The 57,267-nt window shown below is 62.0% G+C and carries 50 protein-coding genes and 4 pseudogenes (2 of these 54 cut by a window edge); 32 read left to right on the top strand and 22 right to left on the bottom strand.

All coding sequences use genetic code 11. The annotated features are described in order from the left end of the window. From Har1129_RS18860 to Har1129_RS18830, 7 genes and pseudogenes are all read left to right on the top strand, one after another. Positions 1-567, top strand: partial view of a DMT family transporter gene (locus Har1129_RS18860; RefSeq protein WP_151102366.1) — the 3' portion only. 423 nt of this gene lie to the left of the window's left edge; only the last 567 of its 990 coding nucleotides appear in the window; its start codon lies beyond the left edge, outside the window; it ends in the stop codon at positions 565-567. A 149-nt stretch (positions 568-716) separates the two neighbouring features. Further along, positions 717-1,595: pseudogene (locus Har1129_RS18855) on the top strand (carotenoid oxygenase family protein); the annotation flags it as partial. Between the two features lie 183 nt (positions 1,596-1,778). Next, positions 1,779-2,759, top strand: coding sequence for an NAD(P)/FAD-dependent oxidoreductase (locus Har1129_RS18850; protein WP_151102365.1), 981 nt, complete (start codon positions 1,779-1,781; stop codon positions 2,757-2,759). Beyond that, complete coding sequence (locus Har1129_RS18845; RefSeq protein ID WP_151102364.1) at positions 2,759-3,874, top strand: iron ABC transporter permease; 1,116 nt, start codon at positions 2,759-2,761, stop codon at positions 3,872-3,874. Before Har1129_RS18850 ends, Har1129_RS18845 begins: the two co-directional genes overlap by 1 nt. Then, on the top strand, positions 3,874-4,806 hold the full coding sequence (locus tag Har1129_RS18840; RefSeq protein ID WP_151102363.1) for an ABC transporter ATP-binding protein: 933 nt from the start codon (positions 3,874-3,876) through the stop codon (positions 4,804-4,806). Before Har1129_RS18845 ends, Har1129_RS18840 begins: the two co-directional genes overlap by 1 nt. A 132-nt stretch (positions 4,807-4,938) precedes the next feature. Further along, positions 4,939-6,144 carry an ABC transporter substrate-binding protein gene (locus tag Har1129_RS18835; RefSeq protein WP_151102362.1) on the top strand — a complete coding sequence of 402 codons (1,206 nt, stop codon included), beginning with the start codon at positions 4,939-4,941 and terminating at the stop codon, positions 6,142-6,144. Next, positions 6,141-7,361 carry an ABC transporter substrate-binding protein gene (locus tag Har1129_RS18830; RefSeq protein WP_151102361.1) on the top strand — a complete coding sequence of 407 codons (1,221 nt, stop codon included), beginning with the start codon at positions 6,141-6,143 and terminating at the stop codon, positions 7,359-7,361. Before Har1129_RS18835 ends, Har1129_RS18830 begins: the two co-directional genes overlap by 4 nt. A 459-nt stretch (positions 7,362-7,820) precedes the next feature. Here the strand turns inward: Har1129_RS18830 and Har1129_RS18825 are convergent, their stop codons facing one another. Next, positions 7,821-8,861 (bottom strand): zinc-dependent alcohol dehydrogenase family protein, encoded by a 1,041-nt coding sequence (locus Har1129_RS18825; RefSeq protein ID WP_151102360.1) that lies wholly within the window; start codon positions 8,859-8,861, stop codon positions 7,821-7,823. Between the two features lie 113 nt (positions 8,862-8,974). On the opposite strand from Har1129_RS18825, the pseudogene Har1129_RS18820 reads away from it, so the two are divergent. Then, positions 8,975-9,214, top strand: a pseudogene (locus Har1129_RS18820) (FAD-dependent oxidoreductase); the annotation flags it as partial. Positions 9,215-9,236: 22 nt separating this feature from the next. On the opposite strand, the gene Har1129_RS18815 reads toward Har1129_RS18820, so the two are convergent. Further along, complete coding sequence (locus Har1129_RS18815; RefSeq protein WP_151098964.1) at positions 9,237-10,229, bottom strand: transposase; 993 nt, start codon at positions 10,227-10,229, stop codon at positions 9,237-9,239. Between the two features lie 57 nt (positions 10,230-10,286). Between Har1129_RS18815 and Har1129_RS18810 the strand changes: the two are divergent. Both Har1129_RS18810 and Har1129_RS18805 read left to right on the top strand, forming a co-directional pair. Further along, positions 10,287-10,628: pseudogene (locus tag Har1129_RS18810) on the top strand (FAD-dependent oxidoreductase); the annotation flags it as partial. Between the two features lie 220 nt (positions 10,629-10,848). Then, positions 10,849-11,418, top strand: a complete 570-nt coding sequence (locus tag Har1129_RS18805; protein ID WP_151102359.1) for a hypothetical protein — start codon at positions 10,849-10,851, stop codon at positions 11,416-11,418. An 89-nt stretch (positions 11,419-11,507) separates the two neighbouring features. Here Har1129_RS18805 and Har1129_RS18800 read toward each other — a convergent pair whose 3' ends face one another. Beyond that, on the bottom strand, positions 11,508-12,248 hold the full coding sequence (locus tag Har1129_RS18800) for a ThuA domain-containing protein (protein WP_151102358.1): 741 nt from the start codon (positions 12,246-12,248) through the stop codon (positions 11,508-11,510). A gap of 672 nt (positions 12,249-12,920) precedes the next feature. Between Har1129_RS18800 and Har1129_RS18795 the strand changes: the two genes are divergently transcribed. Both Har1129_RS18795 and Har1129_RS18790 read left to right on the top strand, forming a co-directional pair. Continuing rightward, complete coding sequence (locus Har1129_RS18795) at positions 12,921-14,699, top strand: L-lactate permease (protein ID WP_151102357.1); 1,779 nt, start codon at positions 12,921-12,923, stop codon at positions 14,697-14,699. A gap of 25 nt (positions 14,700-14,724) precedes the next feature. Further along, on the top strand, positions 14,725-17,769 hold the full coding sequence (locus Har1129_RS18790; protein WP_151102356.1) for an FAD-binding and (Fe-S)-binding domain-containing protein: 3,045 nt from the start codon (positions 14,725-14,727) through the stop codon (positions 17,767-17,769). A 36-nt stretch (positions 17,770-17,805) separates the two neighbouring features. On the opposite strand, the gene Har1129_RS18785 is transcribed toward Har1129_RS18790, so the two are convergent. The 5 genes from Har1129_RS18785 to Har1129_RS18765 all read right to left on the bottom strand — a co-directional run bounded on the left by Har1129_RS18785 (position 17,806) and on the right by Har1129_RS18765 (position 23,249). Continuing rightward, positions 17,806-18,252: a hypothetical protein gene (locus Har1129_RS18785; RefSeq protein WP_151102355.1), complete on the bottom strand. Its 447-nt coding sequence runs from the start codon at positions 18,250-18,252 to the stop codon at positions 17,806-17,808. Then, entirely contained in the window at positions 18,240-19,994 is a 1,755-nt protein-coding gene (locus Har1129_RS18780) for an Nramp family divalent metal transporter (RefSeq protein WP_151102354.1), read from the bottom strand. The genes Har1129_RS18785 and Har1129_RS18780 overlap by 13 nt, the downstream gene beginning before the upstream one ends. Before the next feature lie 8 nt (positions 19,995-20,002). After that, complete coding sequence (locus Har1129_RS18775) at positions 20,003-20,575, bottom strand: helix-turn-helix transcriptional regulator (protein WP_151102353.1); 573 nt, start codon at positions 20,573-20,575, stop codon at positions 20,003-20,005. Positions 20,576-20,788: 213 nt separating this feature from the next. Further along, entirely contained in the window at positions 20,789-22,123 is a 1,335-nt protein-coding gene (locus tag Har1129_RS18770) for a metallophosphoesterase (RefSeq protein WP_151102352.1), read from the bottom strand. Between the two features lie 121 nt (positions 22,124-22,244). Then, a complete protein-coding gene (locus Har1129_RS18765) occupies positions 22,245-23,249 on the bottom strand; it encodes an alcohol dehydrogenase (protein WP_191906221.1) in 1,005 nt (334 codons plus the stop codon). Between the two features lie 337 nt (positions 23,250-23,586). On the opposite strand from Har1129_RS18765, the gene Har1129_RS18760 reads away from it, so the two are divergent. The 6 genes from Har1129_RS18760 to Har1129_RS18735 all read left to right on the top strand — a co-directional run bounded on the left by Har1129_RS18760 (position 23,587) and on the right by Har1129_RS18735 (position 28,503). Continuing rightward, a complete protein-coding gene (locus tag Har1129_RS18760) occupies positions 23,587-24,207 on the top strand; it encodes a hypothetical protein (protein ID WP_225307861.1) in 621 nt (206 codons plus the stop codon). 149 nt (positions 24,208-24,356) lie between these two features. Continuing rightward, complete coding sequence (locus tag Har1129_RS18755; protein WP_151102602.1) at positions 24,357-25,148, top strand: aldo/keto reductase; 792 nt, start codon at positions 24,357-24,359, stop codon at positions 25,146-25,148. Between the two features lie 124 nt (positions 25,149-25,272). Then, positions 25,273-26,292 (top strand): DMT family transporter, encoded by a 1,020-nt coding sequence (locus tag Har1129_RS18750; RefSeq protein WP_225307860.1) that lies wholly within the window; start codon positions 25,273-25,275, stop codon positions 26,290-26,292. 125 nt (positions 26,293-26,417) lie between these two features. Then, positions 26,418-27,164, top strand: coding sequence for an NAD(P)-binding oxidoreductase (locus tag Har1129_RS18745; protein WP_151102350.1), 747 nt, complete (start codon positions 26,418-26,420; stop codon positions 27,162-27,164). Between the two features lie 49 nt (positions 27,165-27,213). Beyond that, positions 27,214-28,137, top strand: a complete 924-nt coding sequence (locus Har1129_RS18740; protein WP_151102349.1) for an LLM class oxidoreductase — start codon at positions 27,214-27,216, stop codon at positions 28,135-28,137. 60 nt (positions 28,138-28,197) lie between these two features. Then, positions 28,198-28,503, top strand: a complete 306-nt coding sequence (locus Har1129_RS18735; RefSeq protein ID WP_151102348.1) for a hypothetical protein — start codon at positions 28,198-28,200, stop codon at positions 28,501-28,503. A gap of 41 nt (positions 28,504-28,544) precedes the next feature. Here the strand turns inward: Har1129_RS18735 and Har1129_RS18730 are convergent, their stop codons facing one another. Continuing rightward, positions 28,545-28,916, bottom strand: coding sequence for a cupin domain-containing protein (locus Har1129_RS18730; protein ID WP_151102347.1), 372 nt, complete (start codon positions 28,914-28,916; stop codon positions 28,545-28,547). Between the two features lie 315 nt (positions 28,917-29,231). Here Har1129_RS18730 and Har1129_RS18725 point away from each other — a divergent pair, with 315 nt between their 5' ends. Then, a complete protein-coding gene (locus tag Har1129_RS18725) occupies positions 29,232-30,938 on the top strand; it encodes a cbb3-type cytochrome c oxidase subunit I (RefSeq protein ID WP_225307859.1) in 1,707 nt (568 codons plus the stop codon). A 147-nt stretch (positions 30,939-31,085) separates the two neighbouring features. Further along, on the top strand, positions 31,086-31,463 hold the full coding sequence (locus Har1129_RS18720; RefSeq protein WP_151102346.1) for a hypothetical protein: 378 nt from the start codon (positions 31,086-31,088) through the stop codon (positions 31,461-31,463). A 131-nt stretch (positions 31,464-31,594) separates the two neighbouring features. On the opposite strand, the gene Har1129_RS18715 is transcribed toward Har1129_RS18720, so the two are convergent. Then, positions 31,595-32,197, bottom strand: a complete 603-nt coding sequence (locus Har1129_RS18715; protein ID WP_151102345.1) for a bifunctional 2-polyprenyl-6-hydroxyphenol methylase/3-demethylubiquinol 3-O-methyltransferase UbiG — start codon at positions 32,195-32,197, stop codon at positions 31,595-31,597. Positions 32,198-32,330: 133 nt separating this feature from the next. Between Har1129_RS18715 and Har1129_RS18710 the strand changes: the two genes are divergently transcribed. From Har1129_RS18710 to Har1129_RS18695, 4 genes and pseudogenes are all read left to right on the top strand, one after another. After that, on the top strand, positions 32,331-33,176 hold the full coding sequence (locus tag Har1129_RS18710; RefSeq protein ID WP_151102344.1) for a DUF726 domain-containing protein: 846 nt from the start codon (positions 32,331-32,333) through the stop codon (positions 33,174-33,176). A gap of 107 nt (positions 33,177-33,283) precedes the next feature. Further along, complete coding sequence (locus Har1129_RS18705; RefSeq protein ID WP_151102343.1) at positions 33,284-33,529, top strand: hypothetical protein; 246 nt, start codon at positions 33,284-33,286, stop codon at positions 33,527-33,529. 18 nt (positions 33,530-33,547) lie between these two features. Beyond that, positions 33,548-33,734: pseudogene (locus Har1129_RS21015) on the top strand (serine/threonine protein phosphatase); the annotation flags it as partial. Between the two features lie 243 nt (positions 33,735-33,977). After that, positions 33,978-34,649 (top strand): AIM24 family protein, encoded by a 672-nt coding sequence (locus tag Har1129_RS18695; RefSeq protein WP_151102342.1) that lies wholly within the window; start codon positions 33,978-33,980, stop codon positions 34,647-34,649. A gap of 11 nt (positions 34,650-34,660) precedes the next feature. Here Har1129_RS18695 and Har1129_RS18690 read toward each other — a convergent pair whose 3' ends face one another. The 3 genes from Har1129_RS18690 to Har1129_RS18680 form a co-directional block, all read right to left on the bottom strand. Next, positions 34,661-35,329, bottom strand: a complete 669-nt coding sequence (locus Har1129_RS18690) for a class I SAM-dependent methyltransferase (protein ID WP_191906202.1) — start codon at positions 35,327-35,329, stop codon at positions 34,661-34,663. A 75-nt stretch (positions 35,330-35,404) separates the two neighbouring features. Further along, complete coding sequence (locus tag Har1129_RS18685) at positions 35,405-36,874, bottom strand: MATE family efflux transporter (RefSeq protein ID WP_151102341.1); 1,470 nt, start codon at positions 36,872-36,874, stop codon at positions 35,405-35,407. Then, positions 36,874-37,473 carry a TetR/AcrR family transcriptional regulator gene (locus tag Har1129_RS18680; RefSeq protein WP_151102340.1) on the bottom strand — a complete coding sequence of 200 codons (600 nt, stop codon included), beginning with the start codon at positions 37,471-37,473 and terminating at the stop codon, positions 36,874-36,876. The genes Har1129_RS18685 and Har1129_RS18680 overlap by 1 nt, the downstream gene beginning before the upstream one ends. 178 nt (positions 37,474-37,651) lie before the next feature. On the opposite strand from Har1129_RS18680, the gene Har1129_RS18675 reads away from it, so the two are divergent. Continuing rightward, on the top strand, positions 37,652-38,242 hold the full coding sequence (locus Har1129_RS18675) for a TetR/AcrR family transcriptional regulator (protein ID WP_151102339.1): 591 nt from the start codon (positions 37,652-37,654) through the stop codon (positions 38,240-38,242). A gap of 201 nt (positions 38,243-38,443) precedes the next feature. On the opposite strand, the gene Har1129_RS18670 is transcribed toward Har1129_RS18675, so the two are convergent. Next, positions 38,444-38,722 carry a PRC-barrel domain-containing protein gene (locus Har1129_RS18670; RefSeq protein WP_151102338.1) on the bottom strand — a complete coding sequence of 93 codons (279 nt, stop codon included), beginning with the start codon at positions 38,720-38,722 and terminating at the stop codon, positions 38,444-38,446. Positions 38,723-39,069: 347 nt separating this feature from the next. Here Har1129_RS18670 and Har1129_RS18665 point away from each other — a divergent pair, with 347 nt between their 5' ends. Next, entirely contained in the window at positions 39,070-40,428 is a 1,359-nt protein-coding gene (locus tag Har1129_RS18665; RefSeq protein ID WP_225307858.1) for a BGTF surface domain-containing protein, read from the top strand. Positions 40,429-40,621: 193 nt separating this feature from the next. Here the strand turns inward: Har1129_RS18665 and Har1129_RS18660 are convergent, their stop codons facing one another. Together Har1129_RS18660 and Har1129_RS18655 are read right to left on the bottom strand one after the other, a co-directional pair. After that, the gene (locus Har1129_RS18660; RefSeq protein WP_151102337.1) at positions 40,622-41,233 is read right to left on the bottom strand and encodes a helix-turn-helix domain-containing protein; all 612 of its coding nucleotides are present in this window, start codon (positions 41,231-41,233) and stop codon (positions 40,622-40,624) included. Positions 41,234-41,297: 64 nt separating this feature from the next. Then, complete coding sequence (locus Har1129_RS18655) at positions 41,298-42,599, bottom strand: S8 family serine peptidase (protein ID WP_151102336.1); 1,302 nt, start codon at positions 42,597-42,599, stop codon at positions 41,298-41,300. A 558-nt stretch (positions 42,600-43,157) separates the two neighbouring features. On the opposite strand from Har1129_RS18655, the gene Har1129_RS18650 reads away from it, so the two are divergent. Both Har1129_RS18650 and Har1129_RS18645 read left to right on the top strand, forming a co-directional pair. Next, entirely contained in the window at positions 43,158-44,009 is an 852-nt protein-coding gene (locus tag Har1129_RS18650; RefSeq protein ID WP_151102335.1) for a type II CAAX prenyl endopeptidase Rce1 family protein, read from the top strand. 126 nt (positions 44,010-44,135) lie between these two features. Then, positions 44,136-44,867, top strand: a complete 732-nt coding sequence (locus Har1129_RS18645) for a creatininase family protein (RefSeq protein ID WP_151102334.1) — start codon at positions 44,136-44,138, stop codon at positions 44,865-44,867. A 225-nt stretch (positions 44,868-45,092) separates the two neighbouring features. Here Har1129_RS18645 and fdhF read toward each other — a convergent pair whose 3' ends face one another. Then, positions 45,093-48,404 carry a formate dehydrogenase subunit alpha gene (gene fdhF, locus Har1129_RS18640; RefSeq protein WP_151102333.1) on the bottom strand — a complete coding sequence of 1,104 codons (3,312 nt, stop codon included), beginning with the start codon at positions 48,402-48,404 and terminating at the stop codon, positions 45,093-45,095. Further along, entirely contained in the window at positions 48,401-49,924 is a 1,524-nt protein-coding gene (locus tag Har1129_RS18635) for an NADH-ubiquinone oxidoreductase-F iron-sulfur binding region domain-containing protein (RefSeq protein WP_151102332.1), read from the bottom strand. Before Har1129_RS18635 ends, fdhF begins: the two co-directional genes overlap by 4 nt. A 179-nt stretch (positions 49,925-50,103) precedes the next feature. Between Har1129_RS18635 and Har1129_RS18630 the strand changes: the two genes are divergently transcribed. Beyond that, the gene (locus Har1129_RS18630) at positions 50,104-50,373 is read left to right on the top strand and encodes a hypothetical protein (protein WP_151102331.1); all 270 of its coding nucleotides are present in this window, start codon (positions 50,104-50,106) and stop codon (positions 50,371-50,373) included. A 21-nt stretch (positions 50,374-50,394) separates the two neighbouring features. Here Har1129_RS18630 and Har1129_RS18625 read toward each other — a convergent pair whose 3' ends face one another. After that, positions 50,395-50,775 (bottom strand): Rid family detoxifying hydrolase, encoded by a 381-nt coding sequence (locus tag Har1129_RS18625; RefSeq protein ID WP_151102330.1) that lies wholly within the window; start codon positions 50,773-50,775, stop codon positions 50,395-50,397. A gap of 90 nt (positions 50,776-50,865) precedes the next feature. Beyond that, a complete protein-coding gene (locus Har1129_RS18620; RefSeq protein WP_151102329.1) occupies positions 50,866-51,276 on the bottom strand; it encodes an EamA family transporter in 411 nt (136 codons plus the stop codon). A gap of 172 nt (positions 51,277-51,448) precedes the next feature. Here Har1129_RS18620 and Har1129_RS18615 point away from each other — a divergent pair, with 172 nt between their 5' ends. Further along, positions 51,449-52,696: an NAD-binding protein gene (locus tag Har1129_RS18615; protein ID WP_151102328.1), complete on the top strand. Its 1,248-nt coding sequence runs from the start codon at positions 51,449-51,451 to the stop codon at positions 52,694-52,696. A 98-nt stretch (positions 52,697-52,794) separates the two neighbouring features. Beyond that, complete coding sequence (locus Har1129_RS18610; protein ID WP_151102327.1) at positions 52,795-54,651, top strand: BCCT family transporter; 1,857 nt, start codon at positions 52,795-52,797, stop codon at positions 54,649-54,651. 20 nt (positions 54,652-54,671) lie between these two features. Here Har1129_RS18610 and Har1129_RS18605 read toward each other — a convergent pair whose 3' ends face one another. Together Har1129_RS18605 and pabB are read right to left on the bottom strand one after the other, a co-directional pair. Continuing rightward, positions 54,672-55,244 (bottom strand): aminodeoxychorismate/anthranilate synthase component II, encoded by a 573-nt coding sequence (locus Har1129_RS18605; protein ID WP_151102326.1) that lies wholly within the window; start codon positions 55,242-55,244, stop codon positions 54,672-54,674. Continuing rightward, on the bottom strand, positions 55,241-56,752 hold the full coding sequence (gene pabB / locus Har1129_RS18600) for an aminodeoxychorismate synthase, component I (RefSeq protein WP_151102325.1): 1,512 nt from the start codon (positions 56,750-56,752) through the stop codon (positions 55,241-55,243). The genes Har1129_RS18605 and pabB overlap by 4 nt, the downstream gene beginning before the upstream one ends. 316 nt (positions 56,753-57,068) lie before the next feature. Between pabB and Har1129_RS18595 the strand changes: the two genes are divergently transcribed. Continuing rightward, positions 57,069-57,267, top strand: the 5' end (the start) of a protein-coding gene (locus tag Har1129_RS18595; protein WP_151102324.1) for a bifunctional methylenetetrahydrofolate dehydrogenase/methenyltetrahydrofolate cyclohydrolase. Its footprint extends 695 nt past the window's final position; the window shows 199 of its 894 coding nt (coding positions 1-199); it begins with the start codon at positions 57,069-57,071; the stop codon falls past the right edge of the window.

The raw sequence follows: 57,267 nt of genomic DNA, 5'->3' as shown, positions 1-57,267 counted from the left end.
GCGAACCCCACTCCCGGAGCGGTCGGTGGCCGGCTACTCGGCGTCGCCCTGCTCATCAGTTCGGCTGTCGCCTTCGCCGTCGGCGCAGTCCTGACGGAACGTTACACCAGTTCGCTCCCGCTCGTGAGCCTCCAAGCTTGGATGACGCTGCTCGGTGCGGGCATCCTGCACGCCGTCAGCGCAGGGCTCCCTTCGGAGCGACTCGGAACCGTCACAGTTGGGCTCGAACAGCTCGCGGCAATCGCATATCTTGGCATCGTCGCCAGCGCAATCGGGTTCCTCCTCTACTTCCGCCTGATCAGCACAGTCGGGGCCGCTGAAACCAGTCTGGTCTCCTACGTGGTCCCGGCAGTGACGGCCATCAGCGGCTGGCTCCTGCTCGGGGAGACACTCGGTCCGGTGACTATCATCGGCTTCGCTGTCATCGTCGTCGGCTTCGCGTGGGTGAAAGCCGACGTGCTTCGGTCGGTACGCCGTCGCCGAACGGGCTCGCAGTCGTACCGCCCGTACGGGCCACAGGAGGACTGTGTCGTCGTCAGCGGGAACGCGTACTCGACGCAGGACTGAGACCCCAAGGAGGGGCGTCAGGACTTAGCCGTTGCCACACATTGTAATGGTATGTCTTCCCATCCCGGGTTCCACTCGCTATACGACGAGACAGCGGCATCCATCTCCGTGACCGGGACACTTCCCGACTGGCTCCGTGGCAGTCTCATCCGGAACGGACCCGGCGACATGTCGGGAGCGTCGACACCGACCAGCCGGCGTATATGCACAGTTTCGCGCTCACGCCACGGTACGTCGTGTTGACGGAGTTCCCGCTTCGCCTCGATCCGAGACGCTTTCTCAAGCCCGGTCGACAGGCACCCTTCATCGAGCAATTCGAGTGGGACCCTGACCGCGGGACCCGAATCATCGTCATGGAGCGCACTACGGGAACCGTCGTCGCTGAACCGGTCATTGACGCCGTATTCGGCTTCCACCACGTCAACGCGTTCGAACGAGCGGGTGGCAGGGAACTCGTGTTCGATCTCGAAACAGTCCCCGATGCGACGACTATCGACTCGCTGTATCTGGATAATCTCCGGGCCGGCGAGATGGGCGCTATCGTCGGCCGAATCGAGCGGTTCACTGTGGACCTCGGCACCGAAACCGATGGGAACAGATACGGTGACGCCGACCCGGCGGTGTCGCGCGAGATGTTGTATGGCGACGGGAGCGCGCTGCCGACTGTTTCACCGTCTCGTTGGTGTCGCCCGCACCGCTACGTGTACGCGATGGGAATGGATACCCCCGTCACCGAGTGGGCCCATCGTGTGCTGAAGCTTGACACGGACACTGGCGCTGTCGAGGCGTTCGACGACGGCGGGGACTACTTCGGCGAGCCGGTGTTTGTCCCTGCACCGGACACCGCCGCTGAGGATGATGGCGTGGTGCTAGTCGTTGCACTGGACGCGGACGCCGAGCGTTCCCGGCTGCTCGTACTCGACGGCCGGACGTTTGAGGAGCGCGCCAGAGCATCGCTCCCCCACGCAGCTCCGTTCGACTTTCACGGCCGGTATTTCCCCGAACTCAGCGTGGCCTCCGACGAGTGAAGCTGTGAGCGGCGATCTGGCAACGAGCACGGAACCGCCGAGGTAAAGTTCGGTCCGCCTAAAATTCGAAAACCCTTTATTCATTTAGGCTGGCCTAAACAGTATGCTAACAGAATCGACTGACACTTCGGCACTACCACACCGGTTGTCAGTGACACCGACACCGGACGGAGCGTCCTAAACATGGCGACGACGGGGACCCGGACGGAGACGTCGTTCGACCATGATGTCATCATCGTCGGAGGCGGTCCAGCCGGTTGTTCGGCGGGGGTGTTCACGGCCAGAGCAGACCTCGATACAGTCATCTACGACCGCGGTCGGTCGTCGCTCAAGCGGTGTGCGTACCTCGAAAACTACCTCGGCTTTCCGGCCGGCATCGACATAGAGACGCTGTACGACCGGATACAGGACCACGCCGAAACCGCCGGTTGTACCATCGTCTCCGAGCTGGTCGAATCACTCGACAGAACTGCAGGCGGGGCGGGGTTCGTCGTCGAGACACAGGACGGGGAGACAGCTACGTCCCGTCGCGTCATTGCGGCGACCCGCTACGACGGCGAGTATATGCGCGGTCTTGACGACGACGCGGCGATGTTTGAGACGATAGAGCACGACGGCGAGGAACACGAAACCTTCGACAGCGGGTACGCCGACGCCGACGGCACGACACCGGTCCCGCGTCTCTATGTTGCGTCACCGTCCGAGGCGGCGGATATGCAGGCTATCATTGCAGCCGGTCGAGGCGCACGGGTCGCACGCCGGGTGATCACAGATACGAGAACAGACGACGGCTGGTGGGAGTCCGCCGCTGACGGCGTGGACTGGGTTCGCCGCGAGGTCGAACTTGACGACGAGTGGACCGACCGGGCGACTTGGGTCGACTATTTCGACGACCGGTACGCCGAGGATGCCCCTGTCGAGCCGGATTCGGCTCGGTTCCGGCGGGTCCGTGATGCGGTCATCGACGAACGGCGGTCGTCGTATATCACGTCTGAGGAGATAGCTACCCGGACTGAGACGGGGCAGGAAACACTGGCGGGCTACCTGGACCCGGAAGCGGTCGTTTCGGGGCTTGATCAGACCGCTGTTCTCGATGCAATGGACGACGAAAGGATCCGGGACTACCTCGGCGCGAGCGACGGACGCGCGGAGGTGAGCGAGTAATGGCGAGCGAGACGCGGGGAGCTACCGATGCGTGGTCGCGAGCCAGATCCTGGCTCGACACCCCCGACGGGTCCCTGCTCGGGCTGTGTGTCGCAAGCGTTGCTGTCGCCTTTGGGGCTGGTCTCCTGCAGGTAAGCTTCGGGGCGTATTCGATGACGATCGTTCAGGCCTGGCAGGCCGTGTTTGACCCGAAAGTGTGGCTCAGTGTCCAAGCATGGCAGTCGTTCTTTTTTGGGGCCGAGCTTCCCGAACTGCCAAGGCGGACGCTCATCGTCTGGAACATCCGGATGCCGCGGGTACTCGTTGCGGTGCTTGCAGGGATGTGTCTCGCCGTCTCCGGGGCGATATTCCAAGCTGTGACACGAAACGAGCTGGCGAGCCCGTTCGTGCTAGGCGTGAGTTCCGGAGCGGGGCTCACCGTTCTGCTGACTCTCGTTCTGTTCAGTAGCCTCGCCCCGTTTCTGCCGCTGTTTGCGGCGGTCGGCGGCTCCATCGCGTTCCTGCTCGTGTACATGATCGCGTGGAAGGGGGGAACGAGCCCGGTCAGACTGGTTCTAGCCGGTGTCATCGTAAACATGGTGTTTACCTCCCTCCAGCGGGGGCTGTTCTTCTTCGCCGACGATCTGGGCGTTGTCCAGTCAGCACTGGCCTGGATTACGGGGTCCCTGACGGGCGTTGGCTGGGAGGAGTTCCGCATCGCTGTCATCCCGACACTAGCCGCGACGCTACTCGCACTGGCTGGTGCACGGCAGCTGAACCTTCTCCTGCTCGGCGAGGAGACTGCGAGCTCACTCGGGATGAGTGTCGAGCGGGTCCGGTTCATGCTGTCCGCGGTCGCCATTCTGGCGGCCAGTACGGCGATCTCCGTTGCAGGGATCATCGGGTTTTTCGGCCTCGTAGTTCCACACATCGTCCGACTTATCGTCGGGAGCGACTACCGCCGGCTCATCATCGGCTGCGTGTTCGTCGGTCCGGCGCTGATGGTCGTCGCGGACGTCGGTGCACGGCTGGCTCTGAACCCCGCACAGGTCCCGGTCGGCGTCGTCACTGGCGTCGTCGGTGGACCGTACTTCCTCTACCTGATGCGGCGACAGGAACAGATGGGTGAAATCTAATGTCACAGGACAACTCTAACTCGAACGGTATCGCCACGCCCAATGACACCGCTGCTGGGTCTGTCCCCGGCCGCCGGGACTGGCCGTTGATCGGTGATGATGTGGAACTTTCGTATTCCAGCACAGATGAACCGGTCATCGACGGTGAATCGATCACTGCCAAACCCGGGGCCGTGACCGCACTCGTCGGCCCGAACGGGTCGGGCAAGAGCACGCTGCTGAAAGGTCTCGCCAATCAGCTCGAACCGGACGCGGGCTCGGTACTGCTAGATGGGCAAGACATCCAGACACTCGAAACTAAAGCGATTGCTCGCAAGCTCGGCCTGCTCTCTCAGGAGAGTACGTCGCCAAACAGCATCTCGGTCGAGGATCTGGTGTATCACGGCCGCTACCCACATCGTGGGTTCTTCGACAGTGTCACCGAAGAGGACGAGGCGGCTGTTGAGCGGGCGATTGATCTGGCTGGCTGTGGACATCTCCGTGAGCGTGAAGTCGGCAGCCTCAGTGGTGGCCAGAAACAACTCGCTTGGATTGCGATGGTCCTCGCACAGGACACCGACGTACTGTTGCTCGACGAACCGACGACGTTCCTCGACCTCCACCATCAGCTTGAGGTAATGGAGATCATCGAGACGCTTCGGGACGAAAGCGACATCACCATCGTGGTGGTCCTCCATGACATCGAACAGGCGGCCCGCCTCGCCGACAAGATGGTCGCACTCAAAGACGGCGAAATACAGGCCCGGGGGGAGCCAGAAGCCGTCGTGACGGAGCAATTACTCGCGGATGTATTCGAGATCGAGGCGGAGGTCTCGGCCACGCCACACGGGCCGCGAGTGAATCCGATCCGTGCCCGCCACGACGGCGACGAATATCCGTCTGGTGACGAAAGTGCCGAACCGGACCGCAGCGAGGAGATCGTGGCCGAATAGGGGAGCCGACGACCACGATACCGATCTCTGCGCGCCGGGCTTTTGACACGGACGCCGGATTCAGCGATTGACAGACCATCTTCTGGGTCGGGGAATCGGAACATCTATATGATTTTTAGGCTAGCCTAAAATATGGGTGACGACGCCACCGACACACCGACACGGAGAGAGTACGTGAAGTACGGAGGGGCCGTTCTCAGCGCCGGATTGCTTGCAGGCTGCAGCGGTGACGCTGAGCAGGCAGCCGGTGTCACATCGACGGAGTCTGTGACGGCAACGGACACGGCTCCCGGAGATGAGTCGTACTCCGTGTCGATGTCGCCAACCGGAGACGTCACATTTGAATCACCGCCGGAGACTGTCTTCACGCGGCTCACACATCACGCCGACATGGCGTTCGCTCTGGGCCGTGGAGACACTGTCACGGCAATGCACGCCCCGGACTACTACAGTGGACTGTGGAACCAGTTCGTCGAACGACTGCCGGGCGTGTCACTGGACTGGACTGGGTTGTACTCCTCATGGGAACCGAGCAAGGAGAAACTGTACGAGCTGGACAGTGATATCCATCTGGCAGACCCAGCTTGGATCGCCAAACAGGACAGCTGGGGCCGGGAGGACTTCGAGGAGATTGCCACCAACGTCTCACCTTGGTTCGGAAACTCACTGAGTGACCGGCATGCCGAACCCCCGTCTGGATGGGAGAACTACGAGTACTACACTCTCTGGGAGCAGTTCGAACTCGTGGCCGAGGCGTTTCAGGAGCAGGCCCGCTACGAGGCGCTCGCGGCGATTCACGACGAGATGCGCTCGACCATCGACGCAAACCTGCCGCCCGAGTCGGAGCGCCCGTCGGCGGTGCTGCTCGCCGCGGCTGACCTTGACGAGATCTACGCGTACACGCTGGACAATCCCGGATTCCTGACTGCACATACCCGCCCGTTCGGTGCACGGGACGCCTTCGAGGGGTCGGTCGAGACGAACTCCGTGGTCGACTTCGAGACGTTGCTTGCGGCGGACCCAGACGTGATCCTGCATCTCGGTGGGTTCGAGCCGAGTACGAGTCTTCCGGAGCGACGAGAAGTGTTCAAATCCGACCCGGTTGGGTCGGAAATCACGGCGGTACAGAACGACCGCATCTACCCACAGGGGGCGAGATATCAGGGACCGATTCTGCATCTCTTCCAGTTGGAGATGACCGCGAAGCAACTGTACCCTGAGCAGTTCGGCGAGTGGCCGACCTACACTGACGGGCCGTATCCTGAGATCCCTGCCGAAGAACAGCTGTTTGACCGCCAGCGGGTCGCAGACATCATCAACGGGGCGTTCGAGTCATGAGCGACAACGACACCGCAGCCGACGCACGGACACGCAGAGCCTATCTGAAATACGGCGGTGCAATCATCAGTGGTGGGTTGCTCGCCGGCTGTACCGGCGATGCTGACTCACAGTCGACGCCGGTATCACCAGACAGTGACACACCGACCGCCGCCGAAACGACCGATTCAACGACGACACCGACGACAGCGGACTCGTACACGGTTACGATGGAGCCGATGGGTGCAGTACGGTTCGATTCGGCCCCGGAGCGGTGGATGGCCTACTTCAGCACCTACGGCGACATGGCTATCGCGCTGGGCCAATTTGAGAGCCTTGCGGGGCTGATCTTCACCGAGAACTGGCCGATGGCGTTTTTCGACGCTGTCCCGGATGTCAACGTGACCTTTGATGATATCCCACAGCTGATGAGTGAAGGGGGTCTCGACAAGGAGGCGTTCTACGAGATGGACTGTGACGTCCACCTGTTCGACCCGAACTTCGTTCAGGTGCTTGATGACACCTGGACAACTGCGGATTTCACGGAGGTCGCAAGCAACATCGGCCCAATCATCGGGAACAGCATCCGGCGACGGACCGATGATTGGCACGACTACCGGTACTACTCACTGTACGAGGCCTTTGAACTAATCGCCGACACGTTTCAGGAACACGAACGCTACGCGGCGTTCGCTGAAATCCACGATTCGCTGCTCACGGAAATCGACGACAGGCTCCCGGTCGAGGACAAACGGCCGACGGTCGGCCTCCTCTCGGTCAACTCCGACTTCGAGGGCGGGTCGTTCTACGCCTACCCCGTCAACGATGGGAACGGGCACAAGCAGTACCGTGACTTGGGGATGCGTGGTGCGTTCGACGATGTTATCGACGGGAGCTACGCCGAATGGGACTACGAGCAACTCCTCGCTGCCGATCCCGACATCCTGCTGTTCCAGTACGGCTTCTCGCACGTCTCGACCGGGGAGTTCGAAGACCGAATGGCCACGATACGCGAGGATCCCATCGGCCAGCAGCTTTCGGCGGTCCGGAACGACCGACTCTACCGCGGCGGGACCTCGTACCAAGGCCCGATAATTAACCTCTTCCAGACGGAAGTCGCCGCCAAGCAGTTCTACCCCGAGGTGTTCGGCGAGTGGCATGGCCTCGGCAATACCCCGGAGGAGGAGCAACTGTTCGACCGACAGCGGGTCACCGATATTGTGAACGGCGATCTCTAACTGTGATTTACCACTTTCCAGTTGTACAGGGGTGAAGAGAGCCAGAACCGCCCTCGAAGATTTGGATGAACGGTCTAATACAATAGCAATCACTGCCAGTATATATGGTATATAAGGATATAGTGGCTTGTTTGTCCAGAAAGAATTTATACTACCGTGTCATTCTATCTCATATGTTAGTACACGAAGGAAACACGCACTCCTACACCACTGGTTCCGACCGATATTGTCGTCACTGCAACGACGTTGCGCTAGCCTACGACCCGTCGGCTGACCGTCCTCGCTGTCGGTCGTGCGGGAAACTAGTATAGTGGCCTTCAGGGGCCTGCAGTTGCTTAGGACAGAACGGTCGCACTGACAACCCCGGAGCTTGGTTGGTGGACACTGCTCTGGAACGAGTCGCAAAACGGATGCTGAGTTATTCCGTGGTCTGTGTGGGTGACAGCAGGGGTTGACCAACTACAGTTTGACGAGCACTTTGATCGCTTCGCGCTCGTCCATCGCCCGATACCCCTCGGGAACGCCGTCGAGGTCGACGGTCTTTGTGAAGATCGGTGACGGATCGAGTGTGCCCTGTAGCACGTCAGCTAGCAGTTCGTCGGCGTAGGCACGAACCGGCGCAACACCGCCATTGAGCGCGATGTTGTCGCCAAACAGCGAGAATACATCCAGTCCGGAGTCGTCGACGCCGTGTGGGACACCGACGTAGCCGACCGTCCCGCCCGGGCGACAGACATCGATGGCGGTCTCCATCGCCGAGGCCGCACCGACACACTCCATGACGTGATTCGCACCGCCGTTGGTCAGCTCCTCTGCCGCATCCACGGCATCCTGCCCGCGGGCGGAGATAGTGTCCGTCGCGCCGAACGATTCCGCGAGTTCGAGACGGTCCTCGTGATGGCCCATCGCGACGATACGTTCCGCACCGAGGCGGCGAGCCGCGAGCACGCCACACAGTCCGACGGCTCCGTCGCCGACGACGATACAGGTGTCGCCCTCGTCGACGCCGGCGCTGACCGCGGCGTGGTGGCCGGTGCCCATCACGTCAGTCAGCGGGAGAATCGCTTCCAGTGTGTCCTCGTCGTCGGCGTGGCGGTCGGGGACCCGGACGAGCGTGCCGTCAGCTTCTGTCGCTCGGACGTACTCGCCTTGCCCGCCGCCGTTGTCCCCGCCCCATGAGTCGCCGTTGACACACGACGTGTGCAGTCCCTTCCGGCAGAACTCACACCGGCCACAGCTGATGAGAAACGGAGCGAACACCCGGTCGCCGGGTTCGACTGAGCGCACGCCCTCGCCGACTTCCTCGACGATACCCATCGGTTCGTGGCCGACGCGGGACCCCTCCTCTCGGTCGCTCTGGCCACGATAGAACCACAGGTCGGAGCCACAGACGGCGGTGTGGGTCACGCGTACAATCGCGTCAGTTGGCGATTCGATCTCCGGCTGGGGAACCTCTTCGACGGTGATCTCACCGGGCCCACGATAGATGGCTGCGCGCATACGCTTATTTCGGGGTGGCTGTGCAAAACCGTTCTCATGCTGTTTCAGTACGTCCTCTTCGCCAGTTGTATTAGATGACAACAATTACCAGTGGCGAGACAAAATTTGGGAGCATGGCAGATGTCCACGTTGTCGGCGGTGGCCCCGCCGGCCTGAGTGCTGCACTGTTTGCGCAAAAAAACGGTCTGGAAACGACAGTCTTCGACACTGACGGAACTTGGATGCACAAAGCGCACCTGTTCAATTATCTCGGGGTCGGCTCTCAGGACGGGTCCGCGTTCATGGAAACAGCCCGGACACAGGTCGACAGTTTCGGCGTTGACCGAAAGCAGGGTACTGAGGTAACCGGCGTGGGAGGGTGTCATAGAACTCTTGTCACACCGTGATGATCGTGCTTCCCGGATTGTCTCCGCGTTCGTAGTTGGTGATAGCGACGACGAGGCGAAGGCACAGAGCAAGAAACACCTGCGATCGTGCGTGGACGCGGCCTCGGGCGTGCGTTCGCCCGAGGCCGCAGTCCTTCACTGATTCGTTGGTTCGTTCGACGCCAGTACGGCGGTTGTACGTCTCGTCTAGGATTGATTGCTTCAGCTGGACGCCCTCACTGTGTTCCTCGATGCGGTCTTCGATCCTGTACTCGATGTCTTTCGGGTCATCAGTGTTTCGCGCGTTGTACGGAGCGACTGGCACGACCCCTGCGGTCAGCAGGTGGTCGTGCCAGTCGAGCGTGTCGTAGGCGCTGTCACCAACCATCCAGATTGGTTGCTCAACGGCGAGCGCGTCACGTGTGACGCGCATCGCCGTCTCTTCCGGTGCTTGTTTGCTCTCGGTGAACTCGGCTGCAATCGGGATCTTTTGCCCGGTCGAGACGATCGTGCAACCGTAGCCGTAGTAGTACTCGTCGTCGGTTGGATCGTAGCACTTCGACGCGTCTGGATCGGTGGGCATCGCCCTCACGTCGGTTGAATCGATACAGTAGGTCAAGTCGAGCAGGCCGCGTCGGGCGGCCTGCTCGACGAGTCGGTCAAAGACCTCGTTGACGACGTGTTCGAGGTCGGTGAGAAAGCGATCGACCGCGTCTCTCGACGGCGGTCGATCGAAGCCACAGCTCAGCCAAACAACCGTGTTCCGAAGCTCCCGCTCAACCGGACGAATGCCGTAAATGTCCTTGTAGTAGCAGTGGAGAAAGCCACGCATCAGCTCTGGTGGTTCGTGGTCTCGTGTTCGCCCCGTCTTTGCCGGGGCGAACACGTCGAACCCTTCGAGAAACTCGAAGGAGAGGTGCTCAAACAACGCTAACGTTTCCGTCTCCACGACATTGAAGAACGACTCTACCGAAGGATCATCTTGCAGGGTCGCTGGACTCATCCACCTCAGCGTTCACCCTGCTCTTTGGTGTGCTACTCGTTCTATGACACCCTCGGCGTGGAGCAAACGGACGGTGGTTTCGAGATTACAACCGAGGATGATACGCATCATGCAGACTACCTCGTCCTCGCGACAGGTGCTAACCGTACCCTCGCCGAATCCCTTGGCTGTGAGATGACTGACGAAGATGTTGTCGATGTTGACGTGACGATGGAGACGAGCGTTGACGACGCCTACGCGACGGGAGGCATGGTCAGAGCCGAGGAGTGGCAGGCCGTCATCTCTGCGGGCGACGGCGCGGCGGCGGCCCTGAATATTCTCACGAAGGAGAAAGGGGAGCACTTCCACGACTTCGATACGCCCGCCGACGCGGACGCGGTGTTCGGTCCCGAGGAGTAGGCTCCGAAACGGTTCCGGACGTGCCTATCTCATTGTTACCCACTACACACCACGCTTCTGGCCGTTGGCGGCCGAGTACAGACTGCACTCTCCGCTCTGTAAACTCGGGCCAGACGGTGCTAAGCAACTGCGTAATTTGTGGCACTGCTGCCTTTAGGACACCCCCTGCAGTCGGTTTGATGCTCTGAAGCTGACCAGCCATATTAGGGGCTGATTCACTATGGCATCACAGAGCAGTGTGTTCGCTGTGAAGGAGTTCGAGTTCAACATCCAGTTCACTGTGGGTGCTGATCCGGTAATGGATTTGTTTCATGAGTATCCCACCCTGCGACTCCGGAACGCTACGTGTACCGTGACTGAAAACGCGATGTGGCGCATCGACCATGTAGACGGCCCCACTGACGCCATCACTGCGTTCGATGCGGTGTTTCTCGACGAGGAACGCTGTAACGAGTGTCTCGACGAACACTGCTGTTCCGGGACGCGGGAATATGCGGTTCTCGACCGGCGACCGGCCGCCAGCACTGTATATACGTATCATGCCCAGACTGACCGGTGTTGTACCGTGCCTGCTGTCGTCACCGACTACATCGGCGCCGGTGTCGTCTTCGAATCGGAGCGCAGCGGCGGTACGTATCGGTGGCGGGTGCTGTCGCCGGTCGAGACGTCGCTTGACCCGCTGTTCGATCGTCTCGAATCGACCCTTCGGACCGGGCTACAGCTTGATATAGGCCATCTTGGAAGCGCTGACCTATGGCGGAATAAAACACAGTCCGTGTTCCCGCACTGACTGCGCAGGGGCCACTGCTGTACGTATGCGTTGTAATAGGGCGTATTAGACCTCTGTTAAATACGATTTTGCTAAACCAGACGCCGAAATCAGTGGACTGACCGCTCGTCGCTTTCGTCGATAGCTTCGATCGGGTCTGCGTTGCCAAACGATGGCTCCGGACCGTCTCCAGCGGCGGCCCACTCGCAGGCATTGGCGAGGACCTGCTGGATGTCTTCGTTGTGGTAGATCGGATACGTCTCGTGGCCCGGGCGGAAATAGAAAATCCGGCCCGCCCCGCGGCGGTAACAACACCCTGACCGGAACACCTCCCCGCCCTCGAACCATGAGTTGAACACGAGCGTGTCCGGTGCGGGGATGTCAAACCGCTCGCCGTACATCTCGGTCTCCGGAAGCTCGATGTACTCGTCGACGCCATCGGCGATGGGGTGGCCGGGTTCGACGACCCACAATCGCTCGGTTTCGGCGGCCTCGCGCCATTTCAGACTGCAGGTCGTCCCCATCAGTTCGCGAAAAATCTTCGAGTAGTGGCCCGAGTGGAGGACGATGAGTCCCATGCCGTCGAGGACGCGCTCTTTCACTCTGGAAACCACCTCGTCGTCGACCCGGTCGTGCGCGGCGTGGCCCCACCAAGTAAGAACGTCCGTTTCTGCTAGTACATCCTCAGTGAGGCCGTGCTCGGGCTCTTGGAGTGTCGCGGTCTCCGTGTCGAACCCGCGTTCCTGCAGTGCCGTGGCGATAGCGCCGTGAATCCCGTCGGGGTACAGGTCCGCGACCGCTTCGTGCTCCTGCTCGTGGACGTACTCGTTCCAGACTGTGACACGTGTCATACCCGTGGTTTCCACTTCCGCCGTAACGGCGTTCGCCAAGCGGCAATCCGTACGACGAGTGGACGCCCTCGGTTTTGGCGTCGATGGAGTGTTCGCAAGAACTCATCTCGAACACCACTCTCTTTCTCAGATACTGTTCTGTACAGTTCCGTCCAGAGAATCTGTTGCGCTCCACCGCGCGCCAGCGCCGCTACGCAGGAGCTATGACAGCTTCGATCCTGAACCCGATACGATCCGCGTTCCAGCCGTATCCACAGGGCTGTGACTGCGGCCCTGAGTCCCGCAAATACAGACGACTGTATGGGTTTCCTGTTGGAGTACAGTCGAGTGAAATCGCGGAGTAAAGCCCCGCTATACCGGATACACACGACTGTATGCCGTTCCATTCGTTCGTACAGAATAGCCCCCGATTTTTGTAGTTTCAGCGCTTCTCGCTTCTATCTCGGCGTTATTCTGGGTGGACAATAATGTAAACAGTAGATAGGTATAAATACTCCCTGCCAGACGACGTGACTGATGCACCCCATCAGAAACCACGGTATCGGACGGTTTCGAGCGGTAGAGCCACGTATCGAGGTGGCTCCGAAATGAGATCAAGATATGGTCTTCCGGAGCGGCTGACTGGTGACAGTCCGACCAGCTCGGCCGAGCAGGTCCCGGAGGTGAGAACCAATGTCTGAACACACGCTTGTGCTTCTGGCACTGTTGCCGCTGGCGACGATTGCGGTGCTGATGGTCGGGCTGTACCAGCCTGCGACACGGACGATGCCCATTGCATGGGCGATTGCGGCTATCGCTGCCTTTGTCGGCTGGCAGATGTCGCCCACACTGATCGCTGCCGCGTCGATACGCGGCGCGCTGACAGCGACTAGAATTCTGGTCATCGTCTTCGGAGCGATACTCCTGCTGTACACGCTGAAACAGTCCGGTGCGTTCGAGGTCATCAACGCCGGGTTCTCCTCGATAAGCGACGACCGACGCGTGCAGGTCATTCTGCTCGTCTTCCTCATGGGGTCGTTCATCGAGGGCGCGGCCGGTTTCGGGACGCCCGCGGCCATCGTCGGCCCGCTGCTGGTCGGCCTTGGCTTCCCGCCGCTGGCCGCGGTGGTCGTTGCACTCACAGGGAACATCCTCGCAATCACGTTCGGCGCGGTCGGGACGCCGCTGATTATCGGACTGCGCGACGTGGTGTTCGCAGAGGGCACGGGCGCCTCTCAGCAGGTGCTCCAGCAGGGTGGCTTCGAGAGCGTCGGTGCGTACGTCGCCCAGATCGGTGTGTGGGCGGCGCTCATCCACGCCATCGTCGGTATCGCCATCCCGTTCATCGGTGTGGCGATGATGACGCGCTTCTTCGGCGAGGAGCGGTCTATCAAGCCGGCGCTTGAAGTGCTGCCGCTGTGCCTGTTCGCGTGGGCCTCCTTTGCGATTCCGTACGTCGCCACCGCGTACTTCCTCGGTCCGACGTTCCCGGCACTGCTGGGGGCGATGGTCGGGCTGCTCGTGGTCACGACCACGCTTCGTGCTGGATACTTCCTTCCGGACGACGAGTGGGACTTCGGCCCGCAGGACCAGTGGCCGGACCACTGGATCGGTAGCATCGAACCCGGAGAAGGCGTCGGCACCACGTCGGGTGGGAGCCGTGAGGGGACTGTCGCGGCCGACGGCGGTACGGCAACCTTCGAGGAGGCCCACTCACAGGATATGTCGCTGGGTATGGCTTGGCTGCCGTACCTCCTCGTCGCTGCGTTGCTCGTCGTGACTCGCGTCGTTGCTCCGGTTCAGGAGTTCTTGGCGACGAACGGCGTTCTCATGTGGAACAACATCCTCGGGACGCCGTTCTCGGAAGGCGTCGAGTTGTTCTACCTCCCCGGGAGCCTCTTCGTTCTCGTGGCCGTCGTCACGTACGCGCTTCACGGGATGGACACTGACGGAATCAAGGCCTCGTGGAGCGAGGCGCTCCGGAACATTGCGCCGGCTGTCGTCGCGTTGTGGTTCGCTGTCGCGACGGTCATGATAATGCAGCGGACCGGCAGTGCCGTCGTGCTTGAAGCTGCGCCGATCAACTCCGGGATGCTCGGTCTGCTGTCGGAGATCACGGCGAATACGACCGGACAGATGTTCCCGTTCTTCTCGGGCTTCATCGGCGCGTTCGGCGCGTTCATCGCCGGTTCGAACACGGTCAGCGACATCCTGTTCGGGCTGTTCCAGTTCCAAGCCGCCCAGCAGATCGGCGCGCCGACCCAGATCGTCGTCGCCGCACAGGCGGTCGGCGGTGCTATCGGGAACCTCATCGCCATCCACAACGTGGTCGCCGCCCTCACGGTGGTCGGCCTCATCGGCGAGGAGGGACGCGTCATCCGTCTCGAACTGATTCCGGTGCTGTACTACGGCGTGTTCACTGGCATACTGACGCTCATTCTGGCCTACGTCGTCGCACCGGCCGCATTCTAACTCAATCCATCTTCCTCTCTCATTCATGGCTTACGACTCCCGACCCCCCAAGCAGCGTGACCCGGCGACAGACCCGAGTGCGAACTACGATTACCAGAGCGACAGCGTCCACCGACCGGACCTCGTGGCGGCTCTGGAGCGCCGCGTAGACGGCGACGTGCGGTTCGATACGTACACCCGCGAGCTGTTCGCCACCGACGCCAGCGCGTACGAGCAGCTCCCTATCGGCGTCGTCTCGCCGGTCTCGACCGACGACGTGGTCGCGGTGATGGAGTACTGCGCCGAGGAGGGAATCCCGGTGCTTCCACGGGGCGGCGGGACCAGTCTTGCCGGGCAGGCCGTCAACGAGGCGGTCGTCCTCGATTTCAAGCGGCACATGGACGAGACGCTGTCGGTCGACCCGGAGGCCCGGCGGGCCCGCGCACAGGTCGGTATCACCATCGCCCGACTCAACGACCGGCTCGAACCCCACGGGCTGAAGTTCGCGCCGGACCCTGCGTGGGGCGACAAGAGCGTCCTCGGCGGTGCAATCGGAAACAACACGACCGGCGCACATTCGCTGAAATACGGCAAGACGGACGCCTACATCGAGGAGTGCGAGGTCGTTCTTGCTGACGGTACTCAGACCACGTTTGGCTGGGTCGATGTCGCAGACCTCGAATCGCGAGCGGCTGAGGCCGGCCCGGACGCCGACCTCGAAACTCGGATCTATGCCGAAGTCGCCAAGATTCTTGCAGAAGACGCCGAAGAGATCGACGCGAGATATCCGGAACTCAAACGCAACGTTTCCGGGTACAATCTGGACGAACTGATCGATAGCGCGGAAGAGCGCGGCGAGGTCAACCTCGCACGGTTGCTCGCCGGGAGCGAGGGGACCCTCGCGGTCGTCACCGAGGCAACTGTCTCGCTTGAACCCGTTCCCGACGCCACGGCCGTCGCCATGCTGACCTACGACGACATCATCTCCGCGATGGAGGATGTCGCCCCGATTCTCGACCACGACCCCTCGGCCGTCGAGGTGATGGACGACGTGCTCCTTGACCTCGCCGCGGAGACACCGGAGTTCGCCGATGTCGTCGGCATGCTCCCCGAAAAGACGGACTCGACGCTGCTCGTCGAGTTCTACGCGGATTCGGCCGACGACGGCGCACAGAAGGTCGCCGACCTGCTCGCCGACCGGTTGCCGGACTACGACGCTCGGGAGTCGCCGCGCGACGGGGCGGGTTCGGTCACCGACGCCCCGGTCAATGCCGTCGACGCACTGGAAGCCTACGACGCGGACCGGCAGGCGAAGTTCTGGAAGATGCGCAAGGCCGGCCTGCCGATTCTGCTCTCGCGGACGGGCGACGACAAGCACTGGCCGTTCGTCGAGGACACCGCGGTCCCAGCCGAGAACCTCCCGGAGTACGTCGCCGACATCCGGGACCTGTTCGACGAGCACGAAACCTTCGCCTCCTACTACGCCCACGCGGGTCCCGGCGTCCTGCATATCAGGCCACTGTTGAACCTGAAATCAGAGGACGGCATCGAGACGATGGAAGCAATCTCCGACGCCATCACGGACCTCGTCGTCCAGTACGACGGGTCCGTGTCGGGTGAACACGGCGACGGCCGTGCTCGGACCCAGTGGAACCGCAAACTGTACGGCGACGACCTCTGGGAGACGTTCCGCGACCTGAAGTCGGCGTTCGATCCCGACTGGCGGCTGAACCCGGGCAACATCTGTGGCGACCACGACCCGGCCGAAAACCTCCGATACGACCCGGACTACGCGTTCGACGCGGGCTTCGAGCCCACGCTCGACTGGGACAACGAGAACGGGCTCCAAGGAATGGTCGAACTCTGTCACGGCTGTGCGGGCTGTACCGGCCATCAGGAGACCACTGGCGGCGTCATGTGCCCGACCTACCGCGCCGCCGAGGAGGAGATCACCAGCACTCGCGGCCGGGCGAATATGCTTCGGTCGGCGATGGACGGCGACCTCCCCGACGACCCCTTCGAGGAGGAGTTCGTCACCGAGGTGCTCGACCTCTGTATCGGCTGTAAGGGCTGCAAGAAGGACTGTCCGAGCGGCGTCGACATGGCGAAGCTCAAAGCCGAGGTGGTCCACGAACACCACCAGCGCGAGGGTATCTCGCTCCGTGACCGACTGTTCGCCAACGTCGAGACGGTGCTCTCGCTTGGGAGCACCTTCGCCCCGGTGTCGAACTGGCTGATGGAGTTGCCGGGCTCGGGGTTCCTCATGGAGAACACGGTCGGTATCACACAGGAGCGCACGCTGCCAGCCTTCCACCGGACCACGTTCCGGGACTGGTGGGCGGATCGCGGCGGGGCACTGGTCGCGGCGAACAAAGCCGACCGGAAGGCGCTCTTGCTCGCCGACCCGTACACGAACTACAGTCACCCAGATGTCGGGAAAGCGGCCGTACAGGTGCTGGAGGCAGCGGGCGTCCACGTGGTCGTGCCTGACGGCGTGACCGATAGCGGCCGTCCCGCGTTCTCGAAAAGTATGCTGGACCACGCTCGCGAGACGGCGCGGGCAAACGTCGACGCGCTCGCCCCGCGAATCCGCGACGGCTGGGACGTAGTCACCATCGAACCCTCCGATGCGGTCATGTACCAGGTCGACTATCGGGACCTGCTCTCGGGCGACGATGTCGAGCGCGTCGCGGCGAACACGTACGGCGTCTGCGAGTACCTCGACACGTTCCGGCTGGGGGAGAACATCTCTTTTGACGAGTCGGGCGACTCGCTTGCATATCACGGCCACTGTCACCAGAAGGCGACGAAGAAGGACCACCACGCTGTCGGCGTCCTCCGCCGTGCCGGGTACACCGTTGATCCGCTTGATTCGGGCTGTTGTGGCATGGCCGGCAGTTTCGGGTACGAAGCCGAACACTACTCGATGAGCGAGGGCATCGCGGACCTCCTGCTGGGTCAGATCGATGACTCGCCCGCCGGGCAGGTAGTCGCTCCGGGCGCGTCCTGCCGGTCCCAGATCGACGACTTCGGCGACGGCGACACGGAACCGCCACATCCCATCGAGCTGGTCGCGGCGGCGATACGATAAGTGGAGTCTCGGGCCGTGGATACCGCGCGTTTCGGTTCAGATTCCGAGACCGTCTCGCTGTCGGACTGTCACGTCGTGCCCGTCAACCGTCGACCGAAGCGCCTGCGTGAAGGGTTCAGCGTCGAACCGGCCGTGCACCCTGACCGTGGTCGCTGAGCCGGCGCGGGGGTGCGCTGTGATTTTCGGCCGACCGATTCGGCCGCCCGAGTGGATGTCGACGCGTTCGAGTGCGTCATATGACTGTTTCTCGACTGCTTCGGCGGTCTCGAGGGCTGTGTGGACACCCTCCTCGACCACCTCTGTGGCGAACGCTGCGGCCCGCTGGTCCGGCGCTCCAAGCAGCAGGTCGACAGGTGTCAGATAGTCGTATTCGACGAAATAGGCCTGCTCCGTACAGAACAACACGTCGAGCAGACGGAGCGGATACGCGCCTCGCATCGTGTAGTGCAAATGGACGCGAAGCTCGTCGGTCACGAGAACCACCCTTTCGCGGTGGCGGCGTCAGTGACCGTTCCGTCCGCCGCGACCTTCGCACGCCCGACCCGATACATCGTATATGCCTGCACGAGCAGGTAGATCGCCCAGAGGGCGTACCCAGCCGGTGCGCTCCCGAGCACCGCCGTCTGGACAGTAAACGTCCCCAGCCCCAGCCGTGTCGCCAGCCCAGTCCCGATTAGGAGGACGCTGAAATAGCCGAAAAACGCCGCTGCGACCCACATCGCGACGATGCGGCCCCAGCCCGGCATCGTATGCTCCGGCAGCCGGACTGTGTTGACGAGCTGGACGATGACGATGTACGGCCACATCAACAGCCCGGACATCGCCGCCCCCACGACCAGCAGCCCGAAGGGGTCGGATATCGATATTGGGAGGCTAAGAATGAGAATCCCCCAGCCACAGAAAACGGTCAGCAACCCCCAGAACAGCCGCGGCAGACTCCAGCCCGCGTCCCGACCGTACAGCTCGTAAATGATGTCGGAGCTGTTCCGGACGAACGACTCGATGATCGCATATTCGGTCGTAAACAGGGCCAGAAACAGCGTGACGTAGATGACGCTCGTCGTGAATCCACCGACTGACGGGGCGATCTCGATGAGCCACATGTCGACCGCGTCGCTCGTCGCCCCCGGAGCCTGTGACACTGCGATGACGACTAGCATCGTCGTGACGAGGAGGAGGCCCAGCAGGAAGGTCAACAGGTGTTCGAGCTGTGTCACGCGCCACCAGCCCCGCCACCGTTTGAGGTTTTGCGTGTCTGGGATGAACGTGAACCCGTCCTCGTGGACCGTCTCGGGGTCGTCGCCGGCGAAGGGGTTCTTGATCCGGCCTTGGTATCGGCCCATCCCGTAGCCTTTCTCGCGTATCCAGAGGCTCTGTGAGAGATTGAGGTAGCCGCCCGCCCCGGCGTAGGCCAGCGCCCCGACCAACACGGCGATGGTCCCGACCGGCGAGTAGTCACCAACCTCTGTCAGACTCCCCGGGACACTGAATAGCACGTCGACCGACCCGATGAGAACGAACAGCAGCAGCGTGAACGCAATGGACAGTGCCACCAGAATGAGCTGGAGGCTCTCGACGACGTTGTACATCAGCGGCGTCACCTGATAGGTGACCCAGATGAACACCATGAGCGCGATACCGAACAGTCGCCAGCCGACGATCTCGACGCCGGCGAGGTCGTACGTGCCGAGTGCGAGCCCCTGCGCACCGATCTGTGCGGCGCTCGCGGCCCACCCCGGCCAGCCGAGACTGACGAACCCGCCGAGTAGCATGGCCAGCGGGAGGACCGGATGTACGCGCTCGAACGCCCGAAACACGCTCTCACCGGTCGCAAGTGTCCACCGCTGTATCTCTGTGTTGACGACGAAGTGGAGGCAGACGGCCACGAGGAACAGCCAGTACAGCCCCCACCCGTAGCTGGCGACTAGATGCGGCCAGAACAGCGTCTCACCGCTGCCAAGTGACGCCCCGAGCATGATCGCGCTGGGACCGACGACGTGGCGGAGCTTCGGTACTTTCGGCAGGGAGAGTTCTCTGAACCGCCCGCCGGTCCCGGTGTCTGGATGGTCGTCGCTCTCCGGTGCCGCCTCGAGGTTGTCGTATGCGACCGGGGTGTACGAGGAGATCGGATAGCGCTGCTCCGTGCGAGAGGCGTACACTTCCGATGTCTCCGACCCCGCGTCTTCCGCTACGTCCGACTGTTCCGTCGGCTTTTCCTCTGGCATCGGTGAACTCACCCACCGACGTAGTGCCAGACGTGTTCATGATCGGCAGCCAAGTCAATCTGTGGGAGGTCCTCAAGCGCAGGCCCGATAGCGTCCCACCACTCGTCAGCGGTCTTATAGCCCGCCGGATGGTCCTGAAAAACCTCGGTAATGAGCTTCCCGGCATCCGTGTCGGGGTTTTCACGGAGGTAGTCGTACGCAGCCTTCAGCGCCGCGCGTCGGTCGTCGAGCACCGCCCCCGTCCCCGGCAGGTCCGCGTCGGCGATACTGTGCTCGACCGGTGGCTCTCGGTCCTGTTGTGGGTCCGTGCCCGTGCCGACGAGCTGGGAGAACGGGATCCACCAAACCCGACTCCGCGCGCCGACCTTTCGCGTCTCCAGATCCCCTCGCTCCACGAGTACGTCGAGCTTGTTGTGTGCCGTTTTCCGGGAACAGCCGAGTGCGTCCATCACATCGGTTGCCGTCAACGGCTTCGCCTGATCCGCCCGATCTTGAAACACCGAGAGCACTCGCTCCGGTGTGAACTCTTCCGTGGACGGTGGCGAACCGTCAGCCCGACCATCGTCCGCGGTATTGCTCATACGTAGCCATTACAGTCGTATGTAATAGACTTTTCTGCAGAGCGCTCCGATCCGGGAGCAAACGGCCTGTCCCCGTCCGGCGCTTGAGAGGTCCCATTCACACACGAAGGAAAGCGAGCGTCCCCAACCAGAAGCACCGAAACGGGTCGTCATGCCACTCGCTGATTCAGGGTGCCAAGGCGGCCACGCCCTCGTCTGGACCAGCCCTCCTCCTCACTCGGCCGGTTCCGGCGCGGGCACCGACTGTTCGGTTTCCACAACCGCACGGTCGGGGAGTTCGGGGTTGGGTGTCCGGCCGATCGTCAGCAGGCGTTCGGTGAGTGTCAGTTCCTCCGGACTGGGGCTCGGTTTTTGGACTTCCTCGTAGTCGACGACCACTTGCCCGTCCTCGGCGGTGATACGCACCGCACAGAGCTGGTAGGACGGGTAAAACACCGGAGGGAGGAGCCCGATGATCCCGTCCCGACGGTGGAGGCGCTTGAGCCACGTCCCGCTGTTGACGACCAAGCCGCCGTCGACCGACTGCACGCTCGGACGGTGCGTATGGCCGTAACAGAAGACAACAACGTCTTCCTTCTCTTCGAATACTTCCCGGGCGGCTTCCTTGTATGGTGTCCGGGTATCGACCGTGAGATCGGTCTCGAAGACGCCAAAGCGGTTGATGGTCTTCTTGATGTCCCGCCGCAGAAGATACAACGGAATGCCCACGAGCAACAGGAGGCCAGCCAGTGAGGCGTTCACGACGAGCAGCACCCAGATAGCGGTCCCGACCGTGCCGAACTGGCCCAGAAACGACGTTGTCGTTTCGACCGGCGCGGACCAGACGCCGAGCAGGTTCAGCGCCGCCAGAACTGCAAGGATGGCGCTGATGTTGAACAGCAACAGGAACGGGACCAGCGCGTACCGTAACAGAGGATTCATCTCCCGGTAAAAGTACTTCGAGAGCATCCACACCGGGACCCGCTCCGTCGGCGTCACAGCCTGCACGTCCTTGAGCCAGTTGTACCGACCTCGGTCCGAGAGCTGGCCGGCCCGACTCGTCACCAGTGTGTTGTAGTAGTAGCCAAGCGGCGTCACGTTGGTCTCGCCCCAGTCCTCGATGCGGTTGTTAGGGTCCTGCTGATTGCCGTGTTCGAGGTGAATGGCCTCCTCTCCCACCGGCCGGGTAATCGACTTCGACTGGACGAGCGTGACGTTGTACGCCGCGAACCGCTCTACGTACTCGTCGTAGGCTGCGAGTTCGTGGTCGTGATTCCCCGGTATCAGGGTGATCTGGATGTTCTCACCGGTCTTTCGTAGTTGCTCGAACAGCGACGGATAGGTCTCTTCGAGGGCGTCGAACTTCTCCAGTCCCGACATGCCGGTAAACTCCCACAGCCCAAACGCGTCGCCGTTAATGAGTAACTCGACGTCCTCGTCGGTGGTCTCTAGCCGTGACAGAAAATCGAGCAGTTCGTCGAGAAATTCCACCTCTTCTAGCTGCTCGTCGCCGCCGATGTGGAGGTCGCTGATGACGTAGTACACGCGGTCGTCGGCGGTGCCGTCCATTGGAATACGGGTTCTTGACCCACAGACAAAGGCGTTGCTCTCCGGGGATTCACCGTAGGCGTGCGTAGCGTCGGCTTGGGGCCGCAGAACACGTATTTCGCCGGTATCGCGACGGACCCGACTACAGCTCCAGTACGGCCCGGAACCGCGCTTCGTTGTCTATCATCTGCCCATATGCCTCATTGACGTCTTTCAGCGGGTAGGTCTCGATTTTCGGCGCGATATCGCGGAGCGAACTGAACTCCAGTGTGTCCTGTGAGTCGCGTGCGTGTCCGGAGGCCCAGCCCTCGACACCGCCCCGGCTCTGGACGAGTTGCTGTGCGCTGACTTCTACTGGCTCGCCGGGGACGCCCACAACCACAACAGAACCGTCGACACCGATCCCGCTGACGATGGAACTGATGGCGTCGCTGGACGGTGCTGTCGCCAGCACCACGTCGGCCCCACCAAGCTCCTGCAGCCGCTGACCGGCGTCCACATCCGCCGCGTTGATGAAGTGGTCGGCTCCAAGCTCTTTCGCCAGCGACTCTTTTTCCGGCGTTCGGGAAATGGCGGCCGTCTCGAAGCCGGCCGCGTGAGCGTACTGGATGCCGAGGTGGCCGAGTCCGCCGACGCCCTGCACGGCGACCAGATCCCCGACGTTCGCATCGCTGTTCCGCAGCGCGTTGAACGTCGTCACACCCGCACAGAGCAGCGGTGCCGCGGCCGCCGCATCCAGCGCCTCCGGAATCTTTGCGAGGGCTTCCGACGGTGCAGTCATGTACTCGGCGTACCCGCCGTCGTAGCTCAATCCGGTGATTTCGCCGTTTTCACACTGGAGGAAGTTCCCTTGTCGACATTGCTCACACGTCGAACAGTGACCGCCGTGCCAGCCGACGCCAACTCTGTCACCCACGTCCCAAGCGTCGACAGCGTCGCCGACGGCATCTACGTGTCCAGCCACCTCGTGGCCGGGAACCCGCGGATAGGAGACGACCGGGTTGGTGCCCTCCTTCGTGAACACGTCGCTGTGACAGATGCCACAGGCGTCGACAGCGACCCGTACCTCGCCGGGGTCCGGGTCGGGGATGTCTCGCTCGACGACCTCGAAGTCAGCCCCCGGCTCAGGCACGACTGCCGCTTGCATTGTGTCTGACATAGCGATACTTTCGGCTCGACGCTGATAAGCAGCCAGTTAGCAGAGAGGTGTACGGGCGCTTGACTGCGATACAGCGGACAACGGGGGGCCTCGCGATTCATACTGTTGGAGGTAACTTCGTTACGGTATTCGCCACCCCGGGTGGCGAAATCTCCGATGATTCTTTCGAGCACGCGGGCCAACGGCTCGCCGGTGCCGATGGCGCGTCTCGTCCGTGATAATGACAGTATCGTGTCACGGACCTGCAGTAGAACGGAAGAGAACGGGGACACCTCTCTCACCGGGGAGCCGAAACCCTATGCACTTGGGTCCGAAACGGCACTGCATGTCTCCTTCCGGTTTTGCTGGGCGGTTCCGACCCTACTCCGTTCCGATCTGCCTGTTTGCCGTCGTGGTGGCTGCTGTGCTGTTCGTGCCGCCTCTGGTTCTCGGGGCAGCAACCGGACGCACATACGCCCTGACCACGGCGGTTCTCATTGTCGCTATCTCGTCGGTCCTTCCGTATGCCGTCGCCGTCGGTGTTCTAACTGTCCCGTTCCTCTACACCGGCATCGGTAGTTACGCGGCCCCGGAGGTGTTGCCGACCGACGCAGAGCCGTTCGCGCTGACGGCGGCACTCCGGCACGTCATCGCCGGCACCTCGTATGTCGTTGCGGCCACCGCCGTCGGCGCTGTCGGCATCGGTCTCGATTTCGCGGCTTCGAGTGGCTCGGACCCGTTTCCGGCGGTCGGCTTCACGTTGTTTCCATCGCTCGGGTTTCCGCCGTTCTTGTTGCTCGGCGGCGTGGTCATCGCCGGTGTCTACGTCACGGTCCAGTTGTGGCGGTACGAGAGACCAGTGCGGGGCTTGGGGTGGGACACGGTTCTGGGGACGGTCGTCCTTGGAGCGTTCCTCGCTGCATCGCCCATCGTCGCGCTCTGGATTTTCGGTTCGTACGGTTTCTGAACGGCTCCGTGCTACCGTGATAGCCCGCCTCTCTACAGAGCGCGCGATAGTCGGCGCTACCCGCCGCCTCCCAAACGGCTTAAAGGCGCAAGCATCAGTATCTGATAATGACTCAGCAACAGACAGATGGCGGTCCGCGAGCGAGTGGCATGCCGATGCTCGGTCTCGGTACGTGGCAGAATGAAGACGCAGAACAGTGCGCCGAGAGCGTCCAGACGGCGCTTGAGGCCGGCTACCGACATATCGACACTGCACAGATATACGACAATGAAAGCGCCGTCGGTGATGGTATCGCCGCGGCTGACGTTGACCGCGACGATATCTTTCTGGCGACGAAGGTGTGGATCTCGAACCTCTCGCATGACGACGTGATTGAGACGACCGAGGAGAGCCTCGACAAACTCGGCGTCGATTCGGTGGACCTGCTGTACGTCCACTGGGCGGCGGGCGAGTACGAGCCTGAAGAGACGCTCCCGGCGTTTGACGAACTCGTCGACCGCGGTCTGATCGACAACGTCGGTGTCTCGAACTTCGAACCGCACCACGTCGAAACGGCGATGGACGTGCTCGATGCACCGGTGTTCGCAAATCAGGTCGAGACGCACCCGTTCCTCCAGCAGTCGGAACTTCGCGAGCACGCGGCAGAGCAGGACTACGAACTGGTCGCGTACTCCCCGCTGGCACGCGGTGAAGTGTTCGGCCACGATGTCATCGAAGCCATCGCTGACGACCACGACGCCAGTGAGGCACAGGTCAGCCTCGCATGGCTCCGCGAGAAGGGCGTGACAGCGATCCCGAAGGCCACGAGCGAGGCCCACATCACGGACAACCTAGCAAGCCTCGACCTGTCGCTGACAGACGGCGAAATCGACCGTATCGACAGTATTGAGACGGTCGACCGACGCGTTGATCCGGACTGGTCGCCAGCCGCGTGGGACTGAGCGCTTTCGGACTTTCTCGGTAGGCTTTGCGGATGCGACTGTCGGCCCGTGACACCATGTCTCTCACAGCCCTCTTCACATTTCGACCCGTTGAACAGGTAATGAAACAGTTTCGCTCTCATGGGTGGTCCCACTGACCCGGACCACACTGCGGTCTACGCTTCCCGCCCGTCCCTCAATTCCGGCCCGCTACCGCGACACCGCGCTGTTCGTTCTGCTCGCTGTGTTGTTCGGTGGCTCGTTCGTCGCAATCAAAACTGGGCTCCGTGAGCTGCCACCGGTGCTGTTTGCTGGCCTCCGGTTCGACTTGGCGGCAGTGACGCTGCTCGGCTACATTGTCTTCACCCGGCCCCGGTCAACGTGGCTCCCGCGGACTCGTGGAGATGTCGTGGGTATCGGGATGGCAGCGCTGTTCCTAATCGCGCTCAACAACGGCCTGCTGTTCCTCGGCCAAGGCGCGACGACGCCCGCAGCGGCGTCCGTGATGTACGGCCTGAACCCGATACTCGCTCCCGTGTTCGCTTGGTGGCTGCTGGGCGACCGGCTCTCGTGGCTCGGCGCGCTCGGTATCGGTATCGCGCTGAGCGGCGTTATCCTCATCGTGCAGCCGTCGCCGTCGACGTTTACCGACGCGAGCGCTATCGGACAGCTACTCGTCCTCGGCGCGGCCGCGGCCGTGGCTCTGGGCAGTGTGCTCCTCCAGCGCGTCGGCCCGGAGATGGACAGCACGCCGCTGACTGCGTGGGCGATGGCTGTCGGCGCGGTGTTGCTCCACGTCGCGAGCCTGCTACTCGGGGAGCCGCCGACAGCCGTGATCGGGATCGGTCCTGAAACGATTGCGAGCATCATCGCTGTGGGAATCCCGTCGACGGCGGTCGCGTACGCTATCTACTTCGGCCTCATCAAGCGCATCGGCCCAGTTCGTGCGAATCTGGTCGCGTATGTCGTGCCGATATTCGCCGCGCTCATGGGCTGGGTGCTGCTCGGCTCGTCGGTGTCTCTGTGGACGTTCGTCGGCTTCCTCGTCGTCGTTGCGGGCTTTGCCCTCATCGAGCGCGTGACTATCCGCATGGAACTGCGCCGGCTCTATCGGCGTTTCGACCAGTCATCGTCGTCCCAGCAGACGCCACCGTGTGACGACTGAGCAAGTCGACAGGACGACGCCAGTGGTGTCTCGACACGCCGGATTCTGACGTTCGTCATAGCGTCACTGCGCAGTTAGTGAGACAGGCCACGCCAGTCATGTACCGGCAAGCCCATAGCTACGATATGGAACCGTCTGACGTGGAGACAGTGTTCGTCGCCGGAGCCAGCGGCGGGACCGGGCGGGCGACGATTAGACTTCTCAGTCCGCGCGTGCCGACGGTCCGAGTACTGACCAGCACGCCGTCGAAAACAGACGACCTGCAGGCGGCCGGTGCTGACGAGGTTGTCGTCGACGACTTGCTGAACCCGACCGCGCTCGCCGATGCGCTATCGGATGTCGATGTCGTCCTGAGCGCCGTCGGCTCGAACATCACGGCTGTCTGGTCCCGGGACCAGTACGTCGACGGCGCGGGGACAATCAATCTCCTCGATGCGGCTGTCGATGCCGGTGTCGAGGCGTTCGTCATGGAATCCGCTATCGGCGTCGGTGACGAGCCAGCCAGTCCGCTCGCGGCGGCCTTCGATGTCGTCATCCAGCCGATACAGCGTGCGAAAGCAGAAGCTGAGGCCGCGATTCGCGACGCCCCGGTTCGACATACGATTCTCCGTCCGGGCGTGCTCACGAACGGGCCGCGAACTGACACCGTCTCAGTCGCCGAGCCCGGAGCGAAGCTCTGGGGGAGTGTTTCGCGGGCCGACGTGGCCCGACTGATGATTGCTGCGCCTGTTACGCCGGCAGCCGCCGACCGAACGCTGGAAGTCGTAGCGAAGCCATCGTTCCCGAAGCGCGCGGAAAATATCGATTGGCAACTCCCCGGGAGTGGGGCGTCGGAAACCATCACAGTCGAAACCCCGGAAGACGGCCCGTAGTAAGCAACCCACCCGTGTGCTCATACGCCTCCAGCGGGAAGCCCTCGTGATGACTGACGTGGACCACGCGAACGCCGGCTATCGGCGGCTGTTCGAACGGGACGGCCTCTCGTTCGGTGTCGGCTTTCCGCTCACGGGCGAAACGGAGTCGACACCGGATATCGACGCGGAACTCCGGCTCGCAAACCACGCCGAAACAGTCGGCTTCGACGCGCTCTGGGCACGGGACGTACCGACGTACTGGCCGCGGTTCGGGGACGCCGGCGGGGCCTTCGACCCGTGGTCACTGCTGTCCCACGTCGCAGCTCACACCGAGTCGGTGGCGCTTGGCACCGCAAGTATCGTTCTCCCGCTTCGCCATCCCATCCACGTAGCGAAGTCGGCTGCGACTATCGACCGGCTCTCCAACGGCCGTCTCGTGCTGGGCGTCGCCTCGGGCGACCGCGACCCGGAGTACCCGGCGTTCGGTGTCGAGCCGGAGAACCGAGGGCAGCTCGTCCGCGAAAGCGTCGACGCGCTCCGCGCGCTCTGGCACGAGGAGTACCCGTCTCTCGACGGTTCTTGGGGCCGCCTCGACGGCGAACTCGATGTCCTCCCCAAACCGACGACGGACACGCTCCCGCTTTTTCCGACTGGTAACGCGAGACAGTCGACGGAGTGGATCGCCGAGAACGGCGACGGCTGGATATTCTATCACCTCCCCGATTCGACGCTGGAATCGTATCTGGACACGTGGCGGAGCCACGCGTCGGAGAAGCCGTTCACGATTGCCGTGCAGGTCGAATTCGCCGGTGACCCGACGGCAGAGCCAGAACCGCTCCATCAGGGCTATCGGGCTGGCGTCGAGTGGTTTCGAGAGTATTTCAGGCGACTCGAAGATTACGGCCTTGCCCACGTTATCGTCGGGCTTCGGGCGGCGGAGTCGGAGGCGGCGATGACGACGTTCGCCAGTGAAATCATAGACGAGCTGTGACTCTCGGGAGGAAGATGTTCGCAGGCACGGCTTTCGATGCGGCGGACCTACCGGCTATCGATGACTGACCGGCAGGCGGAACTCCGCACGATGGCTGGGGAGCTGACCGATAATGCGGCGATTACCGACGCGTTCCTCGCAAAGAGCTTCACAGACCGGCTACTCATCGTCGATGTCCGCGACGGCGAACCGGTACCTACCGCTGTCGTTGACCAGCTGGCTGACCGCGACCTGCTCCCGGCGGACGAGGTATACGGTGAAGCCGCCGCGACTCAGTCCGCCACCGGCGACGTTGGCGATGCGACCCGCCACCATTTCGTCGACGTACGAACCCGTGGGTCACACCGCTCCTACGTCGTCGACTGATGTCGGCCGTTGTCGACTATGGAACCAACTCGACTCGGGCCTTACGGGTCGAACTCGTTTTGCTTGAGCCCTTTCCGGACCGGGTCGTGTTCTGCATCGGTCGGCGGCGGTGCGGTCACCAGTAACGCTTCTAGCCGCCCATCTCCGTCCGCTTTGACACCGCGGTCGGTGTCAGCATCGACGACCACCACGTCGCCCGGTTCGACCGCCCGCTCTGTGTCCCCGTCACGGACCAGACCGGTCCCGGACTGGACGTGTATCGCTACGTCGCTTGCGGGCGCATGCACCGGGATGAACTGTCCGGGCTCGAAGTAGCCACAGACGACTTTCATTCGGTCGCTGCGGAACACTTCGACCGCCGAGAACTGGTCGTCGTCGTACGCCCGGGCGGCGTCGAAGTCAGTCGCCGTCATCGTGAATCCTCACTGTGAGTGTACTCACGAGCAACTGTCGGTACGAAGCCCGTCTCAAGTCGATACAGTCCCGATCGGTTGTTGGCGCTTGAGGCAGTCCCTCGCTGTCGGTTTCGGTACTGCGGGTTCATCGGACGGAGTTCCGACCGCACGACGGAAAGTCTCCGCCCCGAACCCCTTCGTCTGTGGCTGCCACCGTTCGCACCCGGGGTGTATATAAACTGCTTCCGAACATCTTCCGGACAAGAACCACGGATGGTCCGTATAAAGACCCTCCAAATGGTGTCTGTAGGCGCATTGGCGACGACAGTCCTGATGGCGGGACTGCTCGTCGGTATCGCTGGGATACTCGCACGGATCGAAGACTGGCGGTCGTACACGATTGCGATAGGTGGCGGCCACGGGGCTCACGAACGGACCCATGCGGAGAAACCGAGCGGGATTCTCCGGTGGCTGACGACAGTCGATCACAAAGATATCGGGCTTCTCTACGGCGTGTTCGCGGTCGTCGCGTTCGCTTGGGGCGGTATCGCCGTCGTCCTGATGCGGTTCGAACTGATGTACCCCGCTGAGGACTTCCTCAGCACGAACGCGTACAACGGGCTCCTGACGACCCACGGCATCACGATGCTGTTCCTGTTTGGAACGCCTATGCTGGCGGCGTTTTCGAACTATCTGATCCCGCTGCTCATCGGGGCCGACGACATGGCCTTCCCGCGAATCAACGCCATCGCGTTCTGGCTGCTACCACCGGCCGCCCTGCTCATCTGGGGCGGCGTCCTCGGCGGGCCGTTCCTCGAAAACATCGAACCGGCACAGACCGCTTGGACGATGTACACGCCGCTGTCGATAGAACAGCAGAACCCCGGCGTGGACCTGATGCTCCTCGGCCTCCACCTCTCGGGTGTCGCGGCGACGATGGGGGCGATCAACTTCATTGCGACTATTTTCACCGAGCGAAGCGAGGACGTGACGTGGGCGACCCTTGATATCTTTTCGTGGACTGTTCTGGTCCAGTCTGCACAGATTCTGTTTGCCTTTCCACTGCTGGGCAGTGCACTGGTCATGCTCCTGCTCGACCGCAACCTCGGAACGACGTTCTTCGCGCTCGACGGCGGCGGCCCGCTGCTGTGGCAGCACCTGTTCTGGTTCTTCGGCCACCCCGAGGTGTATATTCTCGTCCTCCCGCCGATGGGGCTCGTGAGTTATATTCTGCCGAAGTTCTGCGGACGGAAGCTGTTCGGCTTCAAGTTTGTCGTCTACTCCACGCTGGCGCTTGGGGTCCTTTCCTTTGGCGTCTGGGCCCATCACATGTTCGCGACCGGAATGGACCCCCGACTTCGGGCTTCGTTCATGGCCGTTTCTATCGCTATCGCCATCCCGAGCGCGGTGAAGACGTTCAACTGGATGGCGACGATGTGGAACGGCGCGTTGCGGCCGACCGCGCCGTTCCTCTTCTGTGTCGGGTTCGTCGGGAACTTCATCATCGGCGGCGTCACCGGCGTCTTCGAGGCTGCCATTCCCGTGGACCTCATTCTCCACGACACCTACCACGTCGTTGCCCACTTCCACTACGTCATCATGGGCGGAATCGCCTTCGCCGTCTTCGCGGGCATCTACTACTGGTTCCCGCTGTACACCGGTCGGTGGTATCAGCGGTCGCTGGCGAAGTGGCACTTCTGGCTGACACTTATTGGGACCAACGTCACGTTCTTCCCGATGGTGCTGCTGGGCTACGCCGGAATGCCCCGGCGGTACGCCACGTACTCCGTGACTGCCGGCCCGGTGGACCTGTTTACGCTCCTGCACCAACTGGCGACGCTGGGCGTCGTCCTTCTGGTTATCGGCCAGCTCATCTTCGTCTGGAACCTCGTGAGCTCGTGGCTTGAGGGGCCACTGGTCACGGATGGCGACCCTTGGGACTTGGCGGCGACGGAACAGTTCCCACGAGAGTTCGCGTGGTTCGAGCGCGAGCGACTGCCGGCGCTTGCTGACGGCGGAGAAGAACCGTCCGGGGACTGATCCTCGAATCAGTTCGGCTTCCCATCTGCGGTCTCCTTATTCGTGGTTCCACGGTCTCATCTACGGTGTTCTATATCGTCGTCACACCCACTTTGAAGCAGTCAGTACAGACAAGACATTTACTGCTGGCAGGTCGCTCGTCGAGTGATGAAGCGACGATCACTGCTGTCGTTCTTGCCCTTACTGATTCCATTTGCTGGCTGTGCCGCAGAGACCGACCCGGATGTTGCAGAAGACATTTTCGTCGTACTCGATAATGAGACTTCGGAACAAGCCACAGTGGCGGTATCAGTCGTGACAGGGGACTCAGTCGTGTTTGAAGGCGAAACAGCAGTCACTCCCAGCGGCAGAAAAAATGTGTATCCGGGTATCTCCGAGACTGGCGACTATACGCTCACAATCTCCCTTGGTGATGGGCGTGAACAGGAGTATCCATTCAATATCGAAGAATACGACCTCCAGATGGGGTCAAACATTATCGTCACGATAAACGAGGCTGAGATTGAATTCAGTATCCAAGAATGAGTAGCGCCTAGTCTTTTCTCTGTTTGATATTCCAGTCAATCCGCAGATCTGCTGTGCAGTTTATTCAGGGTACACTGCCTGAAACCAATAGCCTGTGGAGCGTTGTTTGACTCTTGTCTCCATCTGCTATCTTACTCCGAGATATCCGGATACGACTGTCTGCTTCCGTGGGACTTTCTGGCGACCAGTTGGGCGGTGGCGGCGGTTGTCTCACCCGTCGTTGTGGTGCGCTCGTCGTAGTGCAACACGGTCAGCCCGAGTCCGGCCCTGAGCAGTTCGTTCGAAGCGAACCGATACCGGTCCCCGGAGGGGCCGCCGTCCACGTCGTCGCTCGTCCGGAGGTGGTGCTGGATGAACAGACAGCCGCCGTCGGCCAGCGCTTCGATGATGTCGGGGAGGCGGTCGACGGGACGATAGAAGCTGATCGTAATGAGGTCGTACGTGGACGCCGGATACGTAAACGAGTCGAGGTCCGCCTGTAGCCACTCGATATCGTCTTCGACGCCCGCTGTGTGTGCGTTCTCCCGAGCGATACGAAGCCCCTCGCGTGACTGGTCGACCGCATCGACGCGGTACCCGGCCGCTGCGACCGGAAGCGCGTTCCGCCCAGTCCCGGTTGCGATGTCCAGCGCCCGCCCCTCCGGGAAGGTCGGCAGGTATCGGTCTAACACCGAATGTGGGTCCGGGCACTGTGGGTACGCGCCCGTTCGGTATCGCTCGTCCCAAGTTGTCATGGCTCCGATGACTGCCCGCCGGGACATGAGCCTGTGGGCTGTGACACAGCTTTTGGGTTGTATTTCGTTTCCGAGCGCGACAATCTCAACTGACTTATCGGTACACCTGTGACCTACCCACAAGCTACCAGCAATGGACAGTCAAAACGGCGTGACAAGACGACGGCTGCTTCTCGGTCTCGGGAGTGGGCTCGGTCTGATCGGCGGCGGTGGTGCCTACGTGTACTGGTCGTTGCGAGGCGATTCCGGCGACTACAGTGCGCCGGACTCACAGCCAGTCGTCACTACGCGCGGGCTCCTCGACCCAGCGGATGAGCCGGCCTTCGAGACTGATGGTACGTGGTCGTTCGACGACGCGTCGGCCGTGTTCCTGTTCGTCCACGGATTCAGTACCGACGCCGAGACGGCCCTCGACAATGCCTATACCGCACAGGTAGCGCTCGAAGGGACCACGTCCGCACCGGTCGTCGCATACAGCTGGGATTCTAACGTCGACTGGGAGCAGGCGAAGGCCAACGCCGAGGCGAACAGTACTCCTCTCGCCCAGTGGCTGGTCGAGTGGGCTGAAACCGACGGACGGCCCATCCATTTGCTCGCTCATTCGCTCGGCGCGCGGGTGACCGGCGAGACGCTCCGGGCACTCGCCGAGCGAGGGGCGACCGACGCCCTCGCTTCAGTGTCGTTGCTCGGCGGTGCTATCCCATACAATAGCGTGGTGCAGGGTGGCCGTTACGGCGACGCTATCGGAACCGTTGACGCGCCGGTGTCGAATTTCTACAGCCACAACGACAGGGTCCTCTCGTGGATTTACCGAGCGTCGGACCGGACACACGCCGTCGGCCACGCTGGAACTCGTGACGTGGGGACACTTCCCGACGGCTACCAAGACGTGAACGTCTCTGACCTCGTCGCCGACCACTACTCGTACTTCGAACCGGGTGAGGGCTGTCTGGCGCGTGTCGCTGCCGAAATCGAGTGATGTGACTCTCTCTTCCCTGCTGCTAGTAGAACTATATACAGTGGAACTGTTGTTCACCCTATGGAAGATACTGTCAGATCAACAACTGCAACACGCTGGAGCAAGACATGAGTCTGTTCACTGCTGTTGTTGTCTTCATCGTGGGGCTGCTCTCAGGTATCGTCGTACGGTGGGTCGCCGGACTTGCTGCCGCTCTCGCGCTCGTTCTGGTGCTGTTGGGAGCGACGACACCGGATATCGGCCTGATCAACTTCGTAATCGAACAGTACTATCAGGGTAACGAACTGCTGTTTCTCGCCGGACTGTTGTTCGGGTTGGATGCCGAACACACCAGAGATGCTGTCGAGGGCTGACTCGACGCTCTCGAACCACCACCGACGTTTCATCCCGACCTCGCGCGCCACACCAGTGAATCCACGGCCACGAATGGGCGGAGATCTACGTTGTCGACGACGTCCACGGCTGTCGCCCGACGCTCGAACGGCTCTTGGATCGTTTGGATCCTACCGCGGACCCTCTCGTCTTCGTCGGTAATCTCGCCGCAAAGGCCCGGACAGCGTCGTGTACAACTACGCTGTTCGGACACCGATGGGGAGCGACGCTCTCTCAAAACGAAAGCCGGCGTTACTGGGCTCCCCGAACGACTATATAGCTATCTGGAATAGCTATTCGGATATACCAAACTCGGCTCCGTCGCTGTCCGGTAGCTGCGGCCCATCAGCATGTAACCCATTCGCACAAAACGTGTTTTAATCCTTCACGAAGCCTATGACCATGGCCGATCCAGTGTCTCGATGTACTATGGATTTACAGGAATTTGTGCGCTCTAACGCCCCCGAAGACGGCGGCGATGGGTTCCAGAAAGAGAACAACAGGCTGCTCGATATCCCGCTCGACGGAACGGTGATGGTCAAAGCCGGCTCGATGGTCGCGTACACCGGCGAGGTCACGTTCACTGGCAAGTCCTCGGCGGAAGGCGGTATCACGGGCTTCGTCAAGGAGGCCGTGAGCGGCGAAGGGACGCCGGTCATGGAGGCCGAAGGGAGCGGCCATCTCTACGTAGCCGAGAACGGCAAGAAGGTACAGGTGCTTCGCCTCGATGACGGGGAGTCGATATCGGTCAACGGTACCGACGTGCTCGCGTTCGAATCAACTATCGACTACGAAATCAACACTGTCGGCAGCCTCTCCGGCATGGCCGCTGGCGGCCTGACGAACGTGTATCTTACCGGCCCCGGCGAAGTCGCGCTGACAACCCACGGCGACCCACTGGTGATGACGCCGCCGGTCTTCACCGACCCGGATGCGACCGTTGCGTGGAGTTCGAACCTCTCGCCGTCTATCGAGATGAACAAGACGTTCGAAATCGGCCAGACCTCCGGGGAATCGATACAGATGGAGTTCACCGGCGACGATGGGTTCGTCGTCATCCAGCCGAACGAGGAGGGGTCTGTCACCCAGAGCCAGAGCTAGCTGCCACCGAATTACCGCGTCGGAGATACGGCTCGTTTGCGGAGCCGTCCCCGAACGAACGGTCGGATCGGTGTGACGCCGAGATTGAGTCGCTTGATTTCGACGACGTCGAACGACTGGTTAGCGACGAGCCGCGACCCTGTTTGTCGGGTCAGGTGACAACCGCCTGCGAGACGCTTCCAAAGCGGTGCGAGGGTTGACTGTATCCCCGCTCGCCATCCATCGTCGATGACGTGCTCGAAGAACCGCAGTTCGCCGCCGGGTTTGAGTACCCGGGTGATCTCGCTCATCGCGGCCTCGATATCCGGAATCGTACAGAACACCATCGAGGCGATGACAACGTCGAACGTGGCGTCGTCGTACGGGAGGGCTTCCGCCGGTGCCGACTCGATGCGAATCGACGTGGCCTGCGCGTTCGCCTTCTCCGCTGCCTGCCGCCGCATATGTGGGTCCGGTTCGGTCGCGTGAAACTCCGTCGACGCGGCCGCAACGGCATCAAAATACGGAAACATCGCGCCGGTTCCAGCACCGATGTCCAGAACCGTTCCATCCAGATTCGCCACCAGATACTCGCGATGTGGCCGCAAGAGCGTCCGCTCGACGAGCGCCGTTGCCGGGTCGTAGATAGCTGCAAACAGCGGCGACGAGGGCTCCTGACTGCGATTCGATGCTGGGGGCATAACAGTAGTAACGATGGCTCCACTGAAAGCATTGGTTCACCCGAATGGTGTCACGCGCGCTCGCTGCTACCGCTGTCAGTCGCCCTCTGCCGACATCTCGACGCCTGTCTCGTCAATGTCGACTTGGGCCTCGGTGAGGTTGCTGTCCCGCCACGTTCCGCGTCGATACCAGCCGTACGCGATGATCGCCCCCGCGACGTTCGAGACGGCAAACGAAAGCCAGATCCCGGCCTCTCCGAACGGCACAGTGGCGAACCACGCAATCGGGAAGCGAATGATCCCAAGCATCAACACGGAGATGGCCGCGGCCGTGAGCGTTTTCCCGGCACCGCGGAAGCTCCCGGTGTAGGCCCGCATGATTCCGATGAACCCGAATGACAAAGCCACGTAGCGAAGGAACTGTGTCGTGATGTCGACGACCTCGGGGTTTGTCGTGAACAGGTCAGCTATCGGTGCGGCGGTGAACCAGACGAGGATGCCAGCCACGGTGAGCACGCCGAACAGCACCGTCGCCGCAAGGCCAGCTGCTTTCGCTGCCCGGTCCGGTTTGTCGGCACCCATGTTCTGGCCGGTCATCGTCTCGACGCCGCGGGCAACCGCGATAGCCGGCAGGAAGACGACCGAGAACACGCGCGTCCCGATGCCGTAGGCGGCCACGACCGTATCCGGGAACATCGCGACGATGACCAACAGCAGATTCATCGACAGCGCACGACCCGTTCCCTCGATGGAGGCGGGGAGACCGATGCGGACGAGACGGCGGAGATAGGAAAGATCCGGTGCCATATCGCGGAGGTGAATCTGGACGCCGCGGTTCCCTCGAAACATGATCGCCAGCCCGACCACCAGCGCCAGCGCCCGCGAGAACACGGTCGCGATAGCGGCCCCTTCGATCCCGAGTTCGGGGAACGAGACCGTCCCGACCAGTGGCGCGTTCTCGACGACCGTCCAGCCGAATATCAGGAACGGGTCGATGATGATGTTGAGGACGACCGAGCCGAACATGACCAGCATCGGCGTTATCGTGTCGCCATAGCCCCGCATGAGCGCGACGAAGACGAAGAAGCCGAACATGAACAGCAGGCCAAGCGAGATGACCTCCATGTAACTGGTCGCCATCGGGAGGACGTCCTCGGACGCGCCCATCAGGCTGAGAAACGTATCAACGCCGAAATAGCCCACAATACCGAGAACGAACGAGATGATGACGGCGAACGTGACCGTCTGAGAGGCAGCGTACTCGGCCTCGCGCTCCTCGTCCGCGCCGGTAAACTGTGCGACGAGCACGCTGCCGGCCACGGATATCCCCATTCCGAGAGAGATGAGGAGAAACACCATCGGGAAGGCGAAGCTGATCGCCGCCAGCGCGTCCGTGCTATACTGGCCGAGCCAGAACGTGTCCGCGAGGTTGTACGCGGTCTGAAAGAGATTCGTGATGACAATCGGCATCGAGAGGAAAAACAGCGGCTTCCCGATGCCACCCGACGTGAGGTCGAACTCCTCGGGGCCTCTGAACAGAGCACTAACGCGACTTCGAATCCCCATTAGCGCGTCGCCTCCGCTGGCGTGTCTGTCAGGAGATGGGCCTCAGTGTACCGTACAATCGTCTCGTTGAACCGGTCTATCGAACGGTCTGTGGCGACATGGCGGGTATGGGCTCCAGTAATGGTCGTCACGAGAAACTCAGCTGCGATGGCCGGGTCGACCGCGTCGTCGAACTGACCGGTTTCGACGCCGGCCGCGATGATTTCCCGTAACTGGTCGAAGAGAACGGCATCGAACTTGGCGAGTTGTGTCCGGACCGCGTCGTTGTATGGGGCCTGCGCCTTTAGTTCGAGCATTGCCGTTCTGAACTCTTTCCCGGGCGTCGTTCGTCCATCAGTGAGAACTGTGTTCAACAGCGAATCGAGTTCTTCCCGCGGCGTACTCCCGTCAACATCCGTTATCTTTGCAGTGTATCGTTCGTACAAGAAGTCCAGAAACTCGGTAAAAAGGTGCTCTTTGCTGTCGTAGTAGTAATGAATAGACGCTTTGCTCCGGTCTGCCTCAGCAGCGATGTCTTTGACCGTGAGCGCGGCGTACCCGTGCTGGCAGAGGGCGCGGTACGTCGCCTCAAGAATTTCCGTGGCTGTATCGTCATCCATAGCGGCTGTGATATGCTTACTAACTGGTTAGTCAAAAACGCTTTGGAGTCCGAAATATGAATTCAGGACGATTATTAGCACCATTTGGGTATCAGCGATACTAACTGACTAATAATTCATTTGGGCAATAGTATGCGGGTCACAACGATTATCCAACCATGGGAGGAACCGGTACACAATGGCTGGACCATCGGACCGTTCCTTCTCGGACCAGACCGAGGAGATAATGCAAGCGACCTACCGGGCGTTGCGTGAGCACGGGTACGCTGATCTCACGATACAACGGATCGCAGACGAGTACGGCAAATCGACGGCTGCAGTGCACTACTATTACGACACGAAAGACGACCTTCTTGCGGCCTTTCTCGATTATCTGCTGGAGCGGTTCGTCGATTCGATTCACGACGTCGAGACAACGGACCCCGAAGCACGACTGGACCTCTTGCTCGATGAACTGCTCGTTAAACCTCAGGAAAACCCAGATCTCTCGGTTGCGCTGCTTGAGATGCGGAGTCAAGCACCGTATAAGGAAGCGTTCAGCGACCGGTTCCGCCAGAACGATGAGTACATCCGCTATATGCTCAAGGCGGTCATCAATCACGGCATCGACGAGGGTGTGTTCAACGATGTCGATGCAGGTCACGTTACCCGTTCGTTGCTGACGATCATCGACGGTGCCCGGACCCGGGCCGTGATGCTAGACGACACCGGGGAACTCGAAACGGCCCGACAGACGGCGAGTGAGTACGCCGACGCGATGTTACGGTGACCAGTCGCCTGCCTCATCGGTGTTCAGTCGGCATGCGTTGCGAGTCGTGACCAGTCTTTGGAACTACAGCACGGAGCGGTCTGCCCTCGCACAAGCCACCCTGAAGTCCTGTAGCCGCTCTCCCCGTTAGTCACCGACAACTGAATACACACAGCTAACAACTGCATTCGTTCCGGCCCGTTTGCACAGCCGACGGGTTGCCTATGAGTCCACGGTATCGCTATCTGCGACACTCTGTTCTGCAGGCGGCTGAATGGTCAGGTGATCCCGCATCGATTCGATGAGGGACGCCGGCAATCGAATGTCGCCGTCGTGATCCCGTTCAACGCCGAATATCTCTGGAACGTCGCTGTTGATGACAATCGTCTGAAGTTCTCCTGTAGTTGTATCGAGCGTAATGTTTTGCAGTGTGCCGACTTCGCGGCCATCGGTACTCACGACCCGGACGTTGGAGAGCTGGTTTGCGAGGACCGTTCGCATACTAGTCATTCATACGGAAATTACCATAAAAATACTGCATCTCACCTAACTCTCTGTGCTCTGCCGTCTCTTCCCCGAAAACGATTGCGTCTGTGGGTAACTGGCACAGTGTTCCGTCGAAACGGCCTAACAGATACTACCGGTTACGTCATATCGGACCCACCGACTCCTCGGTCCAGTCAGCATCGCGAGTTCAACGTAGTTTTAAGCTATCGGAGCCGGTTTTTCACTCCCACCCTAACTGCCAGTCGTATGCCAGCGAATTGCCCTCCACCTGCGATACGGTACTGTCGGCAGTATAGATCTCGAATGTACACACAGGTACCCGCTCCACAGGAGGTGATTCTGTGAGCGTTCGGTCGGTAGCACTGGCCGCGGTGCTTATCGCCGCAGCGGCGGCGGGTCCGGGACTGGCCGCCGCTGAGCAGCAAGCTACGGTCTCAGAGGACAGCCTTCCGCTGCACGCCGATGAACAACAGGTGGTCACTGGAGAGACCGCGTTGGAACCCGGAACTGAGATGACCGTTCAGGTCAAGTCGGCCGATGCGTCGAACCCGTTCCTTTACCAACGTCAGGTCAGCGTGCAACCCAATGGGACATTCGTCGCCCAGTTCGATCTGGATAGCGTGCCAGCGAACACGTCCTATGAACTGTCTGCTCATGTCGACGGCGACACGCTGTTTGAACGGACTGAGACCATCGCCCAGTGTGACGGCGACTGTACTGATACGGTCCCGGAAACAGAGACCCCGAAACAGGCTGACAGCGACGAAAACGTCGTCACCGTCTCTCAGGGCGAGACCGCTGAAATTCCGGTGTCGATGGCTGACGGCGGGAAGAAAACCCTGTCCGTCGGTAGCGAGGCGGTCAATTACCAGATCAACGCGACCGTCAGTGACGACGACAATGACGGTGAGGTGCTGGTTCTGTTCGACACTGCGGCTGCCGGCATGGATTCGGAGACACTCAGTGTTGCGGACGACGGTGACTCCGTGAGCGTGACTGCGCCAGAGCCGGACCTCCCCTCGACGCTTGCCCCTGCCGCGTACACCTACCGTCTGTTCGACGGCCAGACAACGGATGGCACGCCGACTGTTGGAACCCTCGTCATCGAAGCAAACGGGACGGCAAACGAGGAGTTCGAGGTCGAGGAGACGGATGACTTCGGTTTCGAGGAGACGGTGTCCCAAATCAAACAGGGCGACACTGGCCGGATTCCCATCGTTCTCGCAACTGCTGACGCAGCCACTGTTTCTATCGGGAGCCCGGACACCAACTACGAGATCAATGCGACCGTTCGCGACGGGAACGGCGATTCCCGTGTCGTTCTCCTGTTTGACACCACGGCAGCTGGACACGACGAACCCACACTCGAAACTGCGGCGGATGCCGACGCTGTGGCAGTCGAATCCGGTTCGGAAGTCGCGCTGGATTCGCAACTCGCTGCGGCCAACTACGACATGTCGCTGTTTCGTGGGACTGAAACGGCTGGTCAGCCCGATGCAATCGAAACACTAGTCATTGTCGACAGCAACACCACGTCCGCGGACGCGGCTTCAGATGGTGTCGATTCAGTTACCGGCGAAACGCCAGCCACACAGCAGTCACAGAACAGTGACTTCGGCATCGGTGCTGGCGCTCTCGCCGTCGGCGGCGTCCTCGCTATCGCTGGTGTGGGGATCTGCTTGCGATCTATCATGAACTGAGGCTGTGACAGTCGTCTACCCATCGGTTTTGAAACGATACCGAGACTGTTCGCGGTGCATTTTTCATCCGGACACCACCTCTCACTGACTCACCTCCAACTGTAGGTCTGGTGCTGGGACAGTGAACAATGTTCTTTTGAGCAGAGGTTATCCACGGCAGCGGTATCGCTCCTGTGACCTCACTTATTCGGAGTCACTGATCGGCCAGCAACGCAGCGATACCCAGAACGGTGAGACAGAGACAGAAAAACAACACGCCCGGCTCGACGACTTCGAAAACGAACCACGCGAGTGTACTGGTTCCACTGATCGGCCCTGTCTGCGGACTCGCTGGAGCCAAGACCCCGCCGCCAGCGGGTGAGTCCGCTAGTCTTTCTGCACCCCATTGAACGAAGAGACTCGCAAAGCCGATCAGCCCCAGCCCCGAGACAACGTTGGCCATCGATTGCTGGATGCGCGGCGCTAAGTCATGGTCGCCAACTAGAACGATCGGATCGCTGGCGGGACCGTACACGGTCATCTCGTTGCCTTTCGAGGAGTAGACCGTTTCGACCGGCTCGATAAGCTCTGCGTCTTTGAGATTCGAGACGTGGTAGTGGACGTTCTGGACCGACGTGTCACACCGGTCCGCTATCTCGGACGGGGTGCCCGGCTCGTCGTAGAGCGTGCGGAACAGCGACCGACTGGTGTCCGACGCGAGCGCGTCGAGCACGTCGTCGGTTTCAGTCCCCGAAACATCGAGTACCCGCGGTGATTCGTCTGTTGTCCCGGTCCGCTCCTGTATCGTTTCGATGAGGCTCGACATGGCGGCACTGTCGAATACATGCTACGGGGTTCCTCAAAGTCCTATGGCTGGGTTAAAACGAGATTTAACCATCGGTACGGTTCTGTGCAGTCCGGACCGCACGGACCGGGTTGACCGTCCCGTGGCCGGTCCCGTTGTCGAGCCCCGACTGTCCCACGTCTCTCGTGGTCCGTTCCAGCAGGCGTTCGGTTTCGTGGGGAGACAGCGAATCGTTTGCGTCCAGTAGTAGGGCCGCGGTGCCACCGACGTATGGGACTGCGGCCGAAGAGCCGACGAAACCGTCTGGTGCGGCGTCGGCGAACTGTCTGTCAGGTGCCACGATGTCGACGCCGACCCGATTATCGACTGTCGGGCCTCGTGAACTGAACGGTTCGAGCTGGTCGACACGGCTGTTGTATGCCCCGACAGTGATGACTTCTCGGGCCGTGCCCGGGGCGACAATGCTGTTCCGAGTCGTCGTGTGCTGGAGGTCGTGCGTCGGTGACACGAGTCGGAGTCGTGCGCCAGTCGGCGATGCTGGGCCTCGAACGACGAGGTAGTAGTCGCCGGGTCTGACGTCGGCAACGATACGCTCGTTTGGCACATCGTCGCCGCGGTAGGGCTGTGAGCGGGCGACGAGGCGGGCGTCGGTTCCGTTCGTCCGATACAGTTCGACTGTGTACTCCTCGCCCGCGTGGTCTCTGTCCCACGAGAGCCAGACCGTGATTTCGGTCCCGCCCCGGATGTAATTCTCTCGGCTCTCGCTGGTAAACGCGACTGTCCGATTCTGGACGACTTCGGATGTGTACTGTCCTGACCAGTGGGATTGCGCGAGATTACCGGCTGGGGCAACGAACACTGAGCCACTCTCCGTCGCTTGTGTCGCGCTCCGAGCGACTGGTCCGGTTCCATCGCCCGGCTGCCCGTAGAAGGAAACGGGGGCGACAATCACGTCGATGTCCTCTCGAACAAGCCACTCAACTGCCTGTCGATAACTGTCGACGCTGTCGACCCGGGCGAGATACAGGTCTGCGTCCGGTGCGGTCCGTGACACGACGGCGGCCGTCGCGGTTCCGTGTGTCTCGCGGGTATTGTGTACGGGCCCAACACCGAAGCCCCGCGTTTCGGCGACCTGCCCGGCAATCGTTTTCGACTCCGTGTCGAATCCGGTCGGATCGACGATGCCGACCGAGACGTTTGAACCTGTGACGCCGGCTGCGTGGAGACGTGCGAACCGGCCGGTTGCTCCGTCCGACACCGATACTGATGTGTCATCGGTCTGATCGAGGCGGGAGTCTGCCGACTCTGTCACTGCGAGCGTCGCGATGCTACCAGTGAGTGAGACGATTGCGACGACGGCCAGTAACAATACGGTCCGATCACGCACTGCTGACCACCTTCCGCGATACTACCGCCGGGATGTGGAGCGTCGGTCTCGTAGCGAACATTGCCCGGGTATCGAGTGCCGTACCGAGATGTCCGACTCCTCGGTGAGACACATCGCAGACCACGTCGTCTCTGCATCTCGACGCAGGCATATTTACATCGCAACAGTCTAATCGACGTACACGTCGTTTCATGAGTACTTTTGCTCTGTGATGTGGGTCCAACAGTAGCACCGACCCACTGTGAACTGAGCACTCGACAACGGGGAGGGCGGGTTGTACCCGCTGTCGTGTGGACAACCGGACTGGGATGGATTCCGATTCGTGGAAACCGCGGCGCACGGGGAGGGCGCTGGCAGCCGGGAACCGTCTCAGGCGGTCGCCGGCGTTTGAACTGTCGGCCGGGAGCATACTAAAACTATCAGAGACTAAAAACTGGTTTTAAACATCGAGCAACGAGGGTTGTAAACAACTGCCATGACTCGATACTTGTCGTCGACGGATTCATCCCGAATACGAGATAGAAGCTAATTTTGGGCTCGCCATTGGACTCCGACTGGATGTTGCGCCCTGACATTGGCCTGCCGAGATTCAGCGGCGGGCCGCTGGTTCCCGTTGTAACGTACCTCTTGGTGATTGTCGTGCTCTCCGGACTGGTGACCATCTCCGCCGGCGCGTCGCCGCCGCCCGTCTTGGGAATGATCTGGGGTGTCTTCCTTGTTGCACTCACGATTGGTGTGCTCAGAATCGAGACCGGCTCACTGCGCCCTCTGCTCCCGCCTGTTCGCACACTGGTACCCGTGATTGGGGTGGTCACCGCGTTCTGGGGGCTGTACAACCTTGTTGCGGTCGCCCTCGCAATGGGTGGCATCTCCGGGTTCGAGGCCTCGCTGTCGAGAACTGCGTCCCACCCGCTGCTGTATCTTGCGGCGCTTTTCAGTTCGCTTCTGTTCACTGCGATCCCGGAAGAACTCCTCTTTCGCACGTACCTGCAGCAGAAATTCACGAGGCTGGCCGGTGGTGCGACTCGGCGTGCAGCGCTGTCTGGCATCGGTCTCGTCGCACTCTTGTTCGCCCTGTTTCACCTCCCGCGGTGGTTTCTCGCATCGGGGCACGGTGTCGGGTCCGCGCTTGCAGTCAGACTCCTCGGGCTGACACTGATGGGACTCGCCTACGGGTGCGTATATGCACTGACGGGCAACCTCTGGCTCGTCGCCCTGTTCCATGCGTCGATGAACCACCCGCCGATCATCGTCTCGGTGAGCATCCCGTCCGAGCTACATCTGGTGGCCAGCGTGATCGAGTACGCCGCCATCGTCTCGCTGGTCTCCCTCACTGTTCGGCTAGGAGACTCTGACGAGACACCGCTTATTTGGTCACAGCGGACGATCTCCGCCTCGACCGGGGACTGACCAGTCGCTCCCCATTTGAATGGGTCTGGGCCGTCCGTGCGTATTCGATTTCGTTGGCACATAGCACTCAACCGTAACAGGTGGGGAGAGACCGGGCTTTATTCCGTCCCGTACAGAGATTTCACTATGGATCTGCAGACGGAGACGTGGACCGATATGGCGGACGTCGAGACGAATCTGGCCCTTCTCCCCGTCGGGAGTACGGAGCAACACGGCCCACACGCACCGCTCGGGACGGACACGCTCGACGCCGAAGCTATCGCCGAACGCGGTGCCGAGCGCTACGACGACCCCGTTGTCGTCGCACCGGCAGTTCCCGTTGGCGTCGCCGAGGAACATCGAGCGTTTACCGGCACGCTGTGGACCTCCGAGTCGACGTTCCGGTCCTACGTCCGGGACATCGTCCGGAGCCTCGCGAGCCACGGCTGGGACCACGTGGTACTGGTCAACGGCCACGGCGGCAACATCGACGCACTGCGAGAAGTATCCGGAAATATAACCCGCCACGACGAGGCCTTTACCGTCCCGTTTACGTGGTTCAACGCGGTCGGTGACCACAGCGCTGATATGGGCCATGGCGGGCCGCTTGAGACCTCGGTGCTCCAGCGGACGAATCCAGAGACAGTCCACGAGGACCGACTCGACGAGGCCGCAGACGGCGGCAGCGACGGCTGGGGAGAGTGGCAAAGCGGCGTCAACCTCGCGTTTGACTCCGACGAGTTCACGGAGAACGGCGTCGTCGGCGACCCTCGCGAGGGAAGCGCCGAACGCGGCGAGACGCTGCTGGAACTGGCGACCGAGTCGCTTCTCGACCTTCTTGATGAAATCGCGGATCGGCCGGTCGGACCGCGGGACTGAGCCACGGGGGCTAAATATACCGATAGAAATCGCGTTTTCTTATCTATTTCCGCCATCTCGAATTCATTTACGCACAAGGTGGGCACACAGTTCACTGACAGTAAATCGAAATGCAGAATCGTCTGCTCATATATCTCTATTTAGTTACATCGCGGAGGTATTAGGAGGTACCTTTGGTTCGAACCGAATCGGAACGCGGAATCATGGCCAACTATCCGGGCCAACTCAGTCGTCGCCAGCGCCTCGCTTCCGGATCTGTTTCCCACCAGCGTCGGGCGTCCGCAGTACTGTCTCGTCCGTTTCCGGGCCCAGCACTTCCACGCGGACGCTCGACACTTTGTACTCGGGGATGCCGGCGGTCGGGTCGAACGTTTCGCCGGTGAGTTTGTTGACCGCACCGGCGGCGAAGTGCATCGGAATGAACAGCGTCCCCGGGCCGACCCGGTCCGTGACCTGTGCCTTGACGACGATGTCGCCCCGTCGGGACTCGACCCGAACGTACTCCTCATCGGCGATGCCGAGCTTCTCGGCCGTCTCGGGATGCACCTCGACGAAGCTCTCGCCGACGTGGCTCATCAGCCCCTCGACGCGGCGGGTAATCTGGCCCGTGTGCCAGTGATACAGCACGCGCCCGGACGTGAGCGTCAGCGGGTACTCTTCGTCCGGAATCTCGCCGGGGTGGCCGCCGTCGGCGGGGACGAAGCGGGCCTTTCCGTCCTCGAAATTGAAATTCCCGTCCTCGTAGTCGTACAGGTACGGCGTGCCCTCGTGGTCCTCGTCCCAGCAAGGCCACTGCAGGCCGTGCTGGTCACCGGATTCGAGGCGGTCGTACGTGACGCCGCCGTAGATGGGCGCAAGGGAATTGATCTCGTCCATGACCTCCCGCGGGTGATCGTAGTCCCAGTCGTAGCCCAGCCGCCGGGCCAGCGCTTGCGTTATCTCCCAGTCTTGGCGGGCCTCGCCCGGCGGCTCCGACGTGGGCCGGACCCGCTGAATGCGCCGCTCGGTGTTCGTGAAAGTACCGTGTTTCTCCGGCGACGTGGCAGCGGGCAGCACCACGTCGGCGTAGTCTGCCGTCTCGGTCATGAAGATGTCCTGCACTACGAGGAACTCCATGTCTGCCAGCGCCTCGGCAGCGTGCTGGATGTCGGGCTCGGAGAGCGCCGGGTTCTCGCCGACGACGTACATCCCGCGGAGGTTCCCCGCGTGGGCCTCGGCGAGCATCTCCGGCACTTTGAGGCCGGGCTCTTCGGGGGGCCGCTCGCCCCAGGCGTCCGCGAACTTCTCACCGACCTCGTCGTCTGCCGGGTTCTGATAGCCCGGGAGACTTCCGGGCAGGGTTCCCATGTCGCCACCGCCGCCTTGGACGTTGTTCTGGCCGCGGAACGGCGACAGGCCGGCGCCGGGCTTGCCGACTTGACCCAAGACGAGTGCGAGGTCGGCCATCGCGATGAGGTTCTCCGTCCCGTGGCTCTGCTGGGTCATTCCCATCGCCCAGCCGAACACGACGCTGTCGGCTTCGGCGAGGGTCTCGGCCGCCGAAGCGAGGTCATCCGGCGACACGCCCGCCAGCTCCTCGACCTTCTCGGGCGTGAACGCTTGGACTTTCTCTCTGACTTCCTCGAAGTTCTTCGTGTTGCGATCGATGAAGTCCTCGTCGTGGAGGTCGTTTTCGATGATGTACCGAATCAAGCCGTTGAGCCAAGCCACGTCGTAGCCGGGGTTGGTCCGGGTGTACTGGTCGGCGTGCTCGGCGATGCCGATTTTCCGCGGGTCGAACACGACGAGGTCGGCTCCCTCGCGGACGTTCTGCTTGATGCGCGTGGCGAGCACCGGATGCGATTCCGTGGTGTTGGAACCGCTGATGAGGTAGGCGTCGGCTTCCCCGATGTCCTCGTTGATGCGGTTGGTCATCGCGCCGTAGCCGAGCGTCTGCTGGAGCGCTGCGACGGTCGAGGAGTGACAGAGCCGGGCGCAGTTGTCGATGTTCTTCGTCCCCAGCACCTGCCGGGCGAACTTCTGGACGAGGTAAGCCTCCTCGTTGCTCCCTTTCGAGGAGGCGAGACAGCCCAGCGCGTCGATGCCGTGCTCGTCCTGAATCTCGGTGAAGCGTTCGGCCACGTAGTCGAGTGCCTCGTCCCAGCTTGTGGGTTCGAGTTCCCCGTCGTCGTTGCGGACCATCGGTTCGGTGACCCGCTGTTTGCTGTTGGCGAACTCGTGGCCGAACTTCCCTTTCACGCAGGTCGAGAAGTTGTTCGCGGGCGCGTCGTCGGGGTCCTCAACTGGGACGACGCCGAGCGAGTCGCCGTCTTTGCCCCACATCTCGAACCGGCAGCCGACAGCACAGAACCCGCAGGTGGTCTCTTCCGTGTCGATTTTCGAGAGGCGGTAGTCGCTGACCTTGTCGGCGATGTCGAACAGTCGACCCTCTGGCATTGTGTTCGCCGCGATGCTCTCGGCGGTGTGTTCGCCGGCGAGGAACGCCTTCTTACCGTAGTCCTTGGCGATGTCGCCGGCCCGGCGTTTCGCCGCTGACGCGAACTTGGCGAGGCCTTTCTTCCCTTTCGCCGCTCTCGGGTCGCCGGGTTCGAACCCGCGGTTCGGGGCGGTGGTGTCGTCGATAGTTTCGGCGTCCTCGTGTTCGATGACCTTCCCGATGGAGTTTCGCTGAGTGAAGCCCGGCAGTGGAAGCGTCGCTTGGCCGCCGATTCCCTTCTCGGTGAGCGAGCCAGTCGGACACACCGTCGCGCAGTGGCCACAGGAGACACACTCCGAGTCGTGCATCGTCTCGGCGTCGGACTGGAAGCCGATACGGGTGTCCTCGCCGTGGCCTTCGATGCGAAGGACGCCCTCGACTTGCACGTCGTTGCAGGCGTCCACACAGCGGTTACAGAGGATACACTTGTTGCGGTCAATCTGGATGAACGAGGAGGTGTCGTCGATGGGTTCGTACTGGTCGCGCTCGTCGAAGACACCGTAGCGGGGATGGTCGACGCCCTCGCTGATGGCGGCGTCCTGCAGTTCACAGCGGCCGTTGCCGTTGCAGGTGGTACACCGGAGGTTGTGGTTCGACAGCACGAGGTCGAGGTTGACACTGCGGGCTTCTTCGGCGTCGGGAGTGTCCGTTGAAACGGTGAGACCGTCTTCAGCAGGGAACGAACACGACGGGACGAGACCGTGTTGCTCGGTCTCGACCATGCAGGTGCGACACTCGCTTCGCGGGCCGACCTCGTCGCTGCAGTCCCCGTCGCGGTCGTAGTAACACAGTGCCGGCACGTCGGCGTCGTCTTCGACGCCCTCCGCGCCGGGGTCGACGCTGACGATGTCGTCGTCGAGGTCCTGTAAGGCGTCGATGATGGTCGAGCCCGGGTCGACAGTGACTGGCTCGCCGTCGACGGTGAGTGATGTCGGTTCGTCCGCGTCGGTCCCCACGTCGGGGTCGTTGGCGGTTCCGGTCTCGAACTCGCGGGTGACGGGTGTCTCAGGCTGTGGGTCGTGTAGGTCGGGAACTCGTGGAATCGACTTGTCTGTGCTCATAGTTTCTCCGTGCAGGTGCCGCTGGGACAGTGGCCGTCTGTGTGGGCGCGGAACTCGGGTTCGAACTCGTCGATGGCGGTGGTCACCGGCCGCGGCGCGTGCGCGCCGATCTGGCAGTTGCTCGACTGGCGCATCACACGGCCGAGTTCGCGTATCTTGTCGCTTTCGAACGAGCCGTCATATATCTCGCGCAGCAGTTCGGCGAGCTGCTTCGTTCCCTCGCGACCGGGGACACAGCGGCCGCTGTTCTCCATCGACGCGAACCGGGCCCGTTTGCCGACCGTCTCGACGGCACAGCGGTCGGTGTCGAACAGTTCGACGACGCCGTCGGTTCCGAGACCGGCAGCCCGAAGCGACTGGGCGGTCGGCGCGACGTCGAGGCTCCGAGTGATGCCGCCGAGGACGCCGCCGACACAGGCCATTTTGAACGAACCGTCCATCTCGACTCCCTCGCTGGCCGCCGAGAGGCTGGCGCTTGACCCGAGTTCGACTGTCGCCCGGTCGGCAACGTCGCCGGCGACAGTGACGATTCGGGTTCCGGGGTCCGCGGCGTCGGCGTCGACACTATCGGGCTCGGCGATGGCCCGCTGGACCTGCGCGAACGTCCGCGGGGTATGGATGACTGTCGGGCGGCCGTAGAGGCCGTGCTTGGCCGGCGAGGGCGGCTGGAGCCGCGGTTCGATGCGGTCGGCCCCTTCCAACGCTTCGAGTGCCGCCGTCGGTTCGCCGGCGCGGAACTCGTCCGGGCCGGCCACCAGTTGTGGAACGACGGGCAGGGTGTCGGCGGCTGCGTCGATTGCCTCCCGGAGGTCCGCCTGCAAGGCCGTCTCCGACTCGTTGACGTAGACGACGGCGTCCTCGGCGTCCACGTACTCGGCCACCGCCGCGATGCCGTCCAGAACTGCCATCGGTGCCCCGGACAGCAGCGTTTCGTCGCCCGTCGGGAGACCACTGGCGTTGTTGGCGTTACAGACGACTACCGGGTCGCCGTCGGTCGAGCTGGCCGTTTCCCACGCATCAGCGACCGGTTTGTCAGCGGCAGCGTCCCCGCGGCCGCGCCCCAGCAGCTCGGCCCCCGCAGTGACATCGGCAGTCGGCTCGGTTGAGACGAACGACCAGTCGGCTGGTTCCAGCGGCGCGATCCAGCCACAGGGGCCCAGCACGTCGCGACGGCCGACCGAGAGCGGGCCGTGTTCCGGGACGGGAATGGACGCCGTTTCCGGGTCGTGCTCGACGACGGTGTCCGCGTCGGCTGTCGGTACTGTTCCGTCTTCTAACTCCGTGACCGCTTCGCGGACGGTCGACGGTGACGGGTCACCGTAGAAGGCTGTCCGTCCGCCACTCGTGACCATCACCAGCGGCGTGGCCGCTGTGATGCCTGTCGGTCCCGTCCGGACGACCGGCACCGAACCCGCCGCTGTCCGCGCCGCGGAGCGGACCCGGTCCCCGCGCTGTGACTGCCCGTCCGTTGACACCCGGACGACGGTCGGATGAGCGAGGGCCGTGGTTTCCTGTGTCATACTCTGTGCGTCGTGCTGAACGACTAAAAACCCCTGCCGAGCGGTCCGTGATAGCCACCGGTTGCACCGGTATCCACGAATCCCACAACATATCACCTGCTTATGCACTGATTGGACAGTGCTGGTCGATTCGGTCCGTCGAAACAATGAGGCAGCAGGCCGTTGCCCGAACCGAAACCATGAACCCACGATTCGAGGAGGTCAAGACGGAGGCGTCGGCCGCAGTGACCGAGGACGATCTGCGCTCGGTGTACACCGGTCTCATCCACGAAGACGGCCGCCACGAGTACTACTTCGGCAATGACACCGAGGAGGCGGCCGAACTTCGTGAGGCGGCGGCGATACAGCTCGGAATGCTGCTTCGCGTCCTCGCGGACCGCTCGGACAGCAGCGTCGACGAACTGACGACCCTCGCCGCGGAGCGGGCCGAGCAGATGGAACTGCGATAAGGACAGAACCGAACGCGCTCGTTATTCAGTGGTCGCGATGGCTTCGATTTCGACCGCTGCACCTTTCGGGACCGCACCCACGCCGACGGCACTCCGTGCCGGTGGTTCCGACTCGAAGAATTCGCTGTACGCCTCGTTGAACGCGTCGAAGTCGTCGATATCGTCGAGGTAGACGGTCGTCTTGAGCACGTGGTCCAGCGAGAGGCCTTCCGACTCCAGAATCGCCTCGACGTTACGGAGACACTGTCGCGTCTGGTCGGCGACTGGCTCGTCGTCGAGCAGTTCGCCGTCTGTCGTCAGCGGGAGCTGTCCGGCAGTAATGAGGAGGTCCCCGTTTGTGGTTGCCTGACTGTACGCGCCGACCGCGGCCGGGGCCTCGTCGGTACTGATTACACGCTTCATATCCGGCCGTACCTGCCCCCATCTGATAAACCCCTGCCGTGACAGGTCACGCTCGCACAACATTCTCGAACGCTTACCAGTTGTGTCCGGTCACTGGTTGATGATGACAATCGCTATCAGCGCCAGACCGATGCCGGCGGCTTTCGTCAGCGTCATCGACTCTCCGAACGCGATGACGCCGATGACCGCGGCAGTGATGAAGTACATCCCACCGATAGTGGACACAATCGACGTGGGCCCCACAGTCACGCCGACGAATGTTGAGACCACGCCGACGGCCGCTGCGACACCCGCCGCACCCGCGAACACCAATCCTCGGTTCGTGACGACGAACGATGCGTCCGAGGCGACGACGTATATCCCAGTTGCGACAGTTGCGGTCGCGTACGACACGAACGCCGCTGTTTCGGGGTCCATCGTACTTGACGCGATGTTTCCGAGCGCTATCCAGAATCCCCAAGCGATCATCGTCCCGAGTCCGAACAGCACGGCGGCGTTCATCTGCTCGGCCCCCGCATGTGCCGGCTCCAGTCAATAGTGTCCGCCCCGGCCGAAAAGCGACATCTAATCGTGTGCAGTCGACCCATCGAAACGGTTGTAAGCGACCGACCCTCTTGAGTCCGGTGTCCGCTTGTCGGGTGTTTTTTATATCGACTCCGACAACAGTATGCTAATGGCTAACGCCCCTGAGGGTTCGTCAGAGCAGACCCTAGAAGACGTGTTCTATCCGGCCGACAGGATTCCGTTCGTCGAGTGGGACGAGTTCTCCGGCGCGAAACCGACGGTGATCCTGACTGGTGTCGTCACGCTCCTCGCGTTCGTGACCGGGCTTTCGAACCTCAGTCACGCGTCGCTTGCTCTCGATGGCCCCCTGACTGCAGTCGTCGATCTCCCCGTAGCTTTTGTTCGGTTCGGCGGGGTGTTTTTCGCCTTCATACTGGGCATCGTGACGGTCGGGCTCCAGCGGCGGAAACGGCTCTCTTGGCGTGTTGCGACCGTCGTCCTGTTGGGCCTGATACTGCTGCCGCTTGCCACGTTCCAGCCCACTGACATCCCGTTGTTGCTGATGACGCTGGTCACGTACCCGTTGCTGGTCCGAAACCGCCACCGGTTCGACCAGTCTCTTGACCTCTCGCCGATTCAGATCGCGTCGCTGTCGGCGATTTTCGGGGTCGTACTCTACGGGACCGTCGGTGCCTACGGGCTGCGTGGCCAGTTCCTCGAACTCGACAGTTGGGGCGACGCCGTGTACTACGTCGTCGTCACCATCGCGACGGTCGGGTACGGCGACATCACCCCAGTGACCGCGGAGGCCCGGTGGTTCTCGCTCTCTATCATCCTGTTCGGGACCGGTGCGTTCACTGTTGCCGTGGGCGCGCTCATCGGGCCGGCTATCGAATCCAGAATGGCGACAGCCTTCGGAGTCATGACCGCATCAGAACTCACACTTCTCGAGGACCACATCGTAGTCCTCGGGTACGGCGACGTTACGGCATCGCTGCTTGAGGAACTCGACGACGAGACGGAGGTCGTCGTCGTCACGCCCGACGAGGACACGGTCGCGTCGCTGCAGGGCGAGGGCGTGAATCTGCTCACCGGCGACCCCACCGACGAGGACGTCCTCAGGGACGCACGCGTCGGGACCGCGCGCGGCGTCGTGGTTGGAAGCAACGACGATGCACGCGACGTACTAGCCGTCATTGCGACGAAAAACGTCAATCCGGACATCCGAACAGTTGCGGCGGCGACTGCCGAGAAACACGTCGAAAAGTTCCGCGCGGTCGGGGCTGACGAAGTTATCAATCCCCGCTCTATCGGCGGTCGGCTCCTCGGTCGGTCGGTGCTGGATCGCGGGTCAAGCGAACCAGTACTGGACGACATCGCCGCGGACGACGGGGGGAGCGGAGACGCCCGCGACTGAACGCCCAAGCCCACAAGCGGCGGTATCGGCCGCTCTGACAGCGGTTCCAACCGTACTGTGGGATAGTAATATATGTATCCGATCCTGAATATCGGGGTATGGCACCCTCGGACGCCAGTGGCCTTGCGGAGACCATCGGTCGGCTACTGGTGCCACTCTGTGCCGCGTCCGGGGCGCTCGTGCTTGCGGGCTTTTTCTTTCCGACGCTCGTCGGCGAGGCCGTCACCGGCCCGGCGTGGCTGACCGTTGCCCTCGTGTTTTTCAGTTCGGGGCTGTGTTACATCGCACTGTTGCCCTACTCCGAGGACAGCACCGCGCCGGCCGCGGCCGATGTTCTGCTCCGCGTTCGTCGGACCGATGTCCGGCGGGCCGTCCGGGAGTTCCTCACGCAGCACGAGTCGGCTGTCCTCGCGTTCCCGGTGCTCGTGTTCGCCGCGTTCTTCGGGCTCCAGATCGCGTTCCCAACACGGACGACAAGCGCTGTAGACGCCGCGGCGGCCACGGTGTTGACTGCTGGTGGTCCGTTGTTTCTCGCCGCCGTCTTTCTCTCGGTCTGTTACTGCCTGTTCCTGCTGGTGGGTCCTTGGGGCGACATCAAGCTGGGCGGTCCGGACACGGAGCCCAGCTACACCTACCCGACGTACTTTACGCTCGTGTTTACCGCCGGCATCGCGGCCGGGCTGGTGTTCTGGGGGCCGACGGAGGCCCTGTTTCACTACGACCAGCCGCCGCCCTACGTCGGCGCAACCGCTCAATCGCCGGCAGCTATCAACGGCGCACTGGTGTACACACTCTTTCACTGGGGCGTCTCGGCTTGGAGCGCGTACGCCGTCATCGGCGTCCCGATAGCGTACTTCGCATTCACGCGGGACGCGCCGCTCCGGGTCTCGACGGTACTGGCACCGGTACTCGGCGTTGACGGACTGGATTCGGTGTGGACCACACTCGTCGACACGCTGGCCGTCTTCGCCACTATCGGAGGCATTGCCACCTCGGTCGCACTCGTCAGTGAACAGTTCCTCGCCGGTATCAATTACCAGTGGGACGTGGCAACCGGCGACATCGGACCAGTCCTGTTTGTCGGCGGCCTGACGCTGATATTCGTTGTCTCCAGCGCGACAGGGATTCACCGCGGTATCCGCCGCATCGCCGGCCTCAACGTCGTCCTGTTCGGCCTGTTCGCGCTCCTCGTCGTCGCGGTCGGCCCCCGGTCGTTTATCCTCCAGCGGGGGACGCAGGCACTCGGAACATACGTCTTGGAGTTCGTGCCGTTGAGCCTCTACACGGGCGGGCAATGGGTGGCAGAGTGGACCGTCTGGAACTGGTCGTGGTGGTTCTCTTGGGCTCCCTTCGCGGGGCTGTTCGTCGCCGCGCTCTCCCGTGGCCGGCGTGTCAGGACGGTGATATTCACGAGCGTCGTCGCAACCTCGACGGCGACGATGGTCTGGTTCCTGCTGCTCGGTGGGACGTCGCTGTTCGTCCAGCAGACGGGACAGGCAGACGTCCTCGCCGCCATCGCACAACGCGGCGGGTCGGAGGCCGTCGCCGGATTCCCGCTGTTCGCGTCGTTACCGCTGGGACAGCTCCTGATGTTCCTGTTTCTCGCGCTCATCATCGTGTTCATGGCCACTTCGGCGGACACCTCGACGCTCGTTGTCTCGGTGCTGGCGACGCGGCGGGGGGTAGCGCCATCGGCGACGCATATCGGCTTCTGGGGCGTCTTTCAGGGTGCAGTCGCCGTTTCAGTGTTACTGCTCGGGGGTGCCGAGACGCTTCAGGCTCTGGCTGTCCTGACCGGTGGCCCGTTCGCCGTGATATCGCTCGTGGCGGTCGGTGGGCTGACAGTGACTTGGTACCGGGACGAACAGGGCCACACGTCTCTCCTCAGGCGTGCCGTCAGGAAACTGCCGGACATCCAGACACATCATGATGTCGACCCGCCAGAAAAGAAGTAGGTCGCGCCATCCCGAGAATGTCAGGCCCCAGCAATCGCGGTACAGAAGTTCTCGATGAGTTGTTTCCCGGCGTCGGTGAGGATACTCTCCGGGTGGAACTGGACGCCGATGTGTGGTTTTTCGGCGTGCTGGACGCCCATCACGATGCCCTGCTCGTCGTTCGTGTGGGCTGTTTCATCAAGCGCGTCCGGGAGCTCTGTGGCCTCGACAGCTAGCGAGTGATACCGACCGACCTCGAACGGGTCGTCGACCCCGTCGTACAGCCTTGTTCCGTCGTGACGGATTTCAGAGGGTTTCCCATGGACCACGTCTGGTGCATGGCCGACAGGGGTTCCGTGGGCAGCACAGAGCGCCTGATGGCCCAAGCAAACGCCAAGCGCCGGGTACGCTGTCTCGGCGAAGACGTCGATTGACACGCCGGCCTCCGCCGGCGTCCCGGGGCCCGGCGAGACGATGATACCGTCCGGGTCGAGGTCGCGGATGCCGGCCACGTCGATAGCGTCATTTCGGCGGACGGTACCGTCATCGAACTCCCCGACGTACTGGACCAGATTGTAGGCGAAGGAGTCGTAGTTGTCGATGATGAGTATCATCGCATCCCCTCCATCTGCTCGGTCCCGGATTCGACCGCAAACGACCCCTGTTCGCCGAGCGCCTCATCGACGGCGGTGACGAGCGCCCGGGCCTTGTCCAGCGTCTCTTGATACTCCGCTTCCGGGACGGAGTCGTGGACGATGCCGCTCCCGACGCGGAGGCGGTACTCGCCGTCGTAGTGAACCAGCGTCCTGATGGTGATGTTCAGCGTTGCTCGCTCGTCGAAACCGAACACCCCGATACTGCCGGTGTAGGGGCCCCGCCGCGTCGTCTCCACCTCGTCGATAATCTCCATCGTCCGCGGTTTCGGCGCGCCGGTGATAGTTCCGCCGGGGAACACCGCAGCGACCGCATCAGCGATGCTCACGTCGTCGCGCAGTTCTCCCTCGATGAGAGAGACAAGGTGCATCACTTCGGAATACCGGTCGACGCGGCGGTACTCGGCGACGTCGACGGTCCCGTACTCGCTGACTTTGCCGAGGTCGTTGCGTTCGAGGTCGACCAACATCGCGTGCTCGGCCCGCTCCTTCTCGTCGTCACAGAGGTCTGCCTCCAGTTCCTCGTCCTCGGCCGGCGTCGCGCCTCGGGGGCGCGTCCCGGCAATCGGCTCTGTGAGCAACTGGTCGCCATCTACGTCAAGTAACAGCTCCGGGCTGGCACTGACGAGGTCGACGCCGGGAAACTCAAGCAGGGCCGAGTACGGGGCGGGGTTCACCCTGCGGACAGCGTCGAAGGTGTCGACCGGGTGGACGGCCGCCGGAGCGGTGAGGCGGTGTGAGACGTTCGTCTGGAACGTGTCGCCGTCCCTGACGTACTGTTTTATCTGTCGGACGCGGTCGGCGAAGGCCGCCTCGCCGCACTCGCTCTCGAACGTTGCCTGACTTGCAGCCGTCGGCTGGGGCTGGACGTGTGTCTCCCCGCGGATGGCGTTCTGTGCCAGTTCGCGGGCCATCTCACAGCCGCGCTCGTACACCGCCTCGGGCGACCCGTCGACGACTGGACATGCCGTCACGTGCAGTTCGACCGGCCCGTCGTGTGGCTCCTCCCACGCGGCGACACAGTCGAACACGCCCAGTTGGAGCCGCGGGAGGCCATCCGAAACAGTCGTCTCCGGGATGTCTTCGAGCTCCCGCGCCACGTCGTACGACAGCCAGCCGAACGCGCCACACGGGTATGGAACCGTACAGTCACCGCGTTCCAGTTGCTCACCTTCGAGTAGCTCGTCGATGGTTTCGATGCTCGGACTCCCGCCGTCCTGTGCGGGCGCCGCCCCCGAAGGGACCTCGACCTGTTCGACCGGGTCGACGCCGAAGTACCCCCAGCCGGACTGCCCACCGGTCGTCTCAAGGTAGAATCCATCTGTGTTTCCATCCCGAGCGCGGCGATACGCCTCGAACGGATCAGGGACTGTGACGCGCGCTTCGACCGGTACACGAGCGCCGTCCGCTGCAGTCCTCGCGGTTTCGATGAACGATTCTTCGTCGGTGCTGAACCGAATCTCAGTCATAGTGCAGTTGCTCCCGGACGAGAGGCCAACGCCTCTCGGTGTGGTTGCGTAGACCAAGCATGGGTCTGGACAAAAACCTTCGGTCCCCCGAACCTCTGCCGGAAATACTGTCGACTTGTCGACCGCTTGTGGTTGCTCACTGGACGAATAGCCGATGTCACTTCAAAGGCTTGGCTATTCCCCATTACCCACTAAGCTCTCTGGGTTTGAGGCGGGTATCGAACGCTTGACTGGCCCGACAGCAGACCGACCAGCAGGAAGTCCCGCTCTGGACGCCTGCCCGGGGGTTTCCGGGCCGACAGCGAACTCAGCAATAATGACTACAATAATCGACGGTAACGAAATCGGCGACCAGATCAAAGAGGGCGTCGCAGCGTGTACGGATACACTCGTTAGCGAGGGCATCACACCGGGGCTGGCGACAGTCCTGATGAGCGACGACGGCGCGAGTGAAACATACGTCTCGATGAAACAACAGGCCTGTGAGGAGATCGGTATCGAGGGGTTCCATCACG

The organism is Haloarcula sp. CBA1129 (assembly GCF_008729015.1).
GTDB lineage: Archaea > Halobacteriota > Halobacteria > Halobacteriales > Haloarculaceae > Haloarcula.
Note: the sequence above shows the minus strand (reverse complement) of the source record. Positions and strands in the feature narration are given on the sequence as shown.

What these genes read in the sequence shown, in the direction of transcription:
- Har1129_RS18850 (WP_151102365.1), top strand. Translation starts at nt 1,779, where the DNA reads ATGGCGACGACGGGGACCCGGACGGAGACGTCGTTCGACCATGATGTC.
- Har1129_RS18845 (WP_151102364.1), top strand. Translation starts at nt 2,759, where the DNA reads ATGGCGAGCGAGACGCGGGGAGCTACCGATGCGTGGTCGCGAGCCAGA.
- Har1129_RS18840 (WP_151102363.1), top strand. Translation starts at nt 3,874, where the DNA reads ATGTCACAGGACAACTCTAACTCGAACGGTATCGCCACGCCCAATGAC.
- Har1129_RS18835 (WP_151102362.1), top strand. Translation starts at nt 4,939, where the DNA reads ATGGGTGACGACGCCACCGACACACCGACACGGAGAGAGTACGTGAAG.
- Har1129_RS18830 (WP_151102361.1), top strand. Translation starts at nt 6,141, where the DNA reads ATGAGCGACAACGACACCGCAGCCGACGCACGGACACGCAGAGCCTAT.
- Har1129_RS18825 (WP_151102360.1), bottom strand. Translation starts at nt 8,861, where the DNA reads ATGCGCGCAGCCATCTATCGTGGGCCCGGTGAGATCACCGTCGAAGAG.
- Har1129_RS18815 (WP_151098964.1), bottom strand. Translation starts at nt 10,229, where the DNA reads ATGAGTCCAGCGACCCTGCAAGATGATCCTTCGGTAGAGTCGTTCTTC.
- Har1129_RS18805 (WP_151102359.1), top strand. Translation starts at nt 10,849, where the DNA reads ATGGCATCACAGAGCAGTGTGTTCGCTGTGAAGGAGTTCGAGTTCAAC.
- Har1129_RS18800 (WP_151102358.1), bottom strand. Translation starts at nt 12,248, where the DNA reads ATGACACGTGTCACAGTCTGGAACGAGTACGTCCACGAGCAGGAGCAC.
- Har1129_RS18795 (WP_151102357.1), top strand. Translation starts at nt 12,921, where the DNA reads ATGTCTGAACACACGCTTGTGCTTCTGGCACTGTTGCCGCTGGCGACG.
- Har1129_RS18790 (WP_151102356.1), top strand. Translation starts at nt 14,725, where the DNA reads ATGGCTTACGACTCCCGACCCCCCAAGCAGCGTGACCCGGCGACAGAC.
- Har1129_RS18780 (WP_151102354.1), bottom strand. Translation starts at nt 19,994, where the DNA reads ATGCCAGAGGAAAAGCCGACGGAACAGTCGGACGTAGCGGAAGACGCG.
- Har1129_RS18775 (WP_151102353.1), bottom strand. Translation starts at nt 20,575, where the DNA reads ATGAGCAATACCGCGGACGATGGTCGGGCTGACGGTTCGCCACCGTCC.
- Har1129_RS18770 (WP_151102352.1), bottom strand. Translation starts at nt 22,123, where the DNA reads ATGGACGGCACCGCCGACGACCGCGTGTACTACGTCATCAGCGACCTC.
- Har1129_RS18765 (WP_191906221.1), bottom strand. Translation starts at nt 23,249, where the DNA reads ATGCAAGCGGCAGTCGTGCCTGAGCCGGGGGCTGACTTCGAGGTCGTC.
- Har1129_RS18760 (WP_225307861.1), top strand. Translation starts at nt 23,587, where the DNA reads ATGTCTCCTTCCGGTTTTGCTGGGCGGTTCCGACCCTACTCCGTTCCG.
- Har1129_RS18755 (WP_151102602.1), top strand. Translation starts at nt 24,357, where the DNA reads ATGCCGATGCTCGGTCTCGGTACGTGGCAGAATGAAGACGCAGAACAG.
- Har1129_RS18745 (WP_151102350.1), top strand. Translation starts at nt 26,418, where the DNA reads ATGGAACCGTCTGACGTGGAGACAGTGTTCGTCGCCGGAGCCAGCGGC.
- Har1129_RS18740 (WP_151102349.1), top strand. Translation starts at nt 27,214, where the DNA reads ATGACTGACGTGGACCACGCGAACGCCGGCTATCGGCGGCTGTTCGAA.
- Har1129_RS18735 (WP_151102348.1), top strand. Translation starts at nt 28,198, where the DNA reads ATGACTGACCGGCAGGCGGAACTCCGCACGATGGCTGGGGAGCTGACC.
- Har1129_RS18730 (WP_151102347.1), bottom strand. Translation starts at nt 28,916, where the DNA reads ATGACGGCGACTGACTTCGACGCCGCCCGGGCGTACGACGACGACCAG.
- Har1129_RS18725 (WP_225307859.1), top strand. Translation starts at nt 29,232, where the DNA reads ATGGCGGGACTGCTCGTCGGTATCGCTGGGATACTCGCACGGATCGAA.
- Har1129_RS18720 (WP_151102346.1), top strand. Translation starts at nt 31,086, where the DNA reads ATGAAGCGACGATCACTGCTGTCGTTCTTGCCCTTACTGATTCCATTT.
- Har1129_RS18715 (WP_151102345.1), bottom strand. Translation starts at nt 32,197, where the DNA reads ATGACAACTTGGGACGAGCGATACCGAACGGGCGCGTACCCACAGTGC.
- Har1129_RS18710 (WP_151102344.1), top strand. Translation starts at nt 32,331, where the DNA reads ATGGACAGTCAAAACGGCGTGACAAGACGACGGCTGCTTCTCGGTCTC.
- Har1129_RS18705 (WP_151102343.1), top strand. Translation starts at nt 33,284, where the DNA reads ATGAGTCTGTTCACTGCTGTTGTTGTCTTCATCGTGGGGCTGCTCTCA.
- Har1129_RS18695 (WP_151102342.1), top strand. Translation starts at nt 33,978, where the DNA reads ATGGATTTACAGGAATTTGTGCGCTCTAACGCCCCCGAAGACGGCGGC.
- Har1129_RS18690 (WP_191906202.1), bottom strand. Translation starts at nt 35,329, where the DNA reads ATGCCCCCAGCATCGAATCGCAGTCAGGAGCCCTCGTCGCCGCTGTTT.
- Har1129_RS18685 (WP_151102341.1), bottom strand. Translation starts at nt 36,874, where the DNA reads ATGGGGATTCGAAGTCGCGTTAGTGCTCTGTTCAGAGGCCCCGAGGAG.
- Har1129_RS18680 (WP_151102340.1), bottom strand. Translation starts at nt 37,473, where the DNA reads ATGGATGACGATACAGCCACGGAAATTCTTGAGGCGACGTACCGCGCC.
- Har1129_RS18675 (WP_151102339.1), top strand. Translation starts at nt 37,652, where the DNA reads ATGGCTGGACCATCGGACCGTTCCTTCTCGGACCAGACCGAGGAGATA.
- Har1129_RS18670 (WP_151102338.1), bottom strand. Translation starts at nt 38,722, where the DNA reads ATGCGAACGGTCCTCGCAAACCAGCTCTCCAACGTCCGGGTCGTGAGT.
- Har1129_RS18660 (WP_151102337.1), bottom strand. Translation starts at nt 41,233, where the DNA reads ATGTCGAGCCTCATCGAAACGATACAGGAGCGGACCGGGACAACAGAC.
- Har1129_RS18650 (WP_151102335.1), top strand. Translation starts at nt 43,158, where the DNA reads ATGTTGCGCCCTGACATTGGCCTGCCGAGATTCAGCGGCGGGCCGCTG.
- Har1129_RS18645 (WP_151102334.1), top strand. Translation starts at nt 44,136, where the DNA reads ATGGATCTGCAGACGGAGACGTGGACCGATATGGCGGACGTCGAGACG.
- fdhF (WP_151102333.1), bottom strand. Translation starts at nt 48,404, where the DNA reads ATGAGCACAGACAAGTCGATTCCACGAGTTCCCGACCTACACGACCCA.
- Har1129_RS18635 (WP_151102332.1), bottom strand. Translation starts at nt 49,924, where the DNA reads ATGACACAGGAAACCACGGCCCTCGCTCATCCGACCGTCGTCCGGGTG.
- Har1129_RS18630 (WP_151102331.1), top strand. Translation starts at nt 50,104, where the DNA reads ATGAACCCACGATTCGAGGAGGTCAAGACGGAGGCGTCGGCCGCAGTG.
- Har1129_RS18625 (WP_151102330.1), bottom strand. Translation starts at nt 50,775, where the DNA reads ATGAAGCGTGTAATCAGTACCGACGAGGCCCCGGCCGCGGTCGGCGCG.
- Har1129_RS18620 (WP_151102329.1), bottom strand. Translation starts at nt 51,276, where the DNA reads ATGAACGCCGCCGTGCTGTTCGGACTCGGGACGATGATCGCTTGGGGA.
- Har1129_RS18615 (WP_151102328.1), top strand. Translation starts at nt 51,449, where the DNA reads ATGGCTAACGCCCCTGAGGGTTCGTCAGAGCAGACCCTAGAAGACGTG.
- Har1129_RS18610 (WP_151102327.1), top strand. Translation starts at nt 52,795, where the DNA reads ATGGCACCCTCGGACGCCAGTGGCCTTGCGGAGACCATCGGTCGGCTA.
- Har1129_RS18605 (WP_151102326.1), bottom strand. Translation starts at nt 55,244, where the DNA reads ATGATACTCATCATCGACAACTACGACTCCTTCGCCTACAATCTGGTC.
- pabB (WP_151102325.1), bottom strand. Translation starts at nt 56,752, where the DNA reads ATGACTGAGATTCGGTTCAGCACCGACGAAGAATCGTTCATCGAAACC.